This is a genomic window from Leptospira barantonii (genome assembly GCF_002811925.1).
Taxonomy (GTDB): Bacteria; Spirochaetota; Leptospiria; order Leptospirales; family Leptospiraceae; genus Leptospira; species Leptospira barantonii.
Genome location: NZ_NPDS01000004.1, coordinates 230687 through 288357, shown reverse-complemented (window position 1 = coordinate 288357; position 57671 = coordinate 230687). Strand labels below are relative to the sequence as shown.

Sequence of the window (57671 nt, the reverse complement as noted above, 5' to 3'; positions counted from 1 at the left end):
TCTGAAATTTTCCCTTATCCATCGCTTTACGGATATGAGATGGAAGATTCAAATCCCTCAAATTTGCAGTCGGGATGTAAACAGAATATTTGTCCTTAGAGTTGCCGACGATCTGAATGATCTCGTACCAAGCCGCGATCTTTGTGTTCACCGAACCGACGGGAAGAATTTCTCCGTACTGAGAAAGCGCTCCTGTGACTGCGATGTTTCCCGGAATTTCAAGACCGGAAAGAGCCGAAAGAATCGCAAGAAGTTCCGCGCAACTCGCCGAGTCTCCGTCGATCGGAGAATAATTCTGCTCAAAAAGAATGGAAGCGTCCAACCCGAACGATTGGATATGAGAGAACATTCCTTTAATATAAGATTGTAATATAAAAACTCCCTTATCGTGTAGATCTCCGGAAAGATTCACTTCTCGTTCGATGTTGATGAAGTTACCTGACCCGAGCGCGACCCGAGCCGAAACCTGATTCACCTGACCGAAATCGGATAAGGAAGAATGGAGTAGGATCACGGAAAGTCCGTTGATTCTTCCCGTTTTTTTTCCTTTGAGTTGAATCGTGGTCAAACCTTCTCGAACACTTTCCAAATACCTTCTTTTGTGAACCGCGATTCTTTTTTCGATCGTTTCGATCGCGGATTCAACCTGAGTTTTTGTGATCGGCTTCTTTTCTTTTTTATAAAGAACCAAAAGTTCTCCCACGAAGGTTCTGAGTTCCGCGAAGGAAAGAGAAAGTCTGGTTTTACTGTCGTTCCAACGAAGACCGATTTCGAGTAACGTGTCCACCGCGGAAGAATCGAAACCGGGATAACCATCTTTTTCCCAGGAACGAATCAATCCTCCGAAAAGTTCAAGATTCTTTTTCGTAGTCATCACCGCTTCATAGGGAAGATGGATCTTAAAGGAAAAACTATCGTAAAAATCCGGATCGACCCCGGAGATAAAGTCCACTTCTCCTTCTTCTCCCGCGAGAATCAGTTGGAATCGAGTGTTGACCGAAGGATAAAAACGATTCATCTCTTTCGATCCGGTCATTTCGGGAAGGGTTAAAAAGTCGATTCTCCCCGTTTGTAAAACTTCTTTGATCAGAAAGTAGAGATTGGAATCTTCCGTAAGCGCGCGCATCGGAAGAAGCAGATAACCTCCGTCCGCTTCGGCCATTTTACCGGGACGGTATTCCGAGTTACCCGGAAATCCGGCGAGGGTTAAAAACCCCGGATGAGGATCGCAGATGACCTTGGTATTTTTTTTAAGACCGGATATGTATTTCTGAAGTAAGGTCAGGTTGGTTTCGAGTCCCGGACCGGTAATGAGAATGTTGGAGAAAATTCCGGGGTTTTCCAAGGCGGTCGGCAAGGAACTGAGTTCTTCCCTGTGAAAGGCTAAAAAATCGGGAAGTCCGTTTTTCGGTTTTTGTTTTCCCGCGTGAAGTTTGATTGCCGATTGGTTGGAAGTTATTCTTTTGATCACTAAAAACGATTCTCTCTTAGGTTCCCACTACAATCAATCAATAAGTAAGAAAGGGATCGGCTCTATTCTTTTTTTCCCAACACGAGCATCGCGTCTCCGTAGGAATAAAATCTGAATTCTTCCCGGATCGCTTTTTGATACGCTTTGAGAATCAGGTCCTTTCCCGCAAACGCGGAAACGAGTAAAAGTAAACTCGAACCGGGGAGATGAAAGTTCGTGATCAATCCTTCGCAACTGTACAGTCGATCTTCGGGGCGGATAAAAAGTTCGGTCGCTCCCCAGCCTTCTTGGAAAGAATTTGTTGATCGATCGTATGCGGACTCGAGCGCGCGTAAGGTCGTGGTTCCGATCGAAACGATTCTTCTTTTTTCTTTTTTGGCGAGATTCAAAATCTCGACGCTTTCTTTTCCGAGAAAGAATTCTTCCCTATGTAGTTTTTGATTTTGAAAATTTTCTTCGGTCAACGGTTGAAAGGTGCCGTATCCGACCTTCAATTCCAAGGTGCAAAGAGCGATTTTTTTCTCTTTCAACGTTGCAAATATGTTTTCCGAAAAATGTAAACCCGCGGTCGGCGCGGCGATCGATCCCGGAGTTTTTGCGAATAGGGTTTGATAACGGATTTCGTCTTCGGAGTTCGCTTCCCTTTTGAGATACGGAGGAATCGGAATCTCCCCGATTTGATCAAAGTCTTCTTCCTGCAATGGGCGTTCGGGTTTTAGAAAAACGAATTCTTCCTCTTTCTTTTCCACCGCAAACGTTATGCGTCTTGTCTTTTCGTCCGTAAGTCGCGTTCCGTCCTTTAGTTTTTTGGAATTTCGGATCTTACATTTCCAGATTCCGTTGTGCTCTTCCAAAAACATAGCTTCGTGAACTCGCAGTTCCGTTTTGAGATAAACCCTACGTTTGCTTACCTTGGTGTGATTGGCGACGAGAACGTCCCCTTCTTTGAGATAAGAGACGATGTTCTTAAACGAAGGTTCACTTACGATATTTCCCGAGTTTACGTCGAGGACCATCAATTTGCTTTCGTCCCGGTCGGGCGCGGGATAACGAGCGATTCTTTCTTCGGGAAGAAGAAACTCGAATTCTTTGAGGTCTTCAAACAACATCTATTTGCAGTGGATTTGCGATCTCTTTGCAGGAGAATCTTTTTTCTTTCATCGAAGCGCTTCGATTTCGATATCGCCGAAAGGAAAGCGTTCCTTGTGGAGAATTTTATTGGTTGGCTTTTCGAGTGCCGTTGAAAAGTCTTTCAGAATGCAATTGAGAGATCGAAAAACCTGGATTCTAATCGGAACCGTTTTGTTTTTCACGCTCCTCTTTATCAACGGAATCTCCAAATCCGGAAACCGTTCCGACTTCCGGGACTATTATAACGCATCCGTTCGTTTTACCCAAGGAAACAATTTATACAATCTGGAACAGATCGACGAGATTCTCGCGAAACTTCAATCGGGCGAAATCAAAATCGAAGAGGCGTTTACTCCGAAGGTTTTTATGCAACTCAAGGATATGATGGAAGGACTCGGTTCTTATATCTACCCGCCTACGTTCGCTTTTTTGTTGATTCCGATTTCGTTTTTTCCGTATGAGATCGCTTCCGGAATTTTTCTGACCTTAAACTTTGTGGCCTTACTCGGAACCTTATACATTCTTTCGATTCGATTGAATCGAAAATGGAATCTCGTTTTTTTCGTCGTTCTTTGTCTGCTCAATCTTCGTTTTTTGGAGAATCATCAGAACAACAACCAAGTCGGTTTTCTTCTGATCTTTTTGATTCTCGCGTCCATTCATACGAGTAAGGATTGGTTGTCCGGTTTGCTTCTCGGTCTTGCGATCGTGATCAAACTCACTCCGGGTGCGTTTGTTCTTTTCTTTCTGATGCAAAAACGGTATTGGGCGATCTTTTATACGTTTGTTTTCAGTCTTTTCTGGATCTTTCTTCCGTGTTTATACGCGCCCCAGTTTACGATCGAGATGACTCTTACTTGGAAACAATTGATCTTGGATAATTATCTCAAGTCTCCTTTGTTCCGCGCTTGGAAGAACAACCAAAGTTTGAACGCGACTCTCGCAAAATATTTTTTGAATTACGCGGACGTTCTCAATCAATCCCAACACGGTTATCCGATTCGGGAGCTGACAGAACCCGTCGTAAAAGGAATTTATTATATTCTTTCCTTGGTTCTTGTGTTCCCGTTTTTTAAGATCGTGTTCGCAAAACGAAACGCCGAGTTTGCACTCGGTTGTCTTTTCGTTTTTTCGGTGATCTTCAGCGGAATTTCCTGGGTGCACGCATTCGTGTTTCTTTTGTATCCTTCCGCGATTCTTTTGGATCGAGCCTGGGCATTTACGGAGAATTCGATTCTTCCGTTTTGGAAAAAGAATTCGGATTCCGCGTTGAAAAAAATCGGAAATTCCGTAAATCTAATATTCAGAAACGATAAAGTTGCATTCTTTTTTATCGCGGGTTCGGTTTTGATTCTTCTCTGCAACCGTTCCGTGATCGGCGGAGGAACCGAAGAGAAGCTGATGATGGCTTCGTATCTTTTATACTTCGCGGTCTTTCAATACCTTCTGCTTTTATTCGCTCTAAAATACGAACCTTCTTTTTCGAAAGAAAATTAATACGAACTGAGAACAGACCGCCGACTTTATTATGCCGATTCGAACCAACGAACTCAAATACAAACCTAGGGTGGGTGTGGACGTGCGTCCCCTCGCCTACGGAATCACCGGAAACTCAAGATATCTCGCCGAGGTTTTAAGAAGACTGATCACGAGCGAATCCCCGCTTGAATATTATCTTTATTCGAATAAGCCCATTCATACGGTGTTTTACGATATTCTTTCCAACGTAAATTCCCGATTTTTTATGACCGGAAAACTTCCCGGAGTCGCTTGGCTCAACTGGACGATTCCGAAACGAATCAAGAAGGATCGACTCGATCTTTTTTGGGGAACGTTACAACTGCTTCCTCTTTCCTGCGGAAACGCGTTGACCGCGGTCAACTATCACGATCTCAACTTTCGTTCCGCACCGGAGACGATGACGACCGCGAACTATTGGCAACATAAAATTCTTTCACCAAAAACCTTGAATCGAGCGGATCTTGTCTTCTGTCTTTCCGAAAATACGAGACAGGACATTTTGAAATTCAGAAAGGATTTGGATCCTAAGTTAAAAGTTGTTTATCCCGGAGTGGAATCGTTTCCTTCTTTGAGAGAACCTCTTCGAATACTTCCCGAAAATTTTTTATTTACCATCGGAACCCTCGAACCTCGAAAGAATTTGGGGACCTTGATCGACGCGTATCGAAAATTGAAACGGGAGAATTCTTCCTATCCCTTTCCGCTTGTCATCGCGGGTCGTTTGGGTTGGAAGTCCGAAGGTCTTACGCAACTTTTAAAGGAAGGAACTCTCGAGTCGGAAGGAATCTTCTTCGTTGAAAATCCGGCCGACGAGGTTCTCGCTTGGCTCTATCAAAAATGTTCCGCGTTTTTATTTCCGTCGATTCACGAAGGCTTCGGTCTTCCCTTGCTCGAAGCATTGCGAGAAGGAAAAATTTGTGTGGCTTCGGACATTCCGGTCTTTCACGAAATTTTAGAACGTAAAACGGATTTGTTCGCGGAACCGTTGAACGTGGATTCTTGGGTTTCTGCGCTTGCACAACTCGCGCAAAAAAAACTACAAAGAGAACGCGTTTGGGACGCCTCCCAATGGACCTGGGATCAAACCGCAAAAAGAATCGAAGACGGTTTGATCGATCTTTGGAAACACAGAAAGGAACTTCAGCACTGAGAATATGAAACAGAACGAAACCAAAATCTATTCGGGATGGGAATCCTTAAACGCGGACGAAGTTTCCTCGGGAGCGCCGATCCGATTGAGAATCAATCTAATTCCTCCGATTTTTATGACGTTGATCGTCTTTGCGGTGTTATACGGTTGTTTTCTCGGCGGAGAATTGGCCGCGTCGTATCTGCGGAAGTTCGTCGATTTTCTTTTGATTCCGAAAGTGTTGAACCTTCCGATTCTACAGGACCCGAGACTTTATCTTACGATCGGTTATCTTACCTTCGGTTACATCGGATTCGCGTTTCTTTTGGATTGGATTCGATTTATAGGAAGAACCTGTTTTACGTCCGTTTCGCTCAAAGGTGACGTTCTATTTTTGGAAACGAAAGGTCTGTTGGGTAAAAACGTCTTTCAATGGGACCGTAAACAAAGCGGAATTCAGATCGTACACAAAACGGGTTTGTTTCGGAAAATTTTCGGCTTGGAAAGAATTATGGTAATCACTCCCGATCTTAGATCCGAAGGAATTGCTTCGGAATTCGGAATCCATTCTCCGTTTTTCTTCCGTTCTCAAAATCGGAATCTGATCCAGAATCTTTTTAAATATTAGAATATTAGTATGTTCTTAATGGGAAATCGTGGCCCCGGAGAATTGAAACCTTTTTTGCGAAATAGGATCTTCTTCGCGTTTCTGATCCTTTTTATATTCTGTGTTTTTCTTTTCGATCTTCGTTTTCTTTCCAGACACTACGACTGGGATGCGATCGTATACGCGTACAATATCGATTCGGATCTTACCTGGAGAATTTTCTATAACCCTCATCACCTTGGTTTTGAAAGTACGGGTTATCTTTATCTCAAACTTTGGAGAGAATGGTTCGGAAAGGATTCGGTGATGTTCGGTCTTCGTTTGAGAATTCTCGCGTCCGCGCTTTTGTTTCTTTTCTGTTTTATCTGGATTTATAGAAAGATCTATTCGGACACGTTAGGCGCCATCATTCTCGGGCTTGCGATTCATTTTTCGCAAGGGTTCTGGTTTTACGCGCAACACAACGATACCCCGTTGATCCATTCCTGTTTGACCGCGCTTTTATATCTCCTCTGCGTTTATTTTGCTAAGAAGGGACATTCTCCCGTTTCGGTTTCTATTCTTTTTTGCATTCAACTTTTCGGAGTTTACTTTCATCAATCGGATATTTTGTTTTTGCCCTTGGTTCCGATTTCGATTTTGTTTTCGCAGACCTGGAAAGGAAAAGAATTTCTTCTTTCGACCAAACTCAGATATCTTTTCGTTTATTGTTTTCTTTTGGTGGGAATTCTTACCCTATCCTATCTCTACGTGGGTTTTATTTTATTAAACCGAAATCTTTCCGCTCCTCTCGACAGTGAAAGAAATTTCGCGAACTGGCTTTTTTTATACGCGACCAAGGATAAGTGGGGCAATTCTCCCGAAGCGAAAAGTTATGTGATGAATTTTTATCGCGGAATCGGGGATGCGTTTTTGAACTTCGAAGGTGTGAAGAACGGTTTGAGAGTTCGTTTGCACGATTGGCAACAACGAGAATCTCTTCCTTACAATCTCAATCTTGCGTTTTGGATTTCCGTTCTTGTTCTTTTTCTTTCGAACATCCGAAACGTCTGGAGACGTTTTCGAATCGAAGTCGTTTTAATTTCTTTTTGGCTCGTTCCGTCGATCGTATTCTACACTTGGTGGGAAGGTTACTTCTTTGAGTTCTGGGTGGGCGCCTCGATCGGTATGATTTTGTTCGCGGGATTAACCTTCAAGTCTTTGGAGTTTGGTACGTTCGCTTTCGGAAGTCGGGCCTTGTTTCATTCCTTGATTTTTTCTTGGTGTCTTCTTTTGTTTTTAGTTAATTTTTCGTTTTCGACATATCCTCGTTCGGTAAAAAAATCCGTTAGTTATATCGAAGGAATCGAGTTTAAGTTGAATGCGATTCTTCCCGAAAAAGTTTATCCTCCCGAGACGGAAAAAACGGGTATTTTTGCGGTGGAATCCAAACCTCCAAGACCTTAAATTGAAGTTGTAAGGAAATTCAATTTTGAAAAACTGCTCTTCAGGTCTTTTAAAATACTGATTTAGACGAAACATGCTCTTTAACTCGCTTCATTTTTTATTCTTTTTCCCCATCGTTCTCATTCTCAATCATTTGCTTAAGGGAAAGATCCAAAGAATTTTTCTCCTCGCCGCAAGTTTTTATTTCTACATGTCTTGGAGAAAAGAATTCATCGTTCTTTTGCTCTATTCGATCGTGATCGATTATTTCGCGTCCTTAAAAATCGAAGCCGCGGCTCCCGGTTCTGGGAAAAGAAAATTCTGGCTTGTGTTGTCCCTCGTCACAAATCTCGGATTGCTCGCCTACTTTAAGTATACGAACTTTCTTCTGGGTGTGGTCAACGATCTGACTCCGGTTGCCGGTTTTAAATTCGCATATTATGATATCATTCTTCCAGTCGGAATTTCGTTTTATACGTTTCAATCGTTGAGTTATACGATCGACGTGTATCGCGGACAAATCGAAGCGAGAAAATCCTTTTTGGATTTCGCCCTTTACGTTTCTTTCTTTCCTCAATTGGTCGCGGGCCCGATCGTTCGCGCTCAGACTTTCTTCCGCGATATGGAAGTTCCTCTTTCGGTTAAGAAGGAAGACATTCAAGTCGCATTCGCTCAGATCTTGATCGGCTTTACTCGTAAGATCGTTTTTGCGGACAACCTCGCCAAAGTAGTCGATTCTACGTTTGCCAATTACGCGACCTTAAACCCGATCGAAATCTGGACCGGAGCGCTTGCGTTCGGTTGGCAGATCTACTTCGACTTCGCGGGTTATACGGACATCGCGATCGGAGTGGCTCGTCTTTTCGGTTATAAGTTCGATCCGAACTTCAACTTTCCGATGGTCGCTCGAAACATCACGGATCATTGGTCCCGTTGGCATATTTCCTTTTCGACTTGGATTCGGGATTACATCTTCATTCCGCTCGGAGGTTCGAGAGGGAACGCGTTTTTAATCTATAGAAACATTTTCATCACTTGGTTTTTCGCGGGCGTTTGGCACGGAGCCGCGTATCATTTTATCGGCTGGGGACTCTGGCAGGGTATTATGATTCTTGTACATAGAGAATATGCAAAAACGAGAATATCCTCTTTCTTGAACGGAAAAGGCGGAATCGTATACGATATCTGCGCGAGAATTTTCACAATGTTTTGCCTAACGTTCGGGTTCATCATGTTCCGCGCGGAAACGATGGAAAAGGCGATTCCGATGATGAAGTCCCTTCTCTTTTTGGGTCCGGACGGTTTTGTCGGAGTCAAAGGATATTCGAATTATATGTACGGGCTTCTTTTGCTCGTTTGTTTTGTGGCTTCTTATCTGTTCGCTAAGAACAACGTCGAAAAGATGGTTCAGAGTCGTTGGAAGTTCATTCTGTTTTTCCTCGCGAACGTCTTTATGCTTTTGATTTTCGGGATCACCGAAAGTCAGAGTTTTCTTTACTTTGCGTTTTAGGACGATCATCCATTATGAAAGAATATCTTGCGTTTATCAAAGATTCGAAATTCTGGATTCCGGTTTTGCTTCTTGTGTTTCTTGAAACGGGAATGCAGTTCGGTTGTTATCGTCCTTTTCTAAAAAAGAATTCGTACGCGGCCAACGTTTCCAGAATTACGAACCACGTAATCGAAAAACAAAACGAATTCGATCCGGACGTTTTGATCGTTGGAACATCGGTCGCGTATCAGGGATTGTCCGTTCCTCTTTTGAACCAAGAGCTTGCGCCTTTGGGGAAAAAAATCCAATCGATCGCGATTCCGGGAACCGAGCTGATCGTTCAGGATCTCGCCGTCTTAAAAACTCTTCCTCACTTCAAAAAAGTGAAAACAGTGGTTCATGTTTTCGAGATCACAACCCCTTGGGTTGGTCAAAAAATTCTTAACTTACATACTCTTGCGATGATCTCCGAGTTCGATCGTTTTGAAGTGTATCCGAGAGTCTATGATTTCGGTTACGACGTAAATGCGGACGATCTTGCATACATTACTTTGAAGTCGATCGCGTATCGAAGGGACATTCAGGATTTTATCCTAAGTCCTTCGAAAAGAATCAAGGACATAGGCAAACGTTTTAAAAAGGAAAACTCGGATCCTTGGGATTACGAGAATTCTTACAAAGAAAAAATCAGCATGTATCCGATTCAAAACGTTCCGGATTGTGTCGCAAAGACCGATCCCGCAAATGGACAACCGATTCCGGAAGGTTCCGATCGTTTTCATAAAAAAGCGATCTACGATACTTGTATCATCTCGAGCAATCCTTTGACCAACGCGAACGAAGACGCGGTGACGAAACAATACTTCGATCGATTGAAAATTCTTCACGACGAGATCCGAAGAATCGGAAAAGAAAACGGTCATGAAATCAAAATCGTCGGAGTGGTCGCTCCATACAGTCAGTTGATTCAAGAGTGGAGATTGCCCGAACGCAACGCGGTTTGGAAACGGGAATTGGAAAGGATCAATCCTGCCGATCCGGTTTCTTTGTTGGATTACCAGGATCTTTTGGACGGAGCGGATAACGGGGATTATTACTACGATCTGATCCATCTCAATTCGATCGGAATGATGAAGCTGACCTCCGCGTTCGCAAAAGATTTGAAATCGATTCTGAGTAAGGAAAACAAATGATCTTTACTTCCACCCTCTTCCTCCTTTTTTTTGTTTGCGTTTACGTTTTTTACTGGGCTTACGACGGAAGAAAATACAGGGAATGGGTGATCGTAATCGCGTCCCTGATCTTTTACGCGACCTGGAGTATTCCGTTTCTATTTCATCTATTAGCGATTCTTTATATCAACTATCTTGCAATTCGAAGTCTGTTTAAAAAGAAAAACCTCGGAGTTCTGAGAGCGGTCATCATTCTGGATCTGATCAATCTGGGTGTTTTTAAATACTTTTATTTTTTTACGGATAACTTCTACGCTTGGACCGGCTGGGGATTTTTAGATCAGAAAACTTTCGGTTTTCACATCATTCTTCCTTTGGCGATCAGCTTCTATACGTTTCAGATCATCGCGTTCGTAGTGGACGTCTATCGCGGAAAGATCACCGAAGACTGCGGTTTTTTCAGGTTCGTGTTGTTTATTCTATTCTTTCCTCAGTTGGTCGCGGGACCGATCATGAGACATCAGGATTTTTTTCCGATCCTCGATAAGGTAAGAATCAAACCCTCCTATGTTTATGCGGGACTTTATCTTTTGGGACTTGGTGTCGCAAAAAAGATTCTGATCGCCGATAACATTTCTTCTTTGGTCGATCCGGTTTTTAGAAATCCTTCCGAGTACGACGGTTATTCTCTTTTTCTCGCGGTTCAAGGTTTCACTTGGCAGGTGTACTGCGACTTCAGCGGTTATACGGACATCGCGCGCGGGTGTGCGTTTTTGATGGGCTTCAATATTCCCGTGAACTTTCGCGCTCCATTCTTCAGTCAGAGCATTCAGGATCTCTGGAGAAGATGGCATATCACACTCGCAACATGGCTTCGGGATTATATTTACATTCCTCTCGGCGGTTCCAGAACTTCCGAGCCGAAGGTTTACTTAAACCTGATCGTCACGTTTACGTTAGGCGGCTTTTGGCACGGAGCGAGTTGGACGTATGTGATCTGGGGTTTTTGGCACGGTCTGTGTCTTACGATCGATCGTTTGATGGATCGATTCGGAATTCCTAAGTTGCCCGAAAAAGGAATTTTTTGGTTCGTGATCCGAGCCTCCTTCGTATACGGAATTTTCGTGATCGGAGCGGTGTTTTTCCGCTCCCAGTCGTTGGGCGACGCGTGGCATATCTTTTTCCACGGCGTTCAATGGGTCTCGGAACCCGCAAAACACGTTTTGAGAACCGATCTGGTGGCGCCGTTTTTGATCGGAGGATTTTTACTCCATACGCTGGAATATTTCGAAAAGGTTCCCCGTTTTTATTTTAAACATCAGAAAATCGTAATATCCGTTTTTCTAATCCTTTTGGTTCTGCTTCTTTCCAATTACGCGGGTAAGGGTCAGGACTTTATCTATTTTCAGTTTTAAGGAGGAATCATGAGTTCCCAAAAACAAACAACAATGATTCCTTTGTTCCGCAAAAAACTGCTCTGGGTTCCTTTGGCGTTTTTTGTCTTCGCGTTTTCCTTGGATCGGATTTTATCCTCGCAATGGGTCAGACCTTACACCGAGGCGGGCGCGGAATATTACTTTTATGAAATGAAAGACAGGGTTCTCGCGGCTTTGGTTAAGGATAAAGCTTCCGCAAAACCGGAAGACAAAACCCTGATCTTTTTCGGAACCTCTCATATGGGAGAATTTTCCCTCGAGACGATCCGTAAAAAAAGAAAGGATCTCATCGTTTATAACTTCTCCGCGCCTTCGGCTCCTTTTTCGTATCACAACTACAATCTGGAGAAAATTCTCGCTTCGGGGATAAAACCGGACTACGCGATCTTGGAGTTTTATCCGGATTCGATGACCGATTTTTGCAATCGTTATCCCCTTCGTTATTCGTACGACCTTCCGTATTTTCTGCGTTATGCGACCGAGTTTTCCACGAACGACTGGGATACTTTTTTGAGATCCAGGGTTTTTAGGACGACCGTGTTTCCTCCTCGTTTTAAGGAAGCGATGGCGAGAATCAAGGACCCGAGTTCCATGACGATGATGCTCGCGATTCGGGATCTTTTGATGAACGAATCGGATAAGTTCAACGGAGGAATCCCGAACGTTCTTCTTACGAACACGCCTCCCGAACGACTGGAGGAAGAATCAGCGAAATACTACAACGACGTCTATCGTTACGTTCAGATTTCTTCCGTACAAAAAAGATTTATGTTTCAGTTTTTGGAAACCGCGGAAAAGAACGGAATCAAAGTAATTCTTTGGTCCCCTCTTCTTTTTGAAGGTTTGGAAAAACGGGTGAAGTCCGCCGAATTCTATCCCAAATGGGAGAATATCCGCAAAGACGCATTAGAATTTAAGAATGTATATCCGCTCGATATGAACGATTTTCGCGCACAAGTGCGATGTCAAAAATACATCGATCCGCATCATTTGAGCGGAGGATGTTATCCCGAACCGACTGAAATTCTCGTGGATCGTTTGGACGCGCAGAGATGAGCGAAAGCGAACTTTCTCTCAAAGAGGCGCAAGCGAAGGTAGACGAATGGATCTCCAACTTCGGAGTTCGTTATTTTTCAGAGCTTACCAATCTTGCGATCCTAATGGAGGAAGTGGGAGAATTCTCCAGATTGATGGCCAGAAAATACGGGGATCAATCCTTTAAAAAGGGAGAGGATCCGGAAGGAATTCCCAAAGAGATGGGAGATATTCTTTTTGTGTTGATCTGTTTGGCCAATCAGATGGGAATTTCTCTCGAAGACGCGTTACGCGCCACTTTAAAAAAGAACACCGAAAGGGACAAGAATCGTCACAAGGAAAATCCTAAGTTGAATTCCTGATCATTCTTTTTTGACCGCTAAATGCAGTTCTTTTAAATTAGAATTTTTGAAACTGTTTAACACGAACACAAACTTTCCGTAACCGACTTCCTCGTCTCCGTAAACCCAGACTACGTTCCGATTGAATTCTCCCTTGGAAACGAGTTGTTTCCAACCGTTTTCGTTGAAGTCCGATCCCGCATAACGCAGATTTCCGTTCTTTAAAAGATACACTTCCTTTTTGGTTCCGGTTCCTCCCGCATCCACGTTCGCTTTCGGAAGCGCGACCGGAAGAGTATGAACCTCCTTTTGAAAACTCATCGCAACCATCGCGAAGATTAAAAGTATGAAGACTACGTCCAACATACTCGTCATGTCTAAGGGAGAATCGTCCCCCTCTAAAAGACTTCTTCGTTTGGAAGGATTCTTTTTCATTCAGAGAGTTTACCGGAAATGGAAGATAGGTCGTCGACGGAGGATTTGAGTTCGATTTCGGTTTTATGAAGAACGGTTTTTAAATATTGAAATCCAAGAACGGACGGGATCGCGACACAAAGACCTTGGATCGTCGTATTGAGCGCGAGTCGGATTCCCTCGGAAAAAATTTCAAGACTTACCGTGCCTGCGTTTTTCATTTCTTCGAACGCAACCGAAATTCCGATCACGGTTCCGAGAAGTCCGAGCATCGTAGCGATTCCCGCGAGATTTCGAATCCAAGAGATCATCGTTTCGGGACCGAAAAATTCCCGCGTAAAAAATTCTTCGGAGTCTTCGAGAAAAAATTTTAAGTCCGGATTTTGTTTGTCCTTGTTTCCGTTTTGATCTCCGCCTTGAAGTCGGAACAGAAGTTTTCTTTTGAGAACGGGAAGGAATGTGAGAACTCTGATAAAAAGTCCGAGATTGATGAAACTTACGATCAAGATGAGAATTGAAACCCATCCCCCTTTTGCAAACAAGGCTTCCACGTTTAAACCCCCGAGGTTAGGAGCAGATTGTCATTTCCTTTCCGTTTGTCATTCTAAAGTTGCGCCGTATAAAACTCTTCTTGCCAACCCGCAACATTCTAAAATCATTTCACTCACGTATGTCCGAATTTCAAATGCCTCAAGTCGATCGCAAAGCCGGTTTTGTTCGGGAGAACTTCAACAAGATCGCCGAAAAATACGATCGATTCAACGACTGGAACAGTTTTCTTCTACACCGTGTTTGGAAGAATCGTTTGGTTTCAGAGGTCGAAAAGAATCTACCGAATCATCTTCAAGTTATGGATCTTTGTTGTGGAACCGGGGATATTTCTCTGCGTTTGGAAAATTCTCCCTCGGTGGATCACGTTACCTGCGTGGACTTTTCCGAAAATATGCTCGAGATCGCAAAGACCCGTCTTGAAAAACAAGCGGCTCAGGGTCGGGTCCGTTTCGAGGTTGGAGACGCGACCGCGCTGAAGAATTTTAAGGATTCTCAATTTGATGCGGTTTCGATCGGCTTCGGTCTGAGAAACGTAGACGATCTTCCTAAGGCGCTTCGTGAAATTCACCGAGTATTGAAACCCGGCGGTTTGTTTTTGAATCTGGACGTGGGCAAGGTGAAAAATCCTCTGATCCGCGCCTTTGCGGACTTTTACTTTTTTAAGATTGTTCCGATTCTCGGTTACATTCTTTGGGGTGGTAAGAATGAAATGTTCGATTACCTTCCCGTTTCCTCCCTTTCTTATCCCGATCAGGAAACTCTAAAGTCGATTTTGGAAACGCAAGGGTTTACTCCGGTCCGTTTTCGGAACTTTGTTTTCGGAAACGCGGTTCTTCATATCGCTAGAAAACCTCTCTAAAAGACATAAGAAATGTCTAAAATGGCATCCGAAGTACAAAAAAGGCTTTGGTGAATCCTAAAAATACCCTATAATTCCAACTCCGAATAGTATTTAATACGTAGTACACTTCGTCTTTTATTCTAACTAAAAAAAGGGATATAGGGATCATGAAGAAGATTCTATTATTACTGCTTGTCGTGAGCATTGCAGTCGGTTGTAATCATAAGAAGAAAGGAGCCTTGTGGCCTCTTCTTGCCTTACTCAATCAGGACACAAGTTCCTCGAATTCAAACGGCCAATCCGGTGTCGCCACGGAATCCGCTTCCTCTTCAAACGGAGGGGGAATCGTTCTCGTGGACAATACGGGAAGCAACGGAAGTGTAACGTACTATCCGTCGGCAAGTGGAGCGAGTCCTTCGTCCAGTTCCTCTTCGAGTTCCTCAAACTCAAGCGGTTCGAATTCGAGTTCTTCTTCCGGAGATTCCAACAACTCCGGTTCTTCTACGGGGAGTTCGTCTTCATCCAACTCTTCTTCATCTTCCGATACTTCGAATTCTTCGACTCCGGGTACAAACCCGAATAGCGGAAGTTCCAATTCTTCAGGTTCCGGTTCTTCCAGCGCTTCCAATGACGGATCTTCCTCTTCCGGAAGTAATACCTCTTCCGGTTCATCCGACAATTCCGGTTCGGGTTCCAGCGGAAGTTCTTCCTCCGGCTCCGGCGATAACGTAGCTTCCGGTGGATCTTCATCCGGTTCCACAGGATCCGGATCGACAGGAACCGATACAGGTTCAAACAGCGGTGGTTCTTCCAACAATTCGAATGGCGGAAGCAATTCCGGATCTTCCAATTCCGGTTCGGGATCGTCCGGTGACTCCGGAAGTTCCGCATCCGGCAACACACAAGCTCCTCCGGTTACGGGCGTAATCACAGTGAACGATCAAGTGGGAAGTACCCCTTTTACCTACAACACGGTTCAAACGATTCCGTTGAACTTAGTCGTAACGGATAAACAATCCAAACCTGTGAGCGGTGCGACCGTAATCGTTTCCGACAACCAAGGAAACATTCTCTTCCAAGGAATTTCCGATAACACCGGAAAGGTGAGCGGAACCATCACCGTGGAAACGGCGGTCGGCCAAATCACTTTGGAGATCACCGCAAACGGAGAATCGATCACCAACGTAATCAATCTGATCAACGTGATCGGAATCAATCGTGAAATCAAATACGAGATTCTTCTTCCGGTCGTAGCGGCTCCTACCGATACGGACAAGGACGGAGTTCCGGATACTTTGGATACTTATCCTCAAGACCCGACTCGTTCTTCTTTGATCCGTATTCCTGCGGAAGGTGTGAGCACGGTCGCATACGAAGATTTGTATCCGAGTGCGGGTGACGCGGACTTGAACGATTACGTTCTTCATATTCACAACGAAGAGGACTTAAACGCCGCTGGTGACGTGATTCGTCTGAGAGGAACTTACCAGCACGTCGCAAGAGGGGCCGGTTACAAACATACGTTCTTCTTAAAACTTCCGGTTTCGGTCGGAGCTAAGTATAGCAGAAAAGTCGTAAGAGAGGACGGGAAAGAAATCACCGCACTCAATACGATCAACGTTTCTGCCGCCGACTTAACCGCCGGGGTTCAGATTCACGAAGAATCGAACAAGACTACTTCGAATCCGAACGTAAATCCGGGCGGGGTTTATAAGCCGGGATATATCGCGACGATCGAGATCGTGTTCAATTCTCCGGTTAAAAAATCGGTCATTGGAAATTATCCGTACGATATTTTTATCAAGGTGATCAACACCGGAAAAGAAATCCACTTCCCCGGACTTTATAAGAATGCGAACGGAACGGATAAGTATCTCGATTCCAATCAGTTCCCATGGGCGATTTTGGTTCCGGGAGCTTGGAAATATCCGTATGAAGGTTTCGATATCCGCAAGGACACTCAGACCGGTTATAAGGAATTCAACCTCTGGGTGGCTTCTAAGGGAACTTCTTACAAGGATTGGTATAAACACATCACCAACGAAGCGAAGGTATTCCCTGTTCCGGATGTGGAATCCGAACTGATGGGATTTTTGCTCAACTCCGTGAAGAAGAACGCGATTCTTGTCGCGATCTTACTGATGGCCGCCGGGGCGACGGCCGCGTATCTTTTGAAAAGAAGGATGCTTTCCCAAGCCTAAGGGTTCAAAAGCGAGGGGGCATATTCCGATACTTATAGGGAATATGTTCCTTTTTTTAGGATCCGAAGAATTCTTTATAACCCTTTTGAAATTCTGCACGGCGGTTTCCGCCGCCGGATTTTATTGGTTTTTCTACCGCAACACCTACTATCATCCCAATCGAAAGAGTTTCGATCTTTCCGCGATCTTCTCGGGAGTTTTCACGGTGGGGCTTTCCATCTTCCCCGAACTTTTCATTCAACAGTATCTGGATGAGAATTCTCATTTCGATCGTGCCTTTCAAGGAAGTTCCCTTTTGGAGGAAGTTCCAAAGTTGATCGTGATTCTCTGGTATTTTAAGGGATTAAAATCCGTTTACAACACCTCGGACGGAATCTACTTCGGACTTACGTTAGGCGCTTCTTTCGGACTTGTGGAGAATCTTCTCTATTCCCCCCTTCTCGATTTTTGGCCTCTGTTTCTCAGAGCCGTGACCTCTCTTCCGATCCATACCTTTACCGGTGGAATCTACGGTTTTGCGGTGATGCGGTATTACCATTCGAGGCCGTCCTCGTTCAACTTCTTGAGCGTTTTTTACAGCCTGTTCGGATGTTTTATCCTGCACGGGACCTTCAATTACATTTTGCTCATAGACGGAGATTCGGTGGTTCTGCTTCCGTTGATCTTAGCGACCGGGTTCTTCATTTTGGAATATCTGCTCACGATTTCACAGAACATTCTTCCCATAGAAGTGCTTCAGTCGATCGGTTTGTATCGGGACGATTACAAGGTGGTTTCCAAGTTCACTCGGTACGATTCTTGGATGCGTTCGAGTCAGAACCAGATTCAGAAAGTCGGTCCGATTCCTTTGTTCAGACACTTGACGAGGATGAAGATCGCCGTTTCGGTTTTTCTTTTTTTGATTCCGACTTTATTATATTCCATTTATTTAAAGTTTCCGGAAATAATTCCGGTTTTGCTCGGAGGAATCAGAACCTCGGAGTTCATCGGACTTTTTTTGGTGTATCCGATCTGGCTTTGTATTTTGATTCTTTTTAGAGGGATTCTCAATCCCAAATTCTTTCGGGAAAGAATTCTCAAAATCCCTCTTTTTATCGCGGTTTCCATCGTGCAGGAGGAACGAGAATATCATTCACTCGCGTATTCTCTTTCGGGTAAGGGATTTTATTCACCGATCGAGAAGACTCTGGTCATAGGAGATCGAGTTCACGTAACCTTTTACGTCGCTGGAAAAGAATTTCAAAACATTCTCGCGATCCCGGTTTGGTTGAACGTAAGAGAGGACGATCCCGAGTTCGAACCCGGGGCCGTTTTTATTTTCGTAAGTCCGCCTTGGAAACTTCTTTTCTGGAGATTATTCGTGCGAGCCAAACAACAGTTTCAAAATCTTTTGAATCAGATCGCGCATCCCGGCGGATCATCGCACTCGATTTAAACCGTCGAAATCTTCCGCAAAAATTCCGAAGTCTTCGATCCGGCTTTCGAAAAAGGAACCGGATAGAATTTCCGCGCGCAGATACTTCGCACGATCCGGAACCGCAAGACCGACCGCGCTCGCGTTCGAATACAACGGAAGTGTTTTGGATTGAATTTCGATCCAATCCGGTCCGAGAAAGGACCACCGAACGTAAACCTTTTCGTCCTTGGAAAGTTTTTTATCCGCGGGAATAAAGGCTCTCAGATTGATCGGAGCTCGGCTCGCCAAAACCCAGGTGGCGCCCGATGAGAATTCATGAAAACGTAAACCGTTTTGGATCAACCCTTGTCGTTTCGCCATCAACTGATACGACTTCAATTCCGCATAACGGAACTCGGGACCTCTTAAGTTCGGGGCGATCGCAACCAAAGAATAAAAAAGAATAAACGTTCCGAGAAGCAACGCGAAAAGGTTGAACCCTCCTCCGATTGCTTTGTGAAGTTGTCTCACGGGCGCCGTGGAAGACGCGATCAGCCAAAGACAAAAAAATGCGGCGCCTCCGCTACTTCCGGTCCAAGGCATAAAAAACAAGACGATCGGTAAAAGAAGGATCAAAACCTTCCAATGATCGCGTAACGCGATTTCCAAACCGACCCAGGTTAAGAATAAGATCGTAAACAAAACTCCGCCGTCGTGTAAAAGAAACACGAAGGAAGTAAGACCGAGTTCTCGGATTCCACCCGGAGGAGCCGGGTTTGTGGACCTGGAATCGATCCAGTTTAAAACGAATGTTCCCGGACCGTTGCCCAGCCAGACGGCTTGTTTGGCCCAGTTCCAAGCGGACCTTGTCTGAATCCAACCTTCTCCCCAATACAAATCCAAAAATCGTAAGAAGGTTCCACCCGGTCCGCGATATCCTTTCGTCCATGCCTGATGAAGTTCCTGCCAAGGTTCGTAAGACCACGGAAACGATCCGATCCAAACGATCAAAACCAGAAAACCTATCCAGAGGAGTACGGCGACGGGGATATAACCCCATTTGATCCAACGGTTTCTGATTTTGGGAAACGCGCTGATCGAATACGAATATATTAGAAGAACTGAAAGTAAAATCCAAGAGCCCGCGCTGAAATGTTTACCCAAAACGATAAAGGGAAGAATCAACCCCGCACTCAAAACGATTTTGGTCGGAGTTCTCCAGCTTCTAGCATGAAGATAATGAAAAAAATACGCGATCAACAAAGGAAAAAACCAATTCAAAGAACCGGTATCCGCCAAAAAACCGGAAACGGAATACGAGCCGCCCACGATCGGAGTAAACGGAATCACCGAATAACGGGTCAATCCCTGGATTAAGAATAGTATAATATTCAAAAATACTCCCGCGAAAAGCCCCTGTCTCCAATACTTAACCGGAGAATCGCTTTCGTGAGAGGACGCTTCTTCCGCTAAGAAGTAAAGGATCGCGAGCATCCAAGAACCGATAAAATCCAAACTGAGCCCGAATGCGTATCTTGAACTGATGCCCGGTAAATATACGGTGTCTAAAATTCCGAAACCCTTAAACGGAGGCGCGTTGAAATACACAAAGAAGCGTTCCAGAAGAAACAAACCGAGAAAGATCAGAATCCCCGTTTTCGGGTTTTGATAGAACGGAAGCGCGGATTTATAAGGGCGATTGATGTAAAAAAAGCGGAAGATCGGATCCTCTTCGTTTACCGTTTGAGAATGAAACGTGGAGATATACTGTCTTAGAAAAATTCCGAAGATCGCTCCGGCGAAAAGACCGCTCAAAGAACCGAATATTACAGTTTTATCATAAAGAAGCCCCGGTAAGACGAGGGCGCCCGCCATCGTGAACATTCTTCCCGGTTTACGGTGATAGAGATTGGGAACGAATCCGAAAAGAAACTGAATCATTCCGATCGCTACAACCCCGGCTCCTTCGGTGTCTCTTACGAAAAGAAAACTTCGGAACAAAAGATAGGATGCGATGGAACAGAGTATAAGTCCGAAAAACGTAGGGGTTCGAAGGGGTCTTAATTTATTGAATAATCCGGGCACGAATAAAGAGGATTTTGTAAAAAGACCCAGATTTCAATCGAAAAACGTGTTCAAACGAAGCTACTGAAAAATCGAAAATTCCCGCCTTTCTATAAAAAGGTCGAATCGTTTCCCGAATTTACGGATGAGTTGGATGAATTTAGAATGAGGAGAATCGGGAACGAACTCAGTCGTCCATCGAATCCATATCGGATGGAATCTTATACGCGCCGGTAAGACTTCCCGCATTGCTCTTACGAGAGAAACCTTTCCCTTTGGAAAGAGTTTCCGCAAATTCTACGGTATAACGCGTCCAAGGGATCGCTTTGAGACGAGCGATCGGGATCTTTTTCCCGGTTCCTTCGCAGATCCCGTACGTGCCGTCTTCGATTTTTTCTAAAGCGACATCGATTTCGCGGATGGTTTCGATCTCCGCTTCGGAAAGAACGGAACTCAAGGTCTCTTCGTTGATTTCAGAAGCGATATCGGCGATATCGCCCATTTCTTTCAGGCCGGACGGTCTGCTGTTGTCTTCCCAGTGGGCATACTTTTCCAAGAGAACGTTTTTTTTCTCTAGGAGGAGCTCTGAAATTTCTTGAAGAGCTTTTTTATCGTATGCCGGTGCCGGTTTTTTTGCAGTCATCCTGTTACCTGGAAATCTTAGACCTTGGTTTCCTTGTATTCGGTGTGTTTTCTGCAAAATTTGCAGAATTTTTTAGTAACCAATTTTTCAGTTTTAGCCTTCTTGTTCTTGGTAAGAAGATAAGTACTTCTTCCTTTTGAACAACCTGGTTCCTGACAAACGAGCTTGATAATTTCTCTCATGGCGCTACTGTCTCGATTTGAATAAATTCCTCATAAGTAGACGGGATAACCCGCACTTTCAGTCCAACTTTTCTAAAAATTTGGAAGTAAGCCCCGAAAACGGTCCTACTGGAGGTTGTATTCTGCTAGAAAATGGGAGAGGGCTTAAAAATCAAGGAGGATTAGGAAAAATTCTCGAAAAAGGCGGGGTTTTTAGATTTCGCGGATATTTCAGCGGCAATCCGAGTACCGAACTCCACTGTTTTTAGTCGCGCTTTGAATCGAAACGGTTGTTGCTCGAGAGAGTTCGCTCAATTGGGGAATTGTATTTTTTTCGCAAACCCAACGCGCGGTATTTCCTTGAATACCGAGATTTCCACAACCTCCGATGTAAGACAGATCGCGCCAAACCATCACATCCAAATTCCGAAACTCCATTTTTTGTGCGGTTCCTTGAGAATAATGGACGATTCCGATTTTGTAAGAATTCTCTCCAAAGAAACGATAGGTCCATTCGTACTCCGGATCGAATGAATTCGGAATTAAATTAACCCCGAGAGTTTCCGGTATGGCGGCAAGATTCAAGGAGAATGTAACGTTAGTCGCGTTGTCTTGTATGTTTCCCGAAATCAGATCGAGATGCCCTACTCCAGCCCCGGCAACGTTGAGAAAACCCGCTTTGACATCGTCGCTTTCGTCCGTAAAATTCCAAGAACCCGTCGAATACGGAACGGGGTTGCAAGGGAGATCAATTGTTGTTAAGAATAAAAGTTTCGCATAACTTTCCGTAAGCGGTTGATCCGATTTTCCGGGCGAACATTGGATCAGAATCAACGAGAGGAGAACGGAAGAAAAAATTCTTTTGAACATTTTCATTTCCAAGGGCAAATCGGATATCCGCTTCCGTTTTGATACGCACAGGTGATTCCTCGAACGAGTGATCCGTTTTGTACGTTTTGCGTTAATGCAATCAGGTTCGGATTCAAATTCAGATCGTTCTTACAAGCGGCGCTTGTGGCTGGGATGAGCGCAAGCTCAGCTTCGAGTCCGTCGAGTTGTGATACTTCTTCGGAGTTGAGCAATCGATTGAAACCTCCCCCGATATAGGGAGCGGTTTGTAATCCGAGTTCCTTACAGCTTTTCTGATTGGTGAATTGAAATTGAGATTCCAAATTTGCTCCGTCGAATCCGAACGAATCTTTCCAGAGCATAGACGCGGGTGTTTGCAGATTGGAATATTTGATGAATAAGGGTCCGGTCGCGGCGGCACAGTTGGAAAAGTTGATGCTGATAAAGTTCAAATCGTCCCTTCGATTCTGCAGGATGGTTTGTGTTTTGATGTTGTTGAAGAAATCAAGATTGCATCGTTCCTTTTCCAACTCGTAACAGGTGGTGATTTTGCCGCTCGCAATTTGAGTGCTGACAAGACAGGCTTTGATCGAAGGGACCTCCGGTCTGGGCGTTACGTGCAACTGCCCTTCGATCAGAGCGAGTTGCAAACTCGGATTGGATGCATTTTCCTGAATACAATGAAACTGGAATGCACAAAGCAAAAGCCAGAACGGTAGAATGCGGAACCTGCGGTTTACCAGCATTTTCCCGTGAATAAGCAGATCAAAATGAGAATGTCGATCGGCCATGTCTCCACCTCAACGGGTTGTGGAGCTTGTTCTTCCGGCAAAGGGGTTACGACCGTATCGTCACCTGGGATGGAAACAGCCCCGTTGTAATGAGGGGGGCCATTCTTAAGAGAATTGTGCCAATCGAGCTGAGTGACTTTAGAAGCTAAAGCTCCCGCCCACACCGTATATCCGATATAGTTCAAATGACCGACTTGATCCTGATACAACCAAGGGTTTGCGACCCAGCATTGACCGAATCCTAAACAATCATTTTGACGGATGAATAAATGATACATCGGTAGAAAGTGCACTTTGCCGTATTTTGCATTGACCTCCTCGGCGGTTTGTTCGAGCAACCCTTGCGAAAAGAGCATTCCTAAACTCGTAACCATACTGATATTGTTTTTAATCGTATGGAGCCAGAGCCAATACCATTCGTCTTGTTTGGTGGGAGAAATTCCCGTATTTTTGATTTGTATGTGCAGTATTTCTAATTCTTCAATACCCGTTTGGATTTGAATTGTCGCCAAAGCATTGTTATATGCCTGTTTGATTCCGATGATGGCTTGGACAAGTTCTCCGTGTAGCTCGTTCATGTCGATCGGCATGAATAACAATCCGAGCCACCCGTATGGAAGCAAGGCGACTGCGGCGGCTTCTGTATCCTGCAACATCGCTTTTTGCTGTTCTTCGTGGAGTTTGTCCATGTTGAATGAGAACAAACCGTCCGGATGCGTCGATAGAGGAACGAAATAATTGTTTATGTTTCCGAGGGTGGGACTGTAGGAAAGATTGGGAAAGTTTCCCATGACCAAAACGTTTTTGTCTCTTCTTGGGTTTCTCAATTGATAGAGAATGGACTTCGTATTGAACGCGACTCTTCCGACTACGGAGCTGAATTTCCAGGGCATGAAGGTAAGCATGATGGAGTTATGCCAGAAGTCGTTTCCGCCGATTTCAAAAGCAACATTGGGTGCGGTTTTGAAGTTGAAGCGTTGGGCTGGATCTTTTGCACATGCAGCAATTAATTCATAAACATTTAATGTAGTATATCCGCCAACTGCAAGATTTTGTACATTCCAAGTTACACCGAAGTTCATCAAGGTTAGATACTTGTCCCAACCGAAATAACCATACAGCCCTTCGTTTACAAAATCGCCTAAACTGTCCCCATACATAGTAAGGAAAGTTTTGTCGGGCTCAAAGGATTCAGGATTAGAATTATCAAACTGTGTATTACAGTTTGTCTCAATAAAGTATTTAACTGTATGCTGCTCATCCGGAAATAAAATAGTAAAACTATTCTTATCCGCCAACAATGGCAGGTTTGAGAAGATAATAATCCAAAAAAAACTTAGTTTAAATTTCATTTCTAAATCCTCTTATTTTCCTAATGCGGTGGGTCTTGTGCGTTCGGCGTGGTGAATGTGATAGTTCCTGAACCGGTAATACCTTTAAACTTAGTAAAGAACCTAGAACGATTTGCTTCAAAAGGTGGAGTCTTTAATCCTATATAAACATTTTCTGACTGACCGGAAAGTCCTGTATCTTGTCTTGCTCGGTACTCAAAAGAGCTAAGTCCGCATTCTAAGCTTACGAATTGAATTTCCTGTCCTGCGTTTTCTTGAAATGTAAATGTAAAATATTCAAAAAGACTTCCTGGATTAAATGCATTGAGTCTTGCTCGGTTATCAAAAATGTAAGTATCCCCCGCCTGCATGAACTTTGTATGAATTCCTGGCTCCAAAATCGGAATCTGATCTGTAGGCGGGCAGAATTGATTGAAATCTAAGTTGGGAGCGATAAAGAAAAAACCGTAAGTAAGTAAAAAATTATTATCTAATCCTGCGGTTGTTCCTCGATTCGAATCTTCAGGCTTTAAGTTGTCACACTGCATTGCAAGACAACCTACAATTAGTACGAGTAAAACTTTTTTGAACATGATCACCCTTCTCAATTTGATTGTAATGGTATTTAATAAATTCATAATTCTTTTTTCCTTTAAGATAGATCGTTTTGAAAATTAGTGTGGCGGGTCAGGCGCAGAAGGAGTTGTGAATGTAATTGTTCCTGAACCAGATATATTAATTAGTTTTGTGAAGAAGCCGGTTCTTTTTTGAGGTAGCGGAGGAGTAAGTAAATCTATATAAACAGATTCTAATTGGCCGGCGAGGCCGGAATCATTATGCGCATCATAATCTCGAGGATTGTTTCCACAGGCAGGTGTAGTTAGTTTGATATTTTGTCCTGGATTTTCTTGAATTGTAAATGTGAAGAATCGTCTTTCTCCGGCTGGGGCAGACTGTTGAAACCTCGCTCTATTATCAAAAAGAAAAGTATCACCCGCCTGCATAAATCGCGTATGCGTTCCCGGCTCCAAAATCGGGATTTGATTTGTAGGTGGGCAGAATTGATTGAAGTCTAAATCAGGAACAATAAAGAACAACGAGTAAAAAGCAGTGAATTCTCTGTGATATTGTGCGACGCCATTGCTACCATCATCCATAGGATTACAATTGAGTCCCATCCAGCAAACAATTCCGGCCGAGAACAATTTACGTAACATTCCCGTCTTCCCAAAATAAAACCGCTTCATAACGAAGTGACTCCCCTCTTGATCAACTCTTCGTTGACCTTTTGGCGGATCGCGACTGCTTTTGTTCGGCTCATGTTGAGAATAGAAATCGGAATTCCGTTCGCGTTGTTGCCATAATCGATCATAAATCGAATCATTACGAGGCTGAGAGTAAAATTCTCCCGTACCTTAATCAATTGCGGAACGGTCATGTTTTTAAGATCGCCTTCGATTCTTCCGTAAAACTCATCCGCGGCGAGGCTTTCTCTCTGCAATACTTGTTGTTCCGTGCTCGCGACGGAAACGTTGTAGGATTGTCCTTTGAGTTCCGTGTCGACCTTCGCTTCCAGTTCCGCATCGGTCAGTTCGCGATTGAACAAAACATCTTTGGAAGCGATCGAGGATTCTTGCACGAACTTCTGATCCAATTGTCCGTTTTCGTTCATCATCCGAAACGATTCTTCGATGGCGGCTCTTTCGTTATCGGAAATTGCGGGTAAGGTTGCAAGAGGAGAACCTGGGGGTGGCGTAGGAATACCGAGATCTGCCGGAGTATACGGGGTCACGTTGGCGCTGAATAAAGGAGGCAATTTTCCCGAGTTTGATTTGATACAATTCGCCTCGACGAATAAGAATATTAGGAAGATGATATATTTGAATTTGAGAATGTTTTGTGGATTCATGTTTTCCTTTGCCCTTTCAAAAATTGTGAGTGATCCCGAATTGAACGTTTTGAATTCCGGAAAGAGGTGATCGTAGATCGGTGATTTCGGAAATCGAACGGATCTCTCTTCCTTGAATTTGTAAATCCTTGTAATTTTCGTTTCTACCGAAACGGACGTATGCTTTGATCGTTGAGAACGCGAAAAATCCGACCGTAAGTCCGGCGACAACCTGATAGCGTTGATACGAATTTTGAAAGGCGCGTTTTTCCCGATCGTTAAACCCGGAATAAGAATTTTGCAACGAATGGTTCTGTTGTGCGGCGTCCGCGTAGGCGGCGGCGGTCAAAACGAGAAGTCCGATTTTGATCCAAAGGGTGAACGAATCTTCGAATCTTCCATCGGTCGGTTTGTTGTCTTCGGGAAACCCTCTCCACTGTTTGTCCGAGGAGGCATGAAAAAAAATTAAGGATTCTATTGCGCTTCGAAACGCCGACGAATCCTTTATCTTTTTATAATATTCTTCCGACACGAAATCGACGACTTGATCTTTCGGAATTTTCTTCCCGACCTTATCGTTTCGGATAAAATAAAAATCTTGAAATTCGCTCACTTCCCCCAAAAGCGCGGGACCGCGATGCAATAAAAGAATTCCGTTACGGTATGTGGAGCCGACCGCGTTCGGTGATTTTGCCGTTTCCGAGTATAAGGTGGACGCGACTAACGTGAGAATTACGATCGCGAGTCGATTGCAAGACGCGTTTTTTAGAACCACCGTACCGCCTCCGCATCGACTTTGAGATCTGCAATCGTTCCTCCGCCTTTGATTTCCTTAAAGAGAATCCATTTTTTACCTTGTATCGTTTTTACTGAATACGATTGGAAGCGGATCTTTCGCCCTTCCAAAAATACGGGCGGATGCGGGAGAATTTCTGCCGTCGAAGTCGGTTGACGGTTTTCGTTTTCTTTGTCGATAGCTGTGTTCGTCGGTTCGCATTGGATCGTTTTTGGAATTGATTTCTGGGTGCTTGAAATTCCAAGCCAGAGCAGAAAGAGATTTCCCAATGAGGAAACGGTCAGAATTAGGCTAAACAAGAGGGTTTTCTTTGATATTTGGGAGAAATAAGGCATATAATTGCTTTTTATTTTACACTGATAGCAATCATTTTGAGACACTGTTTCTGAAAAAGTATTTTTAGACTTAATTTTTTTAAATTTACGTTATGTGTGTTTTAATTTTGGAACCAAATTTTTTGAAAAGAGATCTTATGAGAAGATCGTTCGAATGGAGCTGATGTTTTCAATGGTCATGGATTGATTTCTAGATGTCCCCGCATGAACCGCCGTTCGGATGTCGCTTAACGTTTCTCGACTTACGTCGATTCGGTAGTCCTGAGAAGTGATTCTTTCGAAGGATTGATTTAAGCCGGAACGAAACAATCAATCGTTTGATATTTGTGAACGGTCCGACATTCACAGGTGCGAAAAAGATCGAAACAAAAAGCCTCCATCCGGGAAAAATTATCAATAAAAAATTGCAGAGAATTATAAAAATGGAATGCAATCCTATCCCGTCTTCATCAACGTTAACGCTATAGTAACGCGAATCCGCGCGACTTGTCTCTAAATTAAAACAAAGTTGCAATCGATAGAGTCTTGGAAATTTTTTTTATAGTTCCGATTATGGCGGCGCTCGCAAACCTGAGTTGCCTTCTTGAAAATATTCGAAGAGATCATCGTTTTCATAAACTCATGACCGCTTTTTATCTCGCGATCGGGGTTCAGAATTTTTCGACCGCGGCCATGTGTGTTTCTTCCACCGAAGAGATCGGTCTTGCTTGGTGGATTTTTCAATGCCATTCTTTTTTTATCCTTTCTCCGATTCTTGTGGGAATGGCGAGTTTCTGTACGGGAAGAAAGATCTTAAATCGTTTTACGATTTTCGTTTTTATCGTCGCGATCGTTTTGGACTTTCTTTGTTCTTCGATGCCTCGAATGTTTATCGAAGGTTTTAAACCGTTTCAGTTCGGGTTGGCTCCGCTCGTTTCGCCGATTGGCGGCCGGATCGGAATCGGAATTCATCTTTTATCGATGTGCGTCTGTATTTATTTTTTTCTAAGACCGGTGCAATGGAACGTATTCTTCGAAAAACGTTTTTTTATCGGAGTGTTTCTTTTGTGGTGGTTGGCTTTGTTTTCGAATTTTTTACCTCTGTATGGAGTGGATTTTCCTCCCCTACATCCGGTTGCGGACGCGGTTCTTTCGGTGACACTTTCCGTTTACTTAAATCGATACAACGAGGGAAAAAGAGGTTTGCTTCAAATCGTCGCGAACATTTTGATTTCGATCGCGATTGGTGTTATGTTGGGAATGTCTTTTTGGAATGTTCTTAAATCCGTTCCGTTTCGAGAAGTCTACGTGACCGCGATCTCGGCCTTTGCGGCTTGTTCTTTTATTACCTTTCTTTTGTTCCATTCTTACGAAACGAAAAATTTATTGCCGACTTCTCATTTGAATCTGGAAGGTTTCGGACTTTCAAAACAGGAAATTCGGATCTGCGAACTGCTCGAGGAAGGAAACAGTAGAAATTTCATTCAATTGGTTTTGAACGTTTCCAACGGAACGCTCCGGAATCATCTCAAGAATATCTACGCGAAGGTTTTACCCGAATCGAAATCGAATTCCAAAGATCAGCTTCAAAGATTGACCGTTCTTCTTTCGAAACGAAAAGAAAAACTTTGATAACGTTCGACGGGGTTCAAATTCTCACCGAGTCGGAATGACAGAAGACGCAGTTCTTTGTCTGTTTGTGAGAATCGTTTCCTGAAGCCGGGACCTGAGAATTCAAATACGATTGAATGATCTGCAAGATGTGCGCGTTCGCATAAAAGACCCTTTGTGTATTGTCGTATGCGAGCGGATTTGTCGTGGTTCGTTCCGAACAGTCCACGCTCGCGCTCAGACCGGCGAACAGAAGTAAGGTGGTGATTCGATTCTCTCTAAACATAGATTCTCCAAATTTGTTTGCGAATCTATTGTAACCGTTCGAGAGCGGAACGGTCAACGCTCAGCTGTCATATCTTGCGCGGAAACCCTATTACATTTGTCATGTTTTTTCGTTTTTATCATTCTTCCTTTGCCGATCGTCTCCAAAAGGCCGCGAGCAAACTTCCGATCAAAGAATGAACCAAGCTGGAAATCGCGGCGGGAACGGCGACTAACGGATCGGGAAAATTATTTCTGGAAAGAACGACACCGAGTCCTGAGTTTTGCATTCCCACTTCGATGGAAATCGTTCTCGCGGTTTTTTGTTTTTTAATTAAAAGCCAAGAAAGCAGATAACCGAAAAAGAATCCCGATGCATGCAAACTCACCACGGCAATGATCAAAATCCCCGCGGACTGAAGAATCTTGTCCCTGCTCGCTCCCAAGATCGAAGAAACGATCATCGTAATCAAAAGGACAGCCACCAAGGGAGAAACGGTCTGAATCTTTTTAGAAATTTCGGGAAGATAGAAGTTCAGCAAAACTCCGAGCGCGACGGGAAGAATGACGACTTGAAACGTGTCGAAAAAAAGTCCGCCCGCGGAAGCCTCCACTCCTTTTCCGATTAAAAAAAGCGTGAGAAGTGGAGTCATAAACACGGAAAGAACCGTTGAGGTCGCGGTCATCGAAACGGATAAGGCCAAATCTCCCTTGGCGAGATACGTAATCACGTTAGACGCCACACCGCCGGGACAACAGGAAACCACGATCAAACCCGTCGCAAAAGGAGCGGGAAGATCGAGAAGAACTCCGATCGCCCAACCTGAAATCGGCATCACGGAATATTGTAAGACCACTCCGGCAAAAACAGGAATCGGAGTTTTTAAGACGTCTTTGAAGTCTTGGGGTAAAAGTGTGATTCCCATTCCGAGCATGGTCAATCCAAGTCCGTATGTGATCCAAGGACCCTTGAACCAAGTAAACCATTCGGGAAAGAAAAAGGAAAGAATCGATCCGGTTAAAACCCAAACCGGAAAGAGTAAGGTGCCGATTTCTCCGATCTTTTGCAGTTTGTTTTCCGCCTAACGAAAATTAACCGGAGAATGAACCGAGCAGTTCTACGACCCGATCCAACTGATCTTTACGATTGTAAATATGTGGGGAGAATCTTACCTTTCCGAGACGAAGCGCGCACATCACTCCGTTCTTTTTTAGATAAGTTACGAGTTCGTCCATCTGGATTCCTTCTTTGTAACCGACCACGATTCCGGTTCTGTTGTCCGGAAAATGATCGAGTTCGATTTGGAATCCTACGTTCTTCATTCCTTCCGAAAGATAATCGGCGAGTTCGTAGATTCTTTCCATAACGGAATGAAATCCGATCTTTTGAAGCATCTCTAACGTGGATTGAAAATAAACCCAGTCTATGAAGTTTCCGGTGGAAACCTCGTAACGATCGGCTCCGCTTTTCAGTTCGGCGCGATACGGAAGATAAACCTCGTCGTTGACCACGGAGCCCGTTCCTTTAAACGGAAATGCAAGCGTGTCGATCCGGTCTTGTTGGATGTACAACATTCCTAAGCCGAGCGGACCCAAAAGCCATTTCCAAGCGGGAAAGGCGATGTATTTCAGCTTCATCTTACGAACGTCGACCGGAACCAATCCGATTCCTTGCGCTCCGTCTAAAACGAATTCGATTCCTTTGGAATCCAAGAACGTTCCGATTTCTTCCAATGGGAAAGGCATTCCCGTGCACCAGTGAACTGCGGAAAGAGCCACAATCTTCGTTTTATCGCTGATGGAAGACTTTAGATTCTCCAGAAACTGATCCGGAGTCGATGCCATTGGAATGAATCCGAGTTTTATGCCCTTGTCTTTCCAGTGTTCCCAAGGATAAATATTGCTTGGGTATTCGTTTTCCAACAGGAGAATCTCGTCTCCGCTTTTCAGTTGAAAACCGAGGGATAAAAAGTTCATCCCCTCGTTCGTGTTGTGAATGATACAAAGTTCTTCAACGTCGCAGTTGATCAACCCCGCCACGATCTTACGAATCGCGTGTTTTACGGAAGCGTATTTGCGAACTTCCGTAAGGCCTCCTTTTTTGGAGTAACCTTCCATGTATTCGCCGACCGCTTGGATCGTATCCAAATTGCAGGGAGTGGTCCCGCAATTGTTCAACCAGATCATCTCCTGATTTACGGGATACAGATCTTGGATTTCTTTCCAGTCGGTGATCGTGGTTGATTGCATTCTTACCGATTACCTTTTTTTCTTAGCCTTTTTTGCCGCGACTTTCTTTTTCGGAGCCGCTTTTTTAGCTACTTTCTTCACGGTCTTTTTCGGTTTAGCGACCGCCTTTTTTACCGAAGCCTTTTTCTTCGGAGCAGACTTCTTCGCTACCGGTTTGCTCGCGGATTTTTTCGGAGCCGCTTTTTTTGCAGTGGCTGTTGCGGCAGGTTTCGGAGCGGGCGCGGGTTTGGAAGCGGCCACCGTTGCGGGTTTTGCAACCGGAGCTATCGCCTTCGGCTTCTTAGGAGTCGCGGAAGTTTTTGCGGGTTTTGATTCCGCCTTTGCAACTTCTTCCGCTTGTTCATCCCAGAAAAAAGTTCCTTGGCCGGAACCGGATTGATCCAATCCGTTCAACTCGGTTTCCAAAAGAGATTGATAGTTGTGATTGTAGTCTTTCAGTTTTACGAAAAGAGATTTGATATTCACGTCTTCGAACTTGTTCGCGAGTTTTTCGTAGAAGGAAACCGCATTCTCCGCTTCGCGGATCGCCAACTCAAGAGCCTCGTGTGCGTCCTTGCTTCCCGGACCGGAGATGGTTCTTTCCACCTTGTTCATCAGTTTCTGAAGAGTGGAATCGTGAAACTTATGAATGGCCGTAAGTTGTTTGAGGTTCGGGAGTTCGGATCCTTCCGCTTGTTCGTACAATTCAGTGATGAATTTGATATGATCGTCGACTTCTTCCGCAAGTCTTTCGAAAAGCTCTTTGGTGTTACCGGGAGAGAGTTTTTCGTAAGTGCCCATATAAAATTCGAAGTAATCTTTCTCGTGCTGAATCGCCGCGGCGACTGCTTCTAAAAATGTGGTTTCTTTTAAGGGTTTAATATTCATAATAAGATTCCTCCCGATTTCTTTGCTATCTTAGTTATGTTACGGACTGAATCAATAATTATTTAATTTTCTTCCACGGATTCATAGATGAGAAACTGCGCGGCGTAATACGTGGACATGATCCAAAGTCCGAGAAGCGGAATCGGAAGCGCGGCGAATTTTCCCATCGCGATAAAACTGTCCGATAAAATAAAAAGAGAAGATCCCGCAAAGGATTTCCAAAACTCGGGACGAGGACATTCTCTCGAAGCCGCTCTCCAACCCATCACGCAGATCGCGGACACATAACACGCCACGGGAACGTAAAGGGAACTTCCGATTCCGGGAAGAATCCAAGTGTAGAACGAAATTCCGAATGCGAAGTACGGAATCAATCGTACTAGGTTGACCGGGTTTCCAACGGAGAATCCGATCGAATACAAAATCTGAGCCACGAGAAACGAACCGAGTCCGAACACGAAATAATTTCCGGGAAGACCCAAAAACGTATCTCCGAACAGAGAGAAGATCAAACCAACAAAGATGTATTTTCCGGCCCTGTCCTTCCATTTGCCTTCGAAGAAAGAAAAGAAAATCAAAATGAGAATCGGAATTACCTTGGTCGCTAATTTGAGAGCGATTTCACCGGGTAAAAAATAGGTAACGAGCAATTGAATCACTGCGGTAACGGAAAATAAGAGTAAAATCATCTGAGCCTTCTTTCTGGGAATTGGGATTGTAATTTTGTTCGGAGCCGGGAGTTTTGTCATCAAAGAATCGGGAAAAATAAAGAGGGAATATGGGATATTGGAGTTCTGGAGAATCGATCTTAGTCGTTATCTTTACGGTGGTTTTAGGTCTTCTCGTCTATTTGGATCTCTTCGTTCTCAATAAAAGAGCGCATAAAATTCCTTTGAGAGAATCGGTTTATTGGTCTCTCTTCTGGTTCAGTCTCGCGATTTCGTTTAGCATTTTGATCTACGTTATGGACGGTTCTTCCGAAGATCCTTCTCGCGGAAAAACAAAAGCGCTCGAGTTTGTCACCGGTTATCTTCTCGAATATTCCCTTTCCGTGGATAATCTTTTCGTGTTTATCATGATCTTTCAGAAGTTTCGGATAACGCCTCAGTATCAACCTCTGATTTTAAAATGGGGAATCATCGGCGCTTTGATTTTCCGCGCAATTATGATTTTTATCGGCGCTGGTCTCATCTCTCAGTTCAACTGGATTCTTTATTTGTTCGGAATTCTTCTTCTTTACACAGCCGCTAAGATGTTCGTACACGAAGAGGAAGAGGATTTTCATCCCGAGTCTTCTCCCGTGATCAAGTTTGCGAAGAAGATTCTTCCCATGAGCCAGAACAATCATCCCGAAAAGTTCGTCGTGACCGAACACGGAAAATATCTTTTCACTTCCACGTTCATCACTCTTTTGATCGTTGAGTTCAGCGATATCATGTTCGCGCTCGATTCGATTCCGGCGATTTTTTCGATCACCACCGATGCGTTCATCGTTTACACTTCGAATATCTTTGCGATCCTCGGTCTTCGTTCCCTTTTCTTTATGCTTTCCGGCGTGATGGAACTTTTTGTCTTTTTGAAAAAGGGAGTTTCGGTTCTACTCGCTTTTGTGGGAATCAAGTTGCTTCTTCCTCTTTTTTCTCCCTATGTTTTCGGGCACGAGATTCACATTCCGATTTTGGTTTCCCTCGGAATCATCTTGGGAACCTTGACTCTTTCGATTTTGGCTTCGATTCCCCATTACCTCAAAACCAAAAATGAGAATTGAAAGAGGGTTTTTGACTTTACACCGGAGTCTTGCGAGGTTCCCTAGAAAGAGAACCTTGTAGAAGCCTCTCAAAAAAAGAGAAAAATCAAAATGGCAGACCAGAAACTATTTACGGATTTCCCGCCGGTCAATCGGGAAGCCTGGATTGCACTCATCCAAAAAGACCTCAAGGGCGCGGACTTTGAGAAGAAGTTAGTTTGGGAAACCGGAGAAGGATTTAAGATCCAACCGGTTTATACCAAAGACGATATCGGCGATAAGGAATGGCTCACGTCCAATCTTCCCGGAACCTTTCCCTTTGCGAGATCCACTCGTAAACTCGTTCAAGACTGGAGCGTCCGTCAGGACTTCGATTCTTCGAGCGTAGCCGAAGCCAATCGATTGGCGAAGGAAGCCGCGAACAACGGCGTAACCGCGATCGGATTTATCATAGAAAACAAAACCTCCCCACAACGTGGAATTCCGGTTAAATCCGCAAAGGATTTGGAAGCGCTCATCGACGGTCTTCCATTCGATCAAGTAACCTTACACTTCATCGCGGAAGAACGTTCTCCCGAAATTTTTTCCTGGCTTCCGAAAGGAAAGGTTCTGGTGGGCGGACTCGGATACGATCCGTTTCGGATTCTTCTCAAACACGGAAAATCCGGAAAACATTCGATCGCCGGTCTTAAGGAAATTTTAGAAACCTTCGCGTCCTCTTGGCCGCATTACAGAGGTTTGTCGGTAGCCTCTTCCACGTTCCGAGACGCAGGTTCTACGATTTCCGAAGAACTCGCGTTTACGTTGGCCGCAGCGGCGGAGTATGTGCAACAACTGAAAGAAGCCGGAATGTCCGTGGACACGATTGCGTCTCAGTTGATGTTTGAATTCTCCGTCGGACCGGATTACTTTTTGGAAATCGCAAAGTTTCGCGCCGCGAGAATTCTTTGGGCTGAAATTTTAAAAGAATTCGGACCCAAGGAAGAATCTTCATCGCACGCGTTCTTAAGCGCTCAAACTTGTAGATACAATTACAGTGCTTACGATCCAAACGTGAACATGCTTCGTGCGACTACCGAAGCGATGTCCGCGGCGATCGGTGGTTGTGAGGTCATCAGCATTTCTCCATACGACAGCATTTTGAAAACGGGGGATTCTTTCTCGTTGAGAATCGCGCGTAACATTCAACTTCTGATGAAACACGAATCTTACATCGACAAGGTCGTGGATCCTTCCGCAGGTTCTTATTATCTCGAATCTCTCACCGATTCGATCGCTCAAAAGGCTTGGGAAATTTTCTGCGAGATCGAATCCGCGGGCGGTTTTTTAGAAGCGGTCAAAAAAGGAATCATCCAAAAAAAGATTTCCGATTCCAGAAAGAAAAAGGAAGAAAACCTCGCGAACCGCAAGGAGATTCTTCTCGGAACCAATCAATATCCGAACGGAGAAGATCGGGTTCCCGAACTCAATCAAAATCAAACGTTAGGCGATATCGAAAGCGTTTCCGGAGAAATTATCTGCGAAAAGATCACGGATTTTCGAGCAGGAGCCGCGATCGAAGAGATTCGTTTGAAAACGGAAGCCTCCGCGAAAAAGTCCGGTAAAACTCCGACCGTTCTTCTTTTACCGATGGGCGATCTCAAAATGAAAAAAGCGAGAGCCATCTTTTCTCAAAACTTCCTGGCCTGCGCCGGATATAAGGTCGTGGACCCGGGAAGTTATGCGACACCGGAAGAAGCTCTGCAAGGCGTAAAAGAAACGAACGCGGACATCGTGGTTTTCTGCACGAGCGACGAGGAAGTCTCCGGTTTTGTGGATTCTTCCCTTGCTCTTTTGAAAAAACAAAATCCGAACATTCTCGGAATCGTCGCGGGAAATCCGACGGAACAAATCGATTCTCTGAAATCAAAGGGGATCGAATTTTTCATCCACGTTAAATCCCAACATTTAGAAACTCTGAAACTGATTCAGAAAAGGCTGGGCATCCAATGAAACGTCCGAGTTTTGACCCAAAACGTTATGCGCCACAGGGTAACGGTAAAATTTCCAAATCCGATTGGGAAAAATCCGCGCTCGGAGATCTGGGTTTAAGTTCCATCGAACAAGCGCTTTGGAATACTCCCGAAAAAATTCCGGTCAAACCGGTTTATACGGCGGAAGACATCGCAAAGATGGAACATCTCGACTACGCGGCCGGAATTCCTCCGTATTTACGCGGACCGTATTCTACGATGTATGTTCAACAACCTTGGACGATTCGTCAGTACGCGGGTTTTTCCACAGCGGAAGAATCGAACGCATTCTATCGTAGAAACTTAGCCGCGGGACAAAAGGGTCTTTCCGTCGCGTTCGACTTAGCGACTCACAGAGGATACGATTCCGATCACGAACGTGTGGTCGGCGACGTCGGTAAGGCCGGGGTTGCGATCGATTCGATCCTCGATATGAAGATTCTTTTTGATCAGATTCCTTTGGATCAAATGTCCGTATCGATGACGATGAACGGCGCGGTGATTCCCGTGCTTGCGTTTTATATCGTCGCCGCGGAAGAACAAGGGGTCAGCGCCGATAAACTTTCGGGAACGATTCAGAACGATATCTTAAAAGAATTTATGGTGCGGAACACATACATCTATCCGCCCTCGCCTTCGATGAAAATCATCGCGGATATTTTCAAATACACTTCGGACTTCATGCCCAAGTTCAACTCGATTTCGATTTCGGGTTACCACATGCAGGAAGCGGGAGCTACAGCCGACATTGAGCTCGCTTATACTCTCGCGGACGGTTTGGAATATCTCAGAACCGGAATCAAAGCGGGAATGGACGTGGATACGTTCGCACCTCGTTTGTCCTTTTTCTGGGCGATCGGTATGAATCACTTTATGGAAATCGCAAAGATGCGCGCAGGCCGTCTTCTCTGGGCGAAACTCGTAAAACAATTCAATCCTAAGAATTTAAAATCACTCGCGCTAAGAACTCACTGCCAAACATCGGGTTGGAGTTTGACCGAACAAGATCCGTTCAACAACGTCGCGCGGACTTGTATCGAAGCGTTAGCCGCGGCTTTGGGTCATACGCAGTCGCTTCACACGAACGCACTCGACGAAGCGATCGCGCTTCCTACCGACTTCTCCGCGAGAATCGCAAGAAACACGCAGATCTTTTTGCAGGAAGAAACGAACATTCATCGTGTAGTCGATCCTTGGGGCGGTTCGTATTACGTAGAATCTTTGACACATTCTCTCGCACATCGCGCTTGGGAACTGATCGAAGAAGTCGAGAAGTTAGGCGGAATCGCAAAGGCGATCGAAACCGGAATTCCTAAGATGAGAATCGAGGAAGCCGCCGCGCGCAAACAAGCCAAGATCGATTCCGGAAGAGACGTGATCGTCGGAGTCAACCAATACAAGGCAGTCGAAGAAAAACCTTTAGACATATTAGATATCGATAATACTGCGGTCCGCGAATCCCAAATCCGCAGATTGCAGGAATTGAAGAAGAATCGAAACAGCGCCGATGTGACCGCGGCTTTGGACGCGATCACAAAATGCGCCGGAGGCGGAGAAGGAAATCTTCTCGCGCTCGCGGTGGACGCGGCTCGCAAGCGCGCGACTCTCGGCGAAATTTCCTACGCTATGGAAAAAGTATTCGGAAGATACCAAGCTACAATCCGTTCGATTTCGGGGGTTTATTCGTCCGAGATCGAAGACGATCCCGATTTCAAAAGGGCGAAAACTCTTTCGGACAAGTTTGCGACTCTGGAAGGACGTCGTCCGAGAATCATGGTCGCCAAGATGGGACAGGACGGACACGACCGAGGTGCGAAGGTGATCTCCACCAGTTTTGCGGATATGGGATTCGACGTCGATATAGGACCTCTGTTTCAAACGCCTGCGGAAGCCGCAAAACAAGCCGTGGAAAACGACGTGCACATTCTCGGGGTTTCGAGTTTGGCCGCGGGTCATAAGACGCTTGTTCCACAAGTCATCGGCGAACTGAAAAAACTCGGAAGAGAAGACATCATGGTCGTTGCGGGCGGGGTGATTCCGCAACAAGACTACGACGTTCTTTACAAGGCGGGAGTTACGGGGATCTTCGGACCGGGAACGAAAATTTCCAAAGCGGCCGCGGACATTCTAGAACTTCTCATCAAAGATTTAGAAAATTCTAAAGTAAACGCCTAAGGAAGAATCGTCCCTTGAGCTCCGGAGAACAATCCGGGATTCCTTCCAGCGGAGGAATCCGATCGACTGGAATCTCCAGAAAGGCCTTGCCTTCCGTGGAAGAATTCGTAAAAGGAATTCTTTCCGGAGACAGGGTGATGCTCAGTCGCGCGATCACGTTAGTCGAAAGCGCGCGTTCGGATCACAAAGAACTTGCAGAAAAGATCATAGACGCTTGTCTTCCTCATTCCGGCAATTCGATCCGAATCGGAATCACCGGAATTCCGGGAGTCGGCAAAAGTACGTTCATCGAATCCTTCGGGATGAACGTGATCTCCCAAGGTAAAAAACTCGCGGTGTTGACCATCGATCCTTCGAGTCAGATTTCCGGCGGAAGTATTCTCGGAGATAAAACGAGAATGTCCGAACTTTCCAGAAACGAATCCGCGTTCATTCGTCCTTCTCCTTCCGGAGACTCGTTAGGCGGCGTTGCTCGTAAAACCAGAGAGACGATTTATCTTTGCGAGGCCGCCGGCTTCGATACGATTTTTGTGGAAACAGTCGGCGTCGGACAATCCGAAACCGCGGTTCATTCGATGGTGGATTTGTTTTTGTTGTTACTCATCGCGGGTGCGGGCGATGAACTTCAGGGAATCAAACGGGGAATCATGGAGATGGCGGATCTGTTCGCGGTCACGAAAGCGGACGGAGACAACAAGATGCGCGCCGAAAGAACAAGAATCGAAACACAATCCGCGATTCATTTTTTTCCTTCTCATGAAAACGGATGGATCCCGAAAGTTCTTTCCTGTTCCTCTCTTTCGGGAGAAGGAATCGGAGAAATTTGGAAACAAATCCAAGAATATGAGAAAACCGTAAAGTCCGGCGGGCACTTCGAAAGCAGAAGAACGGATCAAGCCAAGTACTGGCTGGAAGAAACGGTCTCGGATCATTTGATCCACGATTTTTATACGCGTATGAAGGATCTTTACGGAGATATGGAAGATAAAGTTAGCCGTCACCGCATCAGTTCTTTTCAAGCCGCGGAAAAACTCATTCAAGAATACAGAAAACGTATTCAGCAATAGATTCTTTCGGACCTCAAAAACCTCGAATTCGTTCCCAAAACCCCTCTTTCTCGCCGAGGGAGGCCATTTTTTCGAACCCTATTTTTTCCCGAATTGGAACTTTTTTTCTATGAGACTGTCATTCATTTTCGAAAATGCAGATTACAATTTACATAGAAGGATTCGATCCGTTGGAGCCGGTAAAAAATTTATTCTTGCGTGTATATCTGACAGATACTATCTGGTAGATATACTGTTTCCGAGATAATACAGATATAAAACTATTCGGAAGTAAATCGGGCTTAATAGGGTTGCAGGCAGGTACCGTGAAAGTTTCTCAAATTCTCTTTTTATTCTTCGTTTCATTGACGTTGTTTCATTGCGCTACGTCTTCCGCCGGAATTGCGACGAGCAATGTCCCGGTTGCGGATCGCAAATACAAGGTGATCGGTCCCGTGGAAGGTCACAAAACCTGGAATACTTTCGACATCGCAATCGTGGGAGTTCCCCTATCCGAGCCCCCGATCGACAAGGTAGTCACCACGATGTTGACCGAAAAGGAAGCGGACGCTCTGATCAACATTCGTTATTGGACGGACAAATACATTCTTCTTTTCATCACCATCAATAGACTGCATATCAATGCGGAAGCGATCAAATTCGAGGATCAACTCAATGACCAGAACGGTAAAAAAAGAAAATAAGCGCATAACGTTCTTTGCGATCATTCTCTTTTTCGTTCTCGGAAATTGTATGGGTGCGACTTTGTTCGAACCCGGAGGAAGAGCTCGCGGCCCGGCCATTTACGAATCGGCGACCATCATTCGCACTTCCGGTTACGACATTCTGGAAGAATCGGAAGGAGAATCCTCCACCTTCTTTTTATTCGGAATGATTCCGGTCACCAATCCGATTAGCATCGATTATGCGCTGAGTCAGGCGGTTCAAAAAGTTCCCGGCGGAAGAAGTCTCGTGGGAATCAGGGTCTGGCACGAAACACACGTTATGTTTCCTCTCGGCACGGTTTCCGTTTTAAAGGTGAAGGGAGACGTCATCGGGAACAAGGAAGAATCCGAACGTTTGAAACTCGAGAATCAAAAGAAAGAAGCCGCCGAAGCCGCGGCTAAAGAAGGAAAACAAAACGTGGAATCTTCCCCGTCGTCGTCCCCCTCTTCCTCGGGAGGAATCTCCGTAGGCGGCGGTAAACGTTCCTCGAATTCCGGTTCTCAAGAATCGGGCGGCATTTCGGTCGGCGGGAAAAAGAAGGATTAGTATGTTCTTATATCGTTTATTCCATTCTTTGAATATTCTCAAAAGAAAGAATGTTCTATTCGTGCTGATTCCGCTTTTCGTTTCTGCGCTTTTTAACTGCGTGAGACCGGAGGTCGTTTCGCCGAGCGATTCTCAAAGTCAGATTTATGCGGCGGCGAATTTTCTCGCAAACAAATGCGGAACTCCGATCCCCGCTCCGTTCCCGGTCGTTTTAGAGGACGTTCAACAAAAGAATCTGGATCTTTGTACGATCGCGATCACAAGATCGGAATGTCCTTTCGTTTCGTATCCGTTCGCATGTGTTCTACTCTACGTGGACAAACCTCTCGACGATATTCCCTGGTATCTCAACTTTCAGGAAACATTCGTAAAAACTAAAATACAGTAAGGCAGATGATGAAACTTATTAGAAACATACTGATCATTCTTCTCGCCGCTCCTGCTTCGGAATTATTCGCGGAAGTTTCTTTCCGCGCTCGGGTTTATTCCCGGAATAAGAATTCGGGAGAAGCCAACATCACGGTGCGACTTTCCGAAACCAAAAAATTCTATCAAACGGATTCGGAAGGTTATTTTGAAGCGATCGTTCCTTCCGAAGGAACTTATACGTTTCGGATTTTGAGAGATACCGGAATGCAGGAAATCCGTCAGGAAATCGGAGACACTTCGGAGACGGTCGTTCTTTATACGGACAAGTCCACCGCTTCGAGCGGAATTTCCAAAGGTGGAATCAACGTCACCGGCGAACGGGAAAAACAAACGATGTCCCGTACAAAACTTCGTTTCGAAGAAATCAAACGGATGCCGGGTACTTTCGGCGAACCTCTTCGTTCCATCGAAACGATTCCCGGTGTGGTTCCCGTTTCCGCTTTCGGCGGGGGCGCGAGCAACTACGTATTCCGTGGTGCGGATCCGAACACGAACCTTTATCTTTACGACGATCTTCCGATTTTGTATCCGTTTCACTTCGACGGTTTGACTGCGACGATCAACGGGAACCTGATCAAATCCATGGACGTTTATACGGGAGTTCTTCCCGCGAATTTCAACAACGCACTCGGGGGGGTGATCGAAATCGAATCTCCCGATAAGGTGGAACGTTCTCAGGGAAATTTTTTGACTTCTCTTTGGGCGGCTTCGGCAAACTATCAAACGACGTTCGCGGGTGGAAAAGGTTATGTTCTCGGCGCAGTAAAAGTCGGTTACATCGACAAAACCTTCGAGACGTTAGGCAATCTTTCCGGCGGAAGTTTACTGCCGGACGGAGTGAGACTTCCTCGTTATACGGATTCTCAAGTGAAGATGGTCTATAACTTCAACGATCATCATCAGATTTCGTTTTATTCCTTAACCGCGAAGGACGACTTCGCAATCAATCCTCCGGCAAAAGCCCAGAACGATCCGACTAAGGATCCGTTTGCCGCGTTTGCGGGTGGGAGTTTTTCCTCGGGTCAAGGATATCGTACACAAGCGTTTCGTTATATATGGAGACCGACCGAAAAATTCTCCAATCGAATCACGTTTATCAGTTACGATCCGTTCGCGGATTACAACGTTTCGCTCGGTTCCGTAAAAGGAAAACAACGTGGAAGCGGTGCTTACAACGGGATTCGACAAGACGCGTATTGGGATCCAAACAAACATTTTACGTTGGAATTCGGTTCCGAAGTCCGTTTTCTCAATTACAAAACGACCGGAACTACGATTCAACAAACCGATCCGAACAACCCGGATCCGAACCCGTATGATACGGCTACTCCGGATTTTAGAACCGTTCCCGATACGAACCGCGTTCAAAGTAAGTATTACAACGCTTATACTACGATGAAGATTAAGTTCGGCGGTTTGCTCATCGAGCCGGGCGCGAGATACGATTACATTCCTTATATTAAGAATGGTGCTCTCGGTCCTAAAACTCAAGTTTCCTACAAGTTTGAAGGAATCGGAAAGGGAACAACCGTCTTCGGTGGTGGTGGAGAACACTATAACTTTCCATTGACGACTCAGTTCTCCGAACAAAGCGGAAACCCGCATTTGAAGTTTCAAAAGGCGTTTAAATACGGCGGGGGAATCGATCAACAAGTCACTTCCGATTGGCAAGTTAAGGGAGAAGTTTTTAAACAGGAATTCTCAAACCTGATCGTGGACGATCCTTATATCACGAGTTTTATAGGAACCAATCCGGATCAGTACGGAAAAATCACTCAACCTTACGTTCTCAACAAACCTCTCAACTATTCCAACAACGGAAACGGTCATTCCCGCGGTTACGAATTGTTGATTCGTAAAACCGCGGCTCCGGGCACAAGAGATTGGTTCGGTTGGATCTCCTACACTTGGTCGCAAACATTCAGAAATTCTAATATTTATAAACCGGATGCGATAATGGATGCGGTGGGGACCGGACCGGAACAAAGGCTGATCGCTCAGTCGTATCACAATTCGAAAGAAACCCTTTACGCATACGACCGCACGCATATCATCAACATGGTTTTCGGTTGGAGATTCAGTCAGGATTGGCAGTTCGGCGCGAGATGGTCTTACTTAACTTCGACTCCGATCACTCCGATCGTGGGAGACGACGGTGGTAGATTCTCGAACCCCGCGAACAACCAGACGATTTGGGTTCCGGTTTCCGCAAACAATCCGTATCTTGCGGATTACACAAACACGAAACGACTCGCGGACTATCATCGATTGGATATTCGGATCGACCGATTCCTGAACTACGAATGGGGTTACGTGAACACGTTCTTCGAAGTCATCAACGTATATATGAGGCAGAACGTTTCGGGTCAGGACTTTGACGTTACGCGTCCTTTCTCCGCGACAAACCCGAAACCGAGCCAAACGTTCGGAACCCTTACGCTACCCGGCGGAACCGTAATTCCGTTTTTCAACGTAGGGATCGAGGTGAAGTTCTGATGAAAAGAAATCGATTCAAGATCGTAAAAGAATGGATCGGAAATCTTTCGTATTTACTGATCGCTTTTTATTTCATAGAGAACTGTAACAATCTTCCGAACGAAGACGACAGTTACAATCGGGACAACGAAAAAAGAGTGGTTCTTCAGTATCTTCTTTTGCCTCCGACGGACCCGCTTCAGTCTTGTGTAAATTCTTTGCAAGCCGCGCAAACCTGTTTGAATCAAGCTCCCGATTTGCCGACTCCTCTTTCGGAAGTTGCGATCGTGACCTTGTTCAGCGGAGGAGACGCAACGATCGGAACGTATCAGAACTTTTGCAATCGTTTGTTGAATTCTTCCACGTTCGTAAAATTTACGAGCCGGGCAAAAGCCTGTGTGATGGATTGCAATCGTTCTTATTGGGTAAGTAAGAATTCTGCGGGAACCTGCGGTGAAAGCGGGCTTTCTCAGATATCGGGACTATCGACCGGAACGTTTTCTTGTACGAAAACGTGCGTGAGTATTTCGGGACAATGAATCGTTCTAAAAATGAACTCCTGAAAACTGAGTGACTTCGATGTCGGTTTTAAAAAATAAAGAATATTAGAGGATCCAGATTATGACTATGTTTTTGGTTGAATACGGCGAGACTTTCATTTTTGTCGTTATGCTCGTAGCAAGTATCGTTGCTCTCGCGGTAGGAACTGAAAGAATTCTGATTTTTCGCAGAAATCTGAGAAACACGGACGCCATTCTTCCCATCTTAACGTCCGAAATCAGAAAGGGCGATTGGAACGCGGTGAAGACCGTCGCTTCCGAAAATCCTGGAAACATCTACGCAAAATTTTCCCAATTTTCCGCGGAACAATACGAGGTCGGTCACGACGCTCTTGCGGAATTGCAAGAAGGAAGAATCATTGGTGAACGAGTCGATCTCGAAAATCATCTTCCGATTCTCAATACTCTCGGAAACAACGCGCCCTTTATCGGTCTTCTTGGAACGGTTCTCGGGGTGATCAAAGCGTTCTACGGCTTGGGAACTCTCGGAAGTACGGGAGCCGAATTCGTGATGAGAAGTATTTCCACCGCCCTTCTCGCAACTGCGGCAGGTCTTGGTGTTGCGATTCCGGTCGTAATGGCGAACAACTATTTTACGCGAAAGCTGAAAGTGATTCAGGCAAATTTGGAAATTCTTTCCAGAGAGTTTCTTGCTACACTTTCTCGCAAGAGATAGACTCATAAGGAGAACGTGATTTATGGCAGGCTCTGCTCCCTCCGGCGACGGAGAAGAAATAGGCAATATCAATATCACTCCGATGGTGGATGTGATTCTGGTTCTTCTGGTGATCTTTATGGTGACCGCGAACTTCTTAAAAAAAGAATCGATCAACATCAATCTTCCTAAAGTGGAAGCCGCAGACCCGAACGTCGCTCAATCGGTTCAGGTCGCTTTGACCAAGGACGGAAAAATTCTTTTGGAAGGATCGGATACTTCCATAGAAAAATTGAAGGCTCATCTCGAAAGGGACGCCAAAATCAGACCGAACATGCGTCTGACCCTTTCGGCGGATTCTTCCCTACCTTATGGAAAGATAGCGGAAACGATGGGTGTCATTCGTAAGGCCGGAGTGACGAAGATCGCGCTTTCGGTTAAACGTTAGGCGAAATAGGTAAGGTTTTCATGGCAAGCGTTCCCGAAATCAAACAGAAGATCATCCAATTCGGATTGTTCCGTTTTTGTCTGATTGCTTCCTTTGTTTTACATTCCGTTACGATCGGAGCCTACTTCATCGCGACATACATTCCCGACGCGGAAATTTCTTCCGAAGATTTGGAAGCCCAGGATGTGGAAGTGGATCTGGAAGACATTCCGCCCGAGTTGATCGGCGGGACCTCTTCACCCGCGCCCGTTGAAAAACAGGAATGGGTGGAAGGTTCGAATCAGAACGCGGACGATCCGATCGACGAGGATCTCAATCCGAACGCTCTTTCCGGAAACGGAACCGATAAGGACGGATTCTTATTTTCCTACAACGGAGATAAAACTCCGACTCCGATCATCGACTTCGATCTGAGGGATTTTTTCCCGCCTCAAGCCAAGTCTGCGGGAATCGTTTCCAAACAAGTTGTTGTCATCGTTCAGATCGACGAACAAGGAAACCTGCAAGGCGCGAAGATCGCATCCGGGAAAGCCGGATTCGGTTTTGACGAAGCGGCGATTAAGATCGTGAAACTCGCTCGTTGGAGTCCGGGATACGTTCAGGGAAGACCTACTAAAATGTCACATCGGGTTCCGATTTCGTTCAATCTGGAAGATTGATTCGTTTCGACTTTCGAAGGCTCGTTTTTCGAAAGTTCCCTCTTTGCGATTTTTTTTTCGTTTTCCGATCCAAGAAACAAAACCGTACCCGTTTTCAAAAATTAAAAAATTTCTTGCGGTGAAGATTTAAAAGTTCATACTTCATTCTTGGTCGAAAATCGGCCAGCTGGAGACAAAGATGAATTTGAAAGCGTTTGCTTGGATCGGTGTATTATTTTTTACTTTGCCGATTCTATCGGTACCCACTCCTCCTTCCTTGGAAACCCAAGTTAAGAATTCCGATTATATCGCGTTGACTCGCATCACGAACGTCCGCGAGAAAAAAATTTCCGAAACTTCCATTTCGGTAACGGCCACGGTTGAAATTCTCAAACCTTGGAAAGGCGCGGAAAAAATTCCCGCTAAGTTCGAAATCGGTTTTATGATTTTCCCGGAACTTTTGGGAAAATGGCTGAAGGCCGCTCCTCCCGAAGGAGATTACATTCTATTCTTAAATCAAAAAACCGTAAAGGACAGCAAGGGCAACGAGTCCTCTTTGATCGCCTTATACGAACCTCATCCATTCGCGTTTAAGGAATATTCCAGAGAAACGGAAGACAAGATCCGCGAAGTCATTCAGTCCCAGAAAGGGAATTAAGAGAATCAGTATATGAGAATTTTAAAATATTCTATAGTATCATCGGCTCTTCTTCTGAGCGTTCAGACTTCGATCTTCGCACAACCTTCTTTGCGCGGTCTCGGGATGAAACAGGAATCGTCCGAACTTCTTTCTTCCTTAAAGGAAACGAATCCGTACGGAATCTCGCACAGAGGACTTTCTTCGAGCGTGGATCTTTCTTCTTCCATGCCTCCGGTCGGGAATCAGGGAGAACAAGGTAGTTGTGTCGCTTGGTCCACCGCATACGCCACCAAAAGTTTTCAGGAATACATCGAAAGAAAAAGTTCCAAGGATTGGTCTTTGAAAACTTCGGACGGCGCTCCGAATTACGGAAAAATATTCTCTCCTGCGTTTATCTACAATCAGATCAACGGCGGTCGCGACAACGGATCTTTGATTTCAGACGCGATGCGTGTGATGGTGGAAATGGGCGCGGCTCCTTGGGAAACGATGCCTTACAACGCCGCCGATTACAGAGCGCGTCCTCCGCAAGCCGCGATCGACGCGGCTTCCAAATACAAGGCGAAGGAATTCTTACGCGTAAAAACGACGGACATGAGCGAGGTCAAAGCCCAACTCGCGGAAGGAAAGCCGGTGGTCGCGGGGATTTTGGTTTATGAAAACTTCTTCAATCTCAAAGGCGATCAGGTTTACAAAGAAGGTTTGGGCAAAACCTACGGAGGTCATGCGATCGCGATCGTAGGTTATGACGATTCCAAAAACGCAGTGAAGTTCATCAATTCTTGGGGAACCGATTGGGGTGATAAAGGTTACGGATACATCGACTATCGTTGGTTTACGAAAATCTGCCAAGGCGCGTTCGTAATGATCGATCAGGTCGAAACCGTCAGCGATCAAGGAAAACCGGATTCGAATACTCCCGAACCGACGAGTGTCGCGAGCGATTCCAATCCTACGGCTCCTTCATCGATCACGGCTTCTCAGGGAAGTTTTGTGGATAAGGTTTTGATCAATTGGGAAGTTGTCCCCGGTGCGATCGGTTATGAAATTCATAGAAAGGGTCCCGGAGATTCGGGCTTCGCAAAGGTCGGGCTTTCCGGAACGAATAGCTTCAACGACGACGGAGTTCAACCCAATCTCGCGTATCGATATAAGATTTTGACTTTGACCGATTCTTCCTCTTCCGATTTGTCTCAGGGAGAAGTGGTCGGCTTTGCGAAAACGGAAGAATTAAAACCTCCTCCTAAAGTTCTGGGCGTAAAAGCGACTCAAGGCCAATACGACAACAAGGTGGAACTCGCATGGGAACCGGGCGATTCGTCTTCCGAATATCAGATTTTTAAATGGAATAAAACCCAGAAGAGATACAACCCGATCGGAAATTCCAAGATCAACAATTACGTGGATAACTCGGCGGCTAAAAAAGGCGTCGTGGAAATCTATGTAGTGTCCGCGAAGCTCAACGGAAAAACGGGAGAACCTTCCGATGCGGCGAGCGGCTTTACGGCTCAACCGAAAACCCCGCCGGCAAAACCTCTGGGACTGATCGCAAGCAGAGGTTCGTACCAAAACAAGGTCGAGTTGAAATGGCAAAAAGTTTCCGGAGCTTCCAAATACTACGTGTTCCGATACGTGAAGTCCGGTTGGATCGGCGGTGGAGCTTGGGAAAAAATTTCCGAAACCGGAGCGGAGGAATTCATCGATGAGAATCTTCCTTCACGTTATGCGTATTATTCCGTAACCGCAGTCAACCTCGACGGGAAGAACGGACCTTTCTCCAGTTTCGCTTACGGTTATACGGACCCGAACAAACAAAGAGGAGTAAAACTCGCTTCTCCCGAAAACTTAAAAGGGGTTTTGGACGCGAAAGCCGCCAAGATCAGTCTGACCTGGGATAAGATGAAGGAAGCATCCGAATATTATGTTTTTCGTAAGAAGAGAGGAGAATCCAAATGGACCTACCTCGCCTCTTCGGGTACTAAAAATTCTTTCGTGGCCGACGTTCCAGAAAAGGAAGTTCTCTTTTTGTATTCCGTAACTTCCAAAACGGATCTAGGCGGTGAAAGCGGAAATTCTCTTCCGGTTTCGGCTGTGATCTCCACGGCTGTGACCGCTCCTAAGAAAAGAACGTTCGGGGGAGATTCCTCTCTTGAAAAATTCAAAGGTCCTTGGACCGCGATGGCTTGGGACGGTAACAACGGTGTGAGTCAGGTTCTTTTGGAAATCGAAAGTTCGGATAACATCACTTACACGGTAAAATTCAATAAGAAGAAGATCTTCGAAGGAAAATACGTGGAAGAATCTCCGATTATCGACAAGGACGGTAAGTTCAAAATCGAGATCGAAAAAACGGGAGACGCACTTTCGGTTACGATGAAGGATCCTTCGATCGTAAATCAGAAATCCAATCTTTCTTTCTTAAAAGAATAAGCTGTTTGAACGATCCGTTTGGTTGAAAGAGCCGAGCGGATCCTCTCGTTCGTAAAAACGGTAAAGGCCTCGTTAGAAATAACGGGGCTTTTTATTTAAGGAGCGAGTTGAAGTTCCTTGGCGAGTTTGAAGATATTTCCCTTCTCTTTCAATTTCAAAAGAAGTTCTTCCGAGTTGAGAATTTTGTTCACGACCGATTCGGGAAGGTTCTGCATATCATTGAAGATTTCCTTATATTCATCGATGGAAATTTTCGTACAAAAAAGATTCGCTTGGAAATAATAAACCTGGTGAGCGATGAGGAAGTTCAAAGAATCGATGTCTTCCAAGGCTTCCGCGGTGATGATCGCTTCGCGGTTGTCCGAAAGTCTTCTACAATAATCGATAAATGCCAGGTTGTCTAAAAATTTCGTGAGATCCTGATCGGCCTTAAACTTAAAACTGATCGGATCGAGTTTGAATTCCTTGATCATTTCCCCGAGGTCCAAAACGATCTGGTGACTCTGACTTTTTACTCCGAAGTCGTCTGCGGCGAAACTGATTCCGAAATTCCAAAATCTTCTACACACACTTTTGAGAGTGATTTCCGCTTCTTCGTATGGTTTTTCGATCAGTTCCATTCTTACCAGAGCCGGGCTCAGGTTTTGATTGAGAAGAAGGTTGTGAAAACGAGTTACCTTCTCGTCCGTATCGAACGTATCGATCAAGGTCTGCGGTGAAATGTTGAATTTCAAAAGACCGGGCGCTCCGTTGCAACACATGGTCAATTTTTCCAAAATCAAAAGTTCGATTCGATTCAAATCCTGATCGTGAGGAATATCCCGAATGAGATCCGCATAACCCGCGTAAGCTTCCCCACCCACAAAAACCTCTCCACCCTTCATCGAATACATATGGGTTTTGTGATTGTAATGGATGATCGGTTGGATGACCGCGTCTGCCTTCTCGCCCGCGAAGTAATCGTTCACTCGATTGAGGTAGGTCCAACTCCAACGGATAAGATTGTCTTTCAGATTTTTGAGAGAAGACACTTCCAACTCGTGAAAGATTTCGTCGACGTAAGAGATAAAATTACACTGGGTTCTTGCGATTCCGAAATCGAAATTCATCGATCCGTTTTTGATCGAAACTTCTCGGAATCTTCCCAGAACCGAATCGAAGTTTAAGAATCCGTTTCCGTTCGAGCCGTTCGCGTGAACCGGCGCGACTCCGATCAGAAGATTCTTCTTATCTCCGTAGCAGTAATAAGAATAATGATTTTCAGCACCGGGATGTAGTTCCGAAATTTTGATCGGAACCAACTGAAGAAAGTCCAGAAAGGATAAGGATTTGATGTCTTGAAAACGAAGCAGAACGATCGGTTTGCCTCGGTTCTCGTTGATAAAGACGTTTTTAAATTGTTCAATTTCTCCTTCGTCAAAGGAGCGGATCTTCGGACTTTTAGAAGTTGTCATTTTAGCCTTTGTTATACAAAAGATCCGTTGGTTATCGGATTGAGTCCGCCCGTTGGGACGTCTCGATTAAAAGATCCGATGAACGAATTTCTTTGTAAAGCCTAAAAGGAATATTTTCCGGATTCTAAAATTCCCATTTTTAAATCGGATATTTTCTTTAGAGTCGAACCTGTGTTTTGAATGACTACGTTACCCACGATTGTGACCTTTTGATCGAATAACACCTCACCTTGGACGGTTAAAGAGGTGCATTGCACCAAAGAAGGAATCTCAGGAACGAGTCGATTGAAGTCTTGGATCTTTTTATAATAGTTCTCGTCCAAGGAAATCAACACTTCGCCTAACCCCGATTTCTTTCTCTCTTCGGACATAGTGATCGAAAAATTTTCCAAAAGACGATACGCGTCCGATCTACGCACGAGATAGTCTTCGCATTTTTTTACGGGCGCGAATCGATCCCTTGGAATGATGATCCCTTTTACCTTGTTGAAATTTCGGATCGCGGAGCCCATCGCGGTTTCGAGTTGAAGGACTTCCTTTCCTTCCACAGTTTTAGGATTTACGATTAACGAAAGTTCGAAGTTTCCTCGGAGAATTCTTTCGCGAAGCGCCACAAGATCGATCCAGAGATTGTTCGTAGAGAACGTTCTAAACTTGCCGAGTCCTTCGAACTCGTGCATGTGATCCTGCGGAACCTGAGCGGTTTCCAACAACTGATAGTTTTCGGGTTTTCCGTTTACGATTCTTCTGTAGATCGCTCCTCCCTTTTTATCCGCGAGGGTTTTCGGAGTCATTTCCATACAGAATTCCAGTTTTTCCTTCAACATATAGGAAAGAATTCCGGGATGAACCGTAGCACCTAAGTTATCTCCGTTGGATACGAACGCGATCTTGTATCCGTGCTCTATCAACGTGTCGAGAAGTCCGGTTTCCAAAAGGGAAATCCAAATATCTCCGTGACCGGGCGGACACCATTCGTCATCGGGGTTTTTGCATACAATCGGTGTTAGGTTCTCTTTCAAAAGACGAGGCACTTTGTGCTGTAAGAAGGACGTTGAGAATTTTTGATTGAACCCGATCCGTTTTAGTTCGGCCTGACTTTCCTTTTGTGTGCTAAAGCTGTCCATCAGGATCAAAGGAACGGAAACGTTATACTTCTTCTGGATGACTTCGGATTGTTTCGCGAAAATTTCCAAAAAGGACATTCCTTCCTTAAGTGGTATGAGGGACTTCGGACCGGAAAGTCCCATCGAGGTTCCGAGTCCGCCGTTGAGTTTGATGACTACGAGATTTTTAAGAATTTCCGGACCTTGAGAATTCTCGGCTTCGATCTTTTCCAAAGTGATCTCGTCCAAAACAGGATCGAGATCGCCGACTTCTTCCCAACGAACCATTCCGGTTTCGCCGTTTCGAACCTGATCCGTTTTTTTCAAAAAATCCTGAATGAAAGTGGAAGACATACCTTCGGAAGACATTTTCTTCGAGATCGATTCTTCCGATTTTGTTTTTATCGAATCCATCGTACCACCGATTTGCTGTTGTATTGTTCGTCGAACTCGGTGAACTCGATCGAGAATTTCTCGGAAGGGTTCGATGGTTCGTAAAAAAGTTTGGCTCTCACTTCTCTTCCTTTGCCGGGAATTTCCTTGGGAGCTTCTTCGCTTTCCATATACAAGGGAAGAAAAACGAGATACGTATAAATGTAAACGGTTCTGTCCGAAGTTTTTTTATAAACCAAAACGCCTTTTCCGGTCAGATCGCGTTTTAGAATTTTCGTATAGGCAACGGGAAATAACTTTCCCCAGGCTTCTTTGAAATTTTTCTCCATACCGGAATGGGTCGGGATATTTGAATAGACAGCCGAAGGCAGGATGAAAAAAATCCAAAGGGAAAGAATCAGCTTCTTTGTTTTCATGAAAGACTCTGACAGTCTTGTCTTTTCACCCCATAACTTCAAGCCATTCTCATGAAAAAAATCGTTTCCGCTCTTAGAACGTCGCTCTATTTCCTTTCGGAAATTTTAGAATTTATCCTTTCCGTAATCTCGTCCCTTTTTCCATCCAGCGTCGATCCGAACCTTTCCCGAGGTGATATTTACATCGTGACCGGTTATCTGTCGGGAACCCTATTCTATTCTAAACTTCGTAAGGCTTTGGAAGCCAAGGGTTATCAGCCGAGAATTTTGAAAGTTCCTTCCCTATTCTTCAATACGAAAAAAGCGGTGGAAGTTCTTGCAAAACAGATGGATCAGATTCCGTCGAAATCGGTTTTACTCGCGCACAACACGGGCGGACTTTTGACCTTACTTCTTCCGGATCGAAGCCGTCAAAAAATTCGCGGACTTGTGACTTTGGGAACTCCGTTTCGAGGAAGTCATTTATTTTCCATTCTTCCCGTAGGCGGTTTGCGATACGGTTCTCCGTATTTGAAAGAACTCTTCAAAACTTTTTTGTTTATGGATCGATTTCATCCTCTTGCACCTTTGAAAGAATTTATTTTTCATCCGGCGTCTTCCTCGGTTTACGGAGAAGAAAGGGATCTTTGGTTCGATATTCCGGGGAACTTCAATCAGGTTCGTAAAGCGGAGAATATTCGGACGATCCTGGAATTTTTAGTGTTTCATTATCCGAGCGACGCCGCAAAAGAATTGGAAAAAGCCGCCGCCTTAGCGGCGTTAAACGCTTCTAAATCGCAGGCAAAACGGACCACAAACACGGCGGCAACTGCGAACGGTAAAAAAGGAATCGGTAAAACGAACGTCGCAAAGAGTAAGACGACGGCTGTAAACTCGGCGAAGGTTCAGTCGAAGAAATCGATTTCCAAAACAAAAACGAAGCCGGTCGCAAAACAAAAGCCGGGCGTTTCAACAAAGAATATTACGAAAAAGAAATCCTCTTCGGTTTCCGCAAAAAGTAAACCGGTTCGTTCCGTCGTATCCGCTAAAAAGAAAAAGAAACGTTAGACGAAATTTGTAAGGTTTAACGATTGGATTTCGGGACCGCGAAACGAGACTGATCGTAAAGATTGTCCGTGGAATCGAAAACGGATTCGGAGGACGCCAGAATTTCTCCGGACTGAAGAGAAACCGCACGAATTTGAAGTAAGAAAGTCTGATCGCTGAACTGAACCGTTCCCAAAATCAGAATATCCACCCCCGATAACTTTCCGATTTCCATATTCTTATCCGAAAGAACGAGCCCCGTCTTTTGAAAACTTTGCTCGTCGATCAATCGGTTGAGTTGGGATTTTTCCACGAGGACTATTTTTCCCGGTTCGGACATCTGCGGTAAAAGTTGAGAAGCGATCGTAACACCCAAAACGGTGGAAGCACCGACTTCGTTTAACAAAGGAAGAATGGCGAGTTTCAAAGCGTTCTTTTTATCCGGGAAGGAATTCTCACGATTGGCCGCGATCTGTTTTTTTAAGCTGGAAGAAACCTCCGCTAAAACCTCGTTCAAAGGTTTGGGAAGATTTCGTTTGGATCCGCGTCCTGCGCTTGCACAATCCGCAAGCAGAATCAAAGATAAGAATATAATAAAAATTGAATGTTTCATTAGAAATATTTCACCAAGGTGACTCGGTTCCCCGTGGAATTGAACTTAACTACGTCGAATGTGGAAAGTGCGAACGCGATTCCTCTGGTTTGTAATGGAGTGGTTTCGTCCGTTTTGGAAAGCGCCTTTCGAACGACTCTCGCGTGATTGAATCCCTTTCCTTCGTCCGTGATTCTATAACCCACTTTCTGCCTGGAAAGAAAATATTCCACGAGAATTTTTTTATCCCTATAATACGGATCGTTTTGTCGAGTAAGAATAAACTGAAAGTAATTTCCGTTCTTTAAAGATCTGGCTTTGTCCTCGTTGGATATGTTGAGGTTACCGTGTTCGATCGCATTGATGAGCATTTCCCGAAGACTGGTGCGGATGGAAAGTGTGATCGTCGGATCGGTGAATCGTACAAGATTGAATGTAAGTCTTTGACTCAGGAGTTCGGCGTTTTGTAGATAGTTGTTCATGGAAAAGACGATTCTTTCCTCGTCCAAAAATCTTCCCATCAGATCCTGATCGGGTTCGAAAGCCCTTCCCAGAATGTCTCGTCCAGATTCGTGTTCCAAAATTTGAAGACGCACCTGAAGTTCCTTCGGTTCTTTTAGATATTTTTGAACGAAGTCCGCTCGGAAATAAACCGGTTTCCCGGTGGAGGATAGTTCCTCCATTCTTTCCATCACATACAATTTTTTGAATGCGTCTTCGAGCCCACCCGTGTTGTACATGAGTTCTAAAAAATTCTTTCCGATCACGTCCTGAGGTTTAAATCCCAAAAACGTGGAAATGGATTTGTTACTTCCCGTGATCGTGCCGTTGGAATCCAGATCGAAAAGAAAGTCCTCTTCCCCTTCGTAAAGATTTTTATATTGAATCGCGGATTGTTCGTGTCTTTGTTTGAGAAGATTCAAAGTTGCGGCTTGGGTTTCCAGGTTCAAGGAAAGTTGTTTGATCCGATCTGCGAGCCCCAACGAAAGAAGAGCGACCTCGATCGCCGAACCGATCTGCAATCCCCACTGCGTGAAAAAATTATCGGGAAAAATTCCGAACGCCTTCATCGCGTATAAAAAACTTCCGAGGATCAAAACGGACCAAGCCGTTAAAAAGAATCTCGCGGGACGATGTCCTTTCCAGACGCATTGAAGACTGTTGACCAAAATCAAAGCGAGAACGATCAACAAAACGAGAATGCTCGAAACCACGCTGAACGTATAACTGAAAAAAGTCAAAGAACCGATACAACCGAACGCGCAAATCGCCATGATCGGATAGTAGAAACGGTTCGTGATCGGAGTGATCTTGGCGGATTCTAAAAACGATTTTCCGAAAAGACAAGCCGCCAAAAACGCGGAGAACATAAAAAACGGAAGGCTCACGTTTCCCCACTGCGGGTTGTTTGGCCACAAAAACTGAAAGGACAATCCGTTTAACGTAAGCTGAAACAGAATATCAAAAAAGATGAATATACTATAGTAAAGATAACTTCTGTCCCTCGTCGTCAGCAAAAGAAACAGATTGTAGATGAACATCACGGTCATGGTTCCGTAATAAAAACCTAACGTGGTATATTCTTTCGCGGTTTGTTCCAAGAACTCGGTTCTGGAATACGCGGACAAGGGAACGATGATCGAACTTTTCGATTCTATACGAACGTAGTAGTCGTTTTTGGATAGAGGTGGTTCGCTCAATTGAAACGGAAAGTTTCGATTCTCCGCAAGACGGGAAGAAAAAGGGAGCTCGTCTCCGGAAACCACCAAGGGTTCGTTCCCGTTTCGAACCGAATAGAATTGTAAGGAATCGATCAAACTGTATGAGAAAAGAAGAACCCAGTTTCGTGTTCCCTTTTCCGGATTGGCGACGGGAATTCTCACCCAAATCGCGGATTCCGAATATCCGAGGCTGTTGTTAAAAAGAGGAATGGATTTTCCGGAACGAAACACTTTTTGAATTTCGGGAAAGGAAAGTTTTCCGGACTTGTCCTCGTAATACGTTAGATACGGTTGAAGATCCCAGTCTTCCATCACAACGTTCGGTTCGAACTCGGAAGAATGTACCCGTGCGGATTCGTTTTGAGAATGGAGAAGGGAAAAAACTCCGGAAAAAGCCAACGTCAAAAAGAAGAAGGCGATTTTTTTCCGGAGTTTTAAAATCACAACAAACCTTTGAGAACGCGGAATAAGTCCGCGGTTACGATAAACGTCCCGATGCTACTTCCGATCTGAGGAAGCATAAACACGAGAAAGATACGGATCACGTTGTTCTTCCAATATCCTTTCCAGTGTTCCGAATCCTGAGCGATTCTTTCGAAATCCTCCACGAGAGGTTTACGAAGCCAAGACTCGCATAACGCGGCGACCCAACCGGGTTTTATGATCGGATTGAAGTTCCCCACCGGAGCCGCCAAAAAGGCGAGAATCACGGATAACGGATGTGCGAGCGAAATGATGGCGCCTAACGCGGCAAGTCCGCCCTTGACGAGAATCCAACGAAGAACGAATTCCTGACCTTGTTGTCTTCCGCCGAAATAAAAAACGGTTAGAATCAAACCCAGAAAAATTCCGGGAACCAGAAGCCCTTTCCAACGATCGAGTGCGGTTTTTTGAGGAAGATGGTCCAGAGGAGCGATGTCCTGTTCATCCTGAATTTGATTTACGATTCCTTGTAAATGACCCGCGCCGACAACCGCGAAAACTTTCTTTCCTTCCTTTGCGGAGTCCCGGATCTTTTGAGCGAGATAAGAATCTCTTTCGTCGATGATTACGTTCTTAATGGACTCATAACGTTTCGGAAGTTGGGAGAATAGATCTTTGAGAACGTCTTCCGATTTCATCTCTTCGATTTTTTCTTCGGAGATGTCCTCTTTTACGAACAAGGAAGTCAACAGAGCCGAAAGTAAAAACATACGATTGAAAAAACCGATGTTCCACCAAGCTCTTTTCAAAGTTGTGGAAACTTCGCGGTCGATCGGAACGATCTTCGCTCCGATTTTTTCCCCTTCGGAAATCGCCATTCTCATCTCGTCGCCGGGACGGATGGAACCCTTGCCGAGTTTTTTCTGAAACGCGGAAAGAATCAGACTCGAAAGAAGAAGATACATTTTTCTTTCTTTAAAAACTTTGAATATATCCAGTTTCTTCCAGTGTTCGTTGTCCTTTACGGACCGCATTCTGGAATTACAAAGTTCGACACAAACCGTGTCCGGTTTTTCTTGCCGGATGATTCTTTGCACCTCGTCGATACTTTTTTGGCTGATATGAGCCGTCCCGAGAATCGTAACGGTCGACTTGCCGAGTTTGATCGTTTCGATCGGTTCCGAGCCGGAAACTTTTTTCTTACGCTCGGGTTTTGTCTTTTCTTTGAGTGATGTTTTTGCCATTCCAAAAGCACTGTATGAACCGAGACCGAGGGAGTAAAATGAAATTCTACCGTTTCGGATCCGAAACTCGGTCCGTGGTAATCGGTTCTTTCGAACGTCTCAAAAAAGTATTGAAGAATTCGAGACGGTCCAATATTGTCTTGTTACTCTTTTATAACTAGAACTAATACCGGGATATCTGGAATCAAATGCTCGCAAAAGGATCGAAAGTAGTCAACGTAGGAATCGCGGACATACAAGCCGCCCAATCTCCGGAGATTTTAAGAACCACTTTGGGTTCCTGCATCGGAGTCGTGTTTTACGCTCCCGAGAAAAAGATAGGAGCGATGGCCCACTTTATGCTCTCCAAGGATCCGGGAGGAAAGGATTCTCAAAAGAATCCGTTCAAATACGCGGAAACGGCCATTCCCTTATTGATCAAAAAGATGAGCGAACTGGGTTGTAGTCCCGGAGATTATTCCGTAAGACTTTTCGGAGGCGCCTCCATGTTCAAAGGCGTTCAATCCAGTTTTTTACAAAACATCGGAGAACAGAATATTCTTACCGCGAGAGCCCTCTTAGAACAAAGTAAAATTCCATTGATCGTAGAAGACGTCGGCGGCAACGACGGAAGGACCATCAGTTTGTATTTGGACGACGGTCGGGTTCTTTTGAAAAAAGGCGGGTTTGAAAAGTACCTCTATAAGGTCAGGTAAGAAAAGATGAAAGAAAAAATAGACCAACTCTTTTTAAACGACGCTCAACTTCCAAGAATTTCATCCGTAGTTACGAAAGTG

General features: G+C 44.9%; 56 protein-coding genes (2 of these 56 running past the window's edge). 30 read left to right on the top strand and 26 right to left on the bottom strand.

Annotation, left to right across the window (positions count from 1 at the left end):
- Together CH367_RS11505 and queA are read right to left on the bottom strand one after the other, a co-directional pair.
- Nucleotides 1-1471 carry the 5' portion of a S16 family serine protease gene (locus tag CH367_RS11505; protein ID WP_100762638.1) on the bottom strand. 152 nt of this gene lie to the left of the window's left edge, so 1471 of the gene's 1623 nt are visible here — the first part of the coding sequence; it begins with the start codon at nt 1469-1471; its stop codon lies beyond the left edge, outside the window.
- A gap of 62 nt (nt 1472-1533) precedes the next feature.
- On the bottom strand, nt 1534-2580 hold the full coding sequence (queA, locus tag CH367_RS11500) for a tRNA preQ1(34) S-adenosylmethionine ribosyltransferase-isomerase QueA (protein ID WP_100762637.1): 1047 nt from the start codon (nt 2578-2580) through the stop codon (nt 1534-1536).
- 148 nt (nt 2581-2728) lie between these two features.
- On the opposite strand from queA, the gene CH367_RS11495 reads away from it, so the two are divergent.
- From CH367_RS11495 to CH367_RS11455, 9 genes are all read left to right on the top strand, one after another.
- On the top strand, nt 2729-4099 hold the full coding sequence (locus CH367_RS11495; protein ID WP_100762713.1) for a glycosyltransferase family 87 protein: 1371 nt from the start codon (nt 2729-2731) through the stop codon (nt 4097-4099).
- Nucleotides 4100-4130: 31 nt separating this feature from the next.
- A complete protein-coding gene (locus CH367_RS11490) occupies nt 4131-5273 on the top strand; it encodes a glycosyltransferase family 4 protein (RefSeq protein ID WP_100762636.1) in 1143 nt (380 codons plus the stop codon).
- 4 nt (nt 5274-5277) lie between these two features.
- Nucleotides 5278-5880, top strand: a complete 603-nt coding sequence (locus CH367_RS11485) for an LIC20162 family protein (protein WP_100762635.1) — start codon at nt 5278-5280, stop codon at nt 5878-5880.
- A gap of 18 nt (nt 5881-5898) precedes the next feature.
- Entirely contained in the window at nt 5899-7305 is a 1407-nt protein-coding gene (locus tag CH367_RS11480) for a hypothetical protein (RefSeq protein WP_100762712.1), read from the top strand.
- A gap of 73 nt (nt 7306-7378) precedes the next feature.
- Nucleotides 7379-8794, top strand: coding sequence for an MBOAT family O-acyltransferase (locus tag CH367_RS11475; protein ID WP_100762634.1), 1416 nt, complete (start codon nt 7379-7381; stop codon nt 8792-8794).
- A gap of 14 nt (nt 8795-8808) precedes the next feature.
- Nucleotides 8809-9969 carry an SGNH/GDSL hydrolase family protein gene (locus tag CH367_RS11470; protein WP_100762633.1) on the top strand — a complete coding sequence of 387 codons (1161 nt, stop codon included), beginning with the start codon at nt 8809-8811 and terminating at the stop codon, nt 9967-9969.
- Nucleotides 9966-11363, top strand: a complete 1398-nt coding sequence (locus CH367_RS11465) for an MBOAT family O-acyltransferase (RefSeq protein WP_100762632.1) — start codon at nt 9966-9968, stop codon at nt 11361-11363. The genes CH367_RS11470 and CH367_RS11465 overlap by 4 nt, the downstream gene beginning before the upstream one ends.
- A 9-nt stretch (nt 11364-11372) precedes the next feature.
- Nucleotides 11373-12440: a DUF1574 domain-containing protein gene (locus CH367_RS11460; protein WP_100762631.1), complete on the top strand. Its 1068-nt coding sequence runs from the start codon at nt 11373-11375 to the stop codon at nt 12438-12440.
- Nucleotides 12437-12781: a nucleotide pyrophosphohydrolase gene (locus tag CH367_RS11455; RefSeq protein WP_100762630.1), complete on the top strand. Its 345-nt coding sequence runs from the start codon at nt 12437-12439 to the stop codon at nt 12779-12781. The genes CH367_RS11460 and CH367_RS11455 overlap by 4 nt, the downstream gene beginning before the upstream one ends.
- On the opposite strand, the gene CH367_RS11450 is transcribed toward CH367_RS11455, so the two are convergent.
- Nucleotides 12782-13195, bottom strand: coding sequence for an ExbD/TolR family protein (locus tag CH367_RS11450; protein ID WP_100762629.1), 414 nt, complete (start codon nt 13193-13195; stop codon nt 12782-12784). It abuts the gene before it with no gap.
- Nucleotides 13192-13725 carry a MotA/TolQ/ExbB proton channel family protein gene (locus CH367_RS11445; RefSeq protein ID WP_100762628.1) on the bottom strand — a complete coding sequence of 178 codons (534 nt, stop codon included), beginning with the start codon at nt 13723-13725 and terminating at the stop codon, nt 13192-13194. The genes CH367_RS11450 and CH367_RS11445 overlap by 4 nt, the downstream gene beginning before the upstream one ends.
- A gap of 119 nt (nt 13726-13844) precedes the next feature.
- Between CH367_RS11445 and ubiE the strand changes: the two genes are divergently transcribed.
- The 3 genes from ubiE to CH367_RS11430 all read left to right on the top strand — a co-directional run bounded on the left by ubiE (nt 13845) and on the right by CH367_RS11430 (nt 18203).
- Nucleotides 13845-14585 carry a bifunctional demethylmenaquinone methyltransferase/2-methoxy-6-polyprenyl-1,4-benzoquinol methylase UbiE gene (ubiE, locus tag CH367_RS11440; protein ID WP_100762627.1) on the top strand — a complete coding sequence of 247 codons (741 nt, stop codon included), beginning with the start codon at nt 13845-13847 and terminating at the stop codon, nt 14583-14585.
- Between the two features lie 149 nt (nt 14586-14734).
- The gene (locus tag CH367_RS11435) at nt 14735-16768 is read left to right on the top strand and encodes an LruC domain-containing protein (RefSeq protein ID WP_100762626.1); all 2034 of its coding nucleotides are present in this window, start codon (nt 14735-14737) and stop codon (nt 16766-16768) included.
- Nucleotides 16769-16811: 43 nt separating this feature from the next.
- Nucleotides 16812-18203 (top strand): PrsW family glutamic-type intramembrane protease, encoded by a 1392-nt coding sequence (locus CH367_RS11430; RefSeq protein WP_100762625.1) that lies wholly within the window; start codon nt 16812-16814, stop codon nt 18201-18203.
- Here CH367_RS11430 and CH367_RS11425 read toward each other — a convergent pair.
- The 11 genes from CH367_RS11425 to CH367_RS20815 all read right to left on the bottom strand — a co-directional run bounded on the left by CH367_RS11425 (nt 18186) and on the right by CH367_RS20815 (nt 27331).
- Nucleotides 18186-20249, bottom strand: coding sequence for a hypothetical protein (locus tag CH367_RS11425; protein WP_100762624.1), 2064 nt, complete (start codon nt 20247-20249; stop codon nt 18186-18188). The genes CH367_RS11430 and CH367_RS11425 overlap by 18 nt on opposite strands.
- A 166-nt stretch (nt 20250-20415) precedes the next feature.
- Complete coding sequence (locus CH367_RS11420) at nt 20416-20871, bottom strand: TraR/DksA family transcriptional regulator (protein WP_100762623.1); 456 nt, start codon at nt 20869-20871, stop codon at nt 20416-20418.
- 17 nt (nt 20872-20888) lie between these two features.
- On the bottom strand, nt 20889-21053 hold the full coding sequence (gene rpmG / locus CH367_RS11415) for a 50S ribosomal protein L33 (protein WP_002998847.1): 165 nt from the start codon (nt 21051-21053) through the stop codon (nt 20889-20891).
- Nucleotides 21054-21263: 210 nt separating this feature from the next.
- Nucleotides 21264-21902 (bottom strand): hypothetical protein, encoded by a 639-nt coding sequence (locus tag CH367_RS11410; protein ID WP_100762622.1) that lies wholly within the window; start codon nt 21900-21902, stop codon nt 21264-21266.
- A 2-nt stretch (nt 21903-21904) separates the two neighbouring features.
- Complete coding sequence (locus CH367_RS11405) at nt 21905-22627, bottom strand: LA_1694 family PerA/PerB upregulated protein (protein ID WP_100762621.1); 723 nt, start codon at nt 22625-22627, stop codon at nt 21905-21907.
- The gene (locus CH367_RS11400; RefSeq protein ID WP_100762620.1) at nt 22618-24024 is read right to left on the bottom strand and encodes an LIC10707 family hydrolase; all 1407 of its coding nucleotides are present in this window, start codon (nt 24022-24024) and stop codon (nt 22618-22620) included. Before CH367_RS11400 ends, CH367_RS11405 begins: the two co-directional genes overlap by 10 nt.
- A 20-nt stretch (nt 24025-24044) precedes the next feature.
- Nucleotides 24045-24596, bottom strand: coding sequence for an LIC_10705 family lipoprotein (locus tag CH367_RS11395; protein ID WP_100762711.1), 552 nt, complete (start codon nt 24594-24596; stop codon nt 24045-24047).
- An 81-nt stretch (nt 24597-24677) separates the two neighbouring features.
- Nucleotides 24678-25220, bottom strand: coding sequence for an LIC_10705 family lipoprotein (locus tag CH367_RS11390; protein WP_100762710.1), 543 nt, complete (start codon nt 25218-25220; stop codon nt 24678-24680).
- A 26-nt stretch (nt 25221-25246) separates the two neighbouring features.
- Complete coding sequence (locus CH367_RS11385; protein ID WP_100762619.1) at nt 25247-25912, bottom strand: LA_3478 family PerA/PerB upregulated protein; 666 nt, start codon at nt 25910-25912, stop codon at nt 25247-25249.
- A gap of 16 nt (nt 25913-25928) precedes the next feature.
- Nucleotides 25929-26666, bottom strand: a complete 738-nt coding sequence (locus CH367_RS11380) for a hypothetical protein (protein ID WP_100762618.1) — start codon at nt 26664-26666, stop codon at nt 25929-25931.
- Between the two features lie 491 nt (nt 26667-27157).
- Nucleotides 27158-27331, bottom strand: a complete 174-nt coding sequence (locus CH367_RS20815; RefSeq protein WP_165783271.1) for a hypothetical protein — start codon at nt 27329-27331, stop codon at nt 27158-27160.
- 216 nt (nt 27332-27547) lie between these two features.
- Between CH367_RS20815 and CH367_RS11370 the strand changes: the two genes are divergently transcribed.
- Entirely contained in the window at nt 27548-28633 is a 1086-nt protein-coding gene (locus tag CH367_RS11370) for a helix-turn-helix transcriptional regulator (RefSeq protein ID WP_100762617.1), read from the top strand.
- Nucleotides 28634-28649: 16 nt separating this feature from the next.
- Here CH367_RS11370 and CH367_RS11365 read toward each other — a convergent pair whose 3' ends face one another.
- The 5 genes from CH367_RS11365 to CH367_RS11345 form a co-directional block, all read right to left on the bottom strand.
- Nucleotides 28650-28898, bottom strand: coding sequence for a hypothetical protein (locus CH367_RS11365; RefSeq protein ID WP_100762616.1), 249 nt, complete (start codon nt 28896-28898; stop codon nt 28650-28652).
- Between the two features lie 118 nt (nt 28899-29016).
- Nucleotides 29017-29946: a bile acid:sodium symporter family protein gene (locus CH367_RS11360; RefSeq protein WP_100762615.1), complete on the bottom strand. Its 930-nt coding sequence runs from the start codon at nt 29944-29946 to the stop codon at nt 29017-29019.
- Nucleotides 29947-29968: 22 nt separating this feature from the next.
- Nucleotides 29969-31126, bottom strand: a complete 1158-nt coding sequence (locus tag CH367_RS11355) for an aminotransferase class V-fold PLP-dependent enzyme (protein WP_100762614.1) — start codon at nt 31124-31126, stop codon at nt 29969-29971.
- Between the two features lie 9 nt (nt 31127-31135).
- A complete protein-coding gene (locus tag CH367_RS11350) occupies nt 31136-31993 on the bottom strand; it encodes a ferritin-like domain-containing protein (protein WP_100762613.1) in 858 nt (285 codons plus the stop codon).
- A 62-nt stretch (nt 31994-32055) separates the two neighbouring features.
- The gene (locus tag CH367_RS11345; RefSeq protein WP_100762709.1) at nt 32056-32682 is read right to left on the bottom strand and encodes a lysoplasmalogenase; all 627 of its coding nucleotides are present in this window, start codon (nt 32680-32682) and stop codon (nt 32056-32058) included.
- 89 nt (nt 32683-32771) lie between these two features.
- On the opposite strand from CH367_RS11345, the gene CH367_RS11340 reads away from it, so the two are divergent.
- From CH367_RS11340 to CH367_RS11275, 14 genes are all read left to right on the top strand, one after another.
- Nucleotides 32772-33761 (top strand): TerC family protein, encoded by a 990-nt coding sequence (locus CH367_RS11340; RefSeq protein ID WP_100762612.1) that lies wholly within the window; start codon nt 32772-32774, stop codon nt 33759-33761.
- A gap of 90 nt (nt 33762-33851) precedes the next feature.
- Entirely contained in the window at nt 33852-35732 is a 1881-nt protein-coding gene (locus CH367_RS11335; RefSeq protein WP_100762611.1) for a methylmalonyl-CoA mutase family protein, read from the top strand.
- On the top strand, nt 35729-37927 hold the full coding sequence (scpA, locus tag CH367_RS11330; RefSeq protein ID WP_100762610.1) for a methylmalonyl-CoA mutase: 2199 nt from the start codon (nt 35729-35731) through the stop codon (nt 37925-37927). Before CH367_RS11335 ends, scpA begins: the two co-directional genes overlap by 4 nt.
- Nucleotides 37928-37941: 14 nt before the next feature.
- A complete protein-coding gene (gene meaB / locus CH367_RS11325) occupies nt 37942-38994 on the top strand; it encodes a methylmalonyl Co-A mutase-associated GTPase MeaB (RefSeq protein ID WP_100762609.1) in 1053 nt (350 codons plus the stop codon).
- A gap of 305 nt (nt 38995-39299) precedes the next feature.
- Nucleotides 39300-39677, top strand: a complete 378-nt coding sequence (locus CH367_RS11320) for an LIC20211 family lipoprotein (RefSeq protein WP_100762708.1) — start codon at nt 39300-39302, stop codon at nt 39675-39677.
- Entirely contained in the window at nt 39649-40245 is a 597-nt protein-coding gene (locus CH367_RS11315; RefSeq protein WP_100762608.1) for a hypothetical protein, read from the top strand. Before CH367_RS11320 ends, CH367_RS11315 begins: the two co-directional genes overlap by 29 nt.
- Nucleotide 40246: 1 nt before the next feature.
- Nucleotides 40247-40633 (top strand): hypothetical protein, encoded by a 387-nt coding sequence (locus tag CH367_RS11310; RefSeq protein WP_100762607.1) that lies wholly within the window; start codon nt 40247-40249, stop codon nt 40631-40633.
- A gap of 8 nt (nt 40634-40641) precedes the next feature.
- A complete protein-coding gene (locus tag CH367_RS11305) occupies nt 40642-43170 on the top strand; it encodes a TonB-dependent receptor plug domain-containing protein (protein WP_100762707.1) in 2529 nt (842 codons plus the stop codon).
- Entirely contained in the window at nt 43170-43688 is a 519-nt protein-coding gene (locus tag CH367_RS11300; RefSeq protein WP_100762606.1) for a hypothetical protein, read from the top strand. Before CH367_RS11305 ends, CH367_RS11300 begins: the two co-directional genes overlap by 1 nt.
- Before the next feature lie 82 nt (nt 43689-43770).
- Nucleotides 43771-44385: a MotA/TolQ/ExbB proton channel family protein gene (locus CH367_RS11295; protein ID WP_100762605.1), complete on the top strand. Its 615-nt coding sequence runs from the start codon at nt 43771-43773 to the stop codon at nt 44383-44385.
- Nucleotides 44386-44407: 22 nt separating this feature from the next.
- On the top strand, nt 44408-44812 hold the full coding sequence (locus CH367_RS11290) for an ExbD/TolR family protein (RefSeq protein ID WP_100762604.1): 405 nt from the start codon (nt 44408-44410) through the stop codon (nt 44810-44812).
- A 20-nt stretch (nt 44813-44832) separates the two neighbouring features.
- The gene (locus CH367_RS11285) at nt 44833-45471 is read left to right on the top strand and encodes an energy transducer TonB (protein ID WP_100762603.1); all 639 of its coding nucleotides are present in this window, start codon (nt 44833-44835) and stop codon (nt 45469-45471) included.
- A gap of 178 nt (nt 45472-45649) precedes the next feature.
- On the top strand, nt 45650-46108 hold the full coding sequence (locus CH367_RS11280; protein ID WP_100762602.1) for an LIC_20196 family exoprotein: 459 nt from the start codon (nt 45650-45652) through the stop codon (nt 46106-46108).
- A 12-nt stretch (nt 46109-46120) separates the two neighbouring features.
- Nucleotides 46121-48520, top strand: coding sequence for a C1 family peptidase (locus CH367_RS11275; protein ID WP_100762601.1), 2400 nt, complete (start codon nt 46121-46123; stop codon nt 48518-48520).
- A 95-nt stretch (nt 48521-48615) separates the two neighbouring features.
- On the opposite strand, the gene CH367_RS11270 is transcribed toward CH367_RS11275, so the two are convergent.
- The 3 genes from CH367_RS11270 to CH367_RS11260 all read right to left on the bottom strand — a co-directional run bounded on the left by CH367_RS11270 (nt 48616) and on the right by CH367_RS11260 (nt 51889).
- On the bottom strand, nt 48616-49974 hold the full coding sequence (locus CH367_RS11270) for an EAL domain-containing protein (protein ID WP_100762600.1): 1359 nt from the start codon (nt 49972-49974) through the stop codon (nt 48616-48618).
- A gap of 101 nt (nt 49975-50075) precedes the next feature.
- Nucleotides 50076-51494: a UTP--glucose-1-phosphate uridylyltransferase gene (locus CH367_RS11265; RefSeq protein WP_100762599.1), complete on the bottom strand. Its 1419-nt coding sequence runs from the start codon at nt 51492-51494 to the stop codon at nt 50076-50078.
- A complete protein-coding gene (locus tag CH367_RS11260; RefSeq protein ID WP_100762598.1) occupies nt 51482-51889 on the bottom strand; it encodes a hypothetical protein in 408 nt (135 codons plus the stop codon). Before CH367_RS11260 ends, CH367_RS11265 begins: the two co-directional genes overlap by 13 nt.
- Nucleotides 51890-51940: 51 nt before the next feature.
- On the opposite strand from CH367_RS11260, the gene CH367_RS11255 reads away from it, so the two are divergent.
- Entirely contained in the window at nt 51941-52936 is a 996-nt protein-coding gene (locus tag CH367_RS11255) for a lipase family protein (RefSeq protein WP_100762597.1), read from the top strand.
- A gap of 16 nt (nt 52937-52952) precedes the next feature.
- On the opposite strand, the gene CH367_RS11250 is transcribed toward CH367_RS11255, so the two are convergent.
- Genes CH367_RS11250 through CH367_RS11240 form a run of 3 tightly spaced genes read right to left on the bottom strand, consistent with a single transcriptional unit; the run spans nt 52953 to nt 56895 of the window.
- A complete protein-coding gene (locus tag CH367_RS11250) occupies nt 52953-53528 on the bottom strand; it encodes a FlgO family outer membrane protein (protein ID WP_100762596.1) in 576 nt (191 codons plus the stop codon).
- The gene (locus CH367_RS11245; RefSeq protein WP_100762595.1) at nt 53528-55672 is read right to left on the bottom strand and encodes a 7TM diverse intracellular signaling domain-containing protein; all 2145 of its coding nucleotides are present in this window, start codon (nt 55670-55672) and stop codon (nt 53528-53530) included. The genes CH367_RS11250 and CH367_RS11245 overlap by 1 nt, the downstream gene beginning before the upstream one ends.
- The gene (locus tag CH367_RS11240; protein ID WP_100762594.1) at nt 55669-56895 is read right to left on the bottom strand and encodes a TraB/GumN family protein; all 1227 of its coding nucleotides are present in this window, start codon (nt 56893-56895) and stop codon (nt 55669-55671) included. The genes CH367_RS11245 and CH367_RS11240 overlap by 4 nt, the downstream gene beginning before the upstream one ends.
- A 188-nt stretch (nt 56896-57083) precedes the next feature.
- Here CH367_RS11240 and CH367_RS11235 point away from each other — a divergent pair, with 188 nt between their 5' ends.
- Both CH367_RS11235 and CH367_RS11230 read left to right on the top strand, forming a co-directional pair.
- On the top strand, nt 57084-57590 hold the full coding sequence (locus CH367_RS11235) for a chemotaxis protein CheD (protein WP_100762593.1): 507 nt from the start codon (nt 57084-57086) through the stop codon (nt 57588-57590).
- 6 nt (nt 57591-57596) lie between these two features.
- On the top strand, nt 57597-57671 hold the start of the coding sequence (locus CH367_RS11230) for an HDOD domain-containing protein (RefSeq protein ID WP_100762592.1). 777 nt of this gene lie beyond the right edge of the window; the window shows 75 of its 852 coding nt (coding positions 1-75); it begins with the start codon at nt 57597-57599; the stop codon falls past the right edge of the window.

What these genes read in the sequence shown, in the direction of transcription:
- CH367_RS11460 (WP_100762631.1), top strand. Translation starts at nt 11,373, where the DNA reads ATGAGTTCCCAAAAACAAACAACAATGATTCCTTTGTTCCGCAAAAAA.
- CH367_RS11290 (WP_100762604.1), top strand. Translation starts at nt 44,408, where the DNA reads ATGGCAGGCTCTGCTCCCTCCGGCGACGGAGAAGAAATAGGCAATATC.
- CH367_RS11295 (WP_100762605.1), top strand. Translation starts at nt 43,771, where the DNA reads ATGACTATGTTTTTGGTTGAATACGGCGAGACTTTCATTTTTGTCGTT.
- CH367_RS11480 (WP_100762712.1), top strand. Translation starts at nt 5,899, where the DNA reads ATGGGAAATCGTGGCCCCGGAGAATTGAAACCTTTTTTGCGAAATAGG.
- CH367_RS11355 (WP_100762614.1), bottom strand. Translation starts at nt 31,126, where the DNA reads ATGCAATCAACCACGATCACCGACTGGAAAGAAATCCAAGATCTGTAT.
- CH367_RS11435 (WP_100762626.1), top strand. Translation starts at nt 14,735, where the DNA reads ATGAAGAAGATTCTATTATTACTGCTTGTCGTGAGCATTGCAGTCGGT.
- CH367_RS11335 (WP_100762611.1), top strand. Translation starts at nt 33,852, where the DNA reads ATGGCAGACCAGAAACTATTTACGGATTTCCCGCCGGTCAATCGGGAA.
- CH367_RS11240 (WP_100762594.1), bottom strand. Translation starts at nt 56,895, where the DNA reads ATGGCAAAAACATCACTCAAAGAAAAGACAAAACCCGAGCGTAAGAAA.
- CH367_RS11450 (WP_100762629.1), bottom strand. Translation starts at nt 13,195, where the DNA reads ATGAAAAAGAATCCTTCCAAACGAAGAAGTCTTTTAGAGGGGGACGAT.
- CH367_RS11350 (WP_100762613.1), bottom strand. Translation starts at nt 31,993, where the DNA reads ATGAATATTAAACCCTTAAAAGAAACCACATTTTTAGAAGCAGTCGCC.
- CH367_RS11265 (WP_100762599.1), bottom strand. Translation starts at nt 51,494, where the DNA reads ATGGATTCGATAAAAACAAAATCGGAAGAATCGATCTCGAAGAAAATG.
- CH367_RS11275 (WP_100762601.1), top strand. Translation starts at nt 46,121, where the DNA reads ATGAGAATTTTAAAATATTCTATAGTATCATCGGCTCTTCTTCTGAGC.
- queA (WP_100762637.1), bottom strand. Translation starts at nt 2,580, where the DNA reads ATGTTGTTTGAAGACCTCAAAGAATTCGAGTTTCTTCTTCCCGAAGAA.
- rpmG (WP_002998847.1), bottom strand. Translation starts at nt 21,053, where the DNA reads ATGAGAGAAATTATCAAGCTCGTTTGTCAGGAACCAGGTTGTTCAAAA.
- CH367_RS11305 (WP_100762707.1), top strand. Translation starts at nt 40,642, where the DNA reads ATGAAACTTATTAGAAACATACTGATCATTCTTCTCGCCGCTCCTGCT.
- CH367_RS11300 (WP_100762606.1), top strand. Translation starts at nt 43,170, where the DNA reads ATGAAAAGAAATCGATTCAAGATCGTAAAAGAATGGATCGGAAATCTT.
- CH367_RS11405 (WP_100762621.1), bottom strand. Translation starts at nt 22,627, where the DNA reads ATGCTGGTAAACCGCAGGTTCCGCATTCTACCGTTCTGGCTTTTGCTT.
- CH367_RS11255 (WP_100762597.1), top strand. Translation starts at nt 51,941, where the DNA reads ATGAAAAAAATCGTTTCCGCTCTTAGAACGTCGCTCTATTTCCTTTCG.
- CH367_RS11465 (WP_100762632.1), top strand. Translation starts at nt 9,966, where the DNA reads ATGATCTTTACTTCCACCCTCTTCCTCCTTTTTTTTGTTTGCGTTTAC.
- CH367_RS11385 (WP_100762619.1), bottom strand. Translation starts at nt 25,912, where the DNA reads ATGAATCCACAAAACATTCTCAAATTCAAATATATCATCTTCCTAATA.
- CH367_RS11490 (WP_100762636.1), top strand. Translation starts at nt 4,131, where the DNA reads ATGCCGATTCGAACCAACGAACTCAAATACAAACCTAGGGTGGGTGTG.
- CH367_RS11430 (WP_100762625.1), top strand. Translation starts at nt 16,812, where the DNA reads ATGTTCCTTTTTTTAGGATCCGAAGAATTCTTTATAACCCTTTTGAAA.
- CH367_RS11365 (WP_100762616.1), bottom strand. Translation starts at nt 28,898, where the DNA reads ATGTTTAGAGAGAATCGAATCACCACCTTACTTCTGTTCGCCGGTCTG.
- CH367_RS11400 (WP_100762620.1), bottom strand. Translation starts at nt 24,024, where the DNA reads ATGAAATTTAAACTAAGTTTTTTTTGGATTATTATCTTCTCAAACCTG.
- CH367_RS11280 (WP_100762602.1), top strand. Translation starts at nt 45,650, where the DNA reads ATGAATTTGAAAGCGTTTGCTTGGATCGGTGTATTATTTTTTACTTTG.
- CH367_RS11270 (WP_100762600.1), bottom strand. Translation starts at nt 49,974, where the DNA reads ATGACAACTTCTAAAAGTCCGAAGATCCGCTCCTTTGACGAAGGAGAA.
- CH367_RS11260 (WP_100762598.1), bottom strand. Translation starts at nt 51,889, where the DNA reads ATGAAAACAAAGAAGCTGATTCTTTCCCTTTGGATTTTTTTCATCCTG.
- CH367_RS11310 (WP_100762607.1), top strand. Translation starts at nt 40,247, where the DNA reads ATGTTCTTATATCGTTTATTCCATTCTTTGAATATTCTCAAAAGAAAG.
- CH367_RS11395 (WP_100762711.1), bottom strand. Translation starts at nt 24,596, where the DNA reads ATGTTCAAAAAAGTTTTACTCGTACTAATTGTAGGTTGTCTTGCAATG.
- CH367_RS11475 (WP_100762634.1), top strand. Translation starts at nt 7,379, where the DNA reads ATGCTCTTTAACTCGCTTCATTTTTTATTCTTTTTCCCCATCGTTCTC.
- CH367_RS11485 (WP_100762635.1), top strand. Translation starts at nt 5,278, where the DNA reads ATGAAACAGAACGAAACCAAAATCTATTCGGGATGGGAATCCTTAAAC.
- CH367_RS11390 (WP_100762710.1), bottom strand. Translation starts at nt 25,220, where the DNA reads ATGTTACGTAAATTGTTCTCGGCCGGAATTGTTTGCTGGATGGGACTC.
- scpA (WP_100762610.1), top strand. Translation starts at nt 35,729, where the DNA reads ATGAAACGTCCGAGTTTTGACCCAAAACGTTATGCGCCACAGGGTAAC.
- CH367_RS11315 (WP_100762608.1), top strand. Translation starts at nt 39,649, where the DNA reads ATGACCAGAACGGTAAAAAAAGAAAATAAGCGCATAACGTTCTTTGCG.
- CH367_RS11345 (WP_100762709.1), bottom strand. Translation starts at nt 32,682, where the DNA reads ATGATTTTACTCTTATTTTCCGTTACCGCAGTGATTCAATTGCTCGTT.
- CH367_RS11410 (WP_100762622.1), bottom strand. Translation starts at nt 21,902, where the DNA reads ATGTTCAAAAGAATTTTTTCTTCCGTTCTCCTCTCGTTGATTCTGATC.
- CH367_RS11495 (WP_100762713.1), top strand. Translation starts at nt 2,729, where the DNA reads ATGCAATTGAGAGATCGAAAAACCTGGATTCTAATCGGAACCGTTTTG.
- CH367_RS11285 (WP_100762603.1), top strand. Translation starts at nt 44,833, where the DNA reads ATGGCAAGCGTTCCCGAAATCAAACAGAAGATCATCCAATTCGGATTG.
- ubiE (WP_100762627.1), top strand. Translation starts at nt 13,845, where the DNA reads ATGTCCGAATTTCAAATGCCTCAAGTCGATCGCAAAGCCGGTTTTGTT.
- CH367_RS11455 (WP_100762630.1), top strand. Translation starts at nt 12,437, where the DNA reads ATGAGCGAAAGCGAACTTTCTCTCAAAGAGGCGCAAGCGAAGGTAGAC.
- CH367_RS11340 (WP_100762612.1), top strand. Translation starts at nt 32,772, where the DNA reads ATGGGATATTGGAGTTCTGGAGAATCGATCTTAGTCGTTATCTTTACG.
- CH367_RS11420 (WP_100762623.1), bottom strand. Translation starts at nt 20,871, where the DNA reads ATGACTGCAAAAAAACCGGCACCGGCATACGATAAAAAAGCTCTTCAA.
- CH367_RS11235 (WP_100762593.1), top strand. Translation starts at nt 57,084, where the DNA reads ATGCTCGCAAAAGGATCGAAAGTAGTCAACGTAGGAATCGCGGACATA.
- CH367_RS11470 (WP_100762633.1), top strand. Translation starts at nt 8,809, where the DNA reads ATGAAAGAATATCTTGCGTTTATCAAAGATTCGAAATTCTGGATTCCG.
- CH367_RS11250 (WP_100762596.1), bottom strand. Translation starts at nt 53,528, where the DNA reads ATGAAACATTCAATTTTTATTATATTCTTATCTTTGATTCTGCTTGCG.